Source organism: Nesterenkonia sp. AY15 (genome assembly GCF_022565855.1).
GTDB lineage: Bacteria > Actinomycetota > Actinomycetes > Actinomycetales > Micrococcaceae > Nesterenkonia.
The window spans coordinates 169,474-225,861 of sequence record NZ_JAJOYV010000002.1 but is presented as its reverse complement, the minus strand read 5'-3'; the positions used below and the strand labels follow the sequence as shown (position 1 = coordinate 225,861).

Here is a 56,388-nt window from a genome sequence, read left to right as displayed (position 1 = left end):
GGTCCTGGTCTTCTCCCAGCCTGGCGCGCTGAATGCCGAGCAGCTCACCGAGGTCATCACCGCGGTGAAGGACCTGGACATGACCGAGGTGCACAAGCAGATCGCCGAGGACCAGGCCGAGCAGGACCCGAAGCCGCAGGCCTGATCTCTCCAGGCCTCAGCGATCCCGGTGATCCGCCGGGGTCAGCTTCGGACCATATATCTGATCCCTGAAGCCCGAGAGCTTCAGCAGTCGAATGACGCGCTGTCGGTGCGGCGCATAGGGCGCCAGCAGGCGGAGCATGCCTGCGTCGTCCGTGCGGGCACCGGTCATCGCGGCCCCGACGAAGTTGCTCAGGTGATAGTCCCCGACGGAGGGAAGATCCGCCGCCCCGTGGGAGCGCTGCAGCGCCTCGGCGACCGTCCACTCCCCGATCCCGGGAATCGAGCGCAGCCGCAGACCCAGATCGGCCACTGACTCCGTCTCCACGCCGGTGTTCGCGCTGAGCTGGTGAATCGTCCTGGCGCGTTCAGCGACCAGCTGGATGGTCCTGGACAGGGCCGGCTGGACCCAGAGCTGATGCCACTCCCAGGAGGGGATCCGCCGAAGCTGCGCTCCGGTCAGCGGCAGCCGCATCCAGGGCGGGGTCGGCACCAGGACCGAGGTCGGGGGGTGCTCCCCATGGCGGCGCAGCAGCTGCCTCCACCCGTGGCGCGCCTGATCATGGGTGACCTTCTGCTCGAAGGTCGCCGTCACCAGCTGGTCGAAGAGCCCACCGGTGGCGGGCAGGCGCACGCCCGGATGCCGCCGGCGCACCCGGACCAGGGCGGCGGAGAGCTGATCTCCGAGGGCATCGAGCAGCAGCTCGGTCTCCTGCCAGCTGTCCTGGATCCCGAGGATCTGTGCGCCCCGCCGCGCGGCGAGATCGGTCACCACCGCAGAGTCGATGCCCGGACCGGCTGCGGCGGCCCGTACCTGAACGGTGGAGGCGCTGCGCTGGTCGAAGCGCAGGGTCGCCGCTCCGAGCTGCACCCCGGATCGGTCATAGATCCGCTGACACATCCACGCACCCGCGCCAGGAGTCCCGCGCGGGCCGCCGGTCATCGCTGCTGCGCCGGGATCGAGCCGGATGCTCGGGTCAGAGGCTCCGCGCTGCAGCACCGACAGCGTCCGGGGAAGGTCCACCGGCCCGCCGAGGTCCAGGAGCACCTCGTCCTGGTGCGCCGCCGGGGTCGCTGCCGTGGTCATGGTTCCACTGTGGCACAAGGCTGGGACATCGGCATCGCCGCCCTGCTCCCCGATAAGCCGTCCCGCGATCCTTTCCCGGCGCAGGTCAGCGTGGCGAAGTTTCGCCAGAAGACTGGCACTGACTGATCCGCTCAGGACATCGGTAGAGTTGGGCGCATGAAATATGCCCAGTCCGTCGTCGAGCTGATCGGCCGAACCCCTCTGGTGAAGCTGAATCGGATCACCGAGGGCGTCTCCGCCACCGTCCTTGTGAAACTCGAATACCTCAACCCCGGTGGGTCCATCAAGGATCGCATCGCGCTGAAGATGATCGAGGAGGCCGAGTCCGCGGGTCTGCTGAAGCCCGGGGGAGTGGTGGTCGAGCCGACCTCCGGCAACACCGGCGTCGGCCTGGCTCTGGTGGCCCAGCAGAAGGGCTACCGGGCGGTCTTCGTCACGGTGCCCAAGGTGGCCCAGGAGAAGCGTGACGTGCTGCGCGCCTACGGCGCCGACGTCGTCGTGGGCCCGGCAGGTGTCCCCGCAGAGTCCCCGCTGTCCTACTACGGGATCTCCGACCAGCTGGCAGGCGAGATCGAGGGCGGCTACAAGCCGGACCAGTTCTCCAACCCGGCCGCGCCGAACTCCCACTACGAGACCACCGGGCCAGAGATCTGGGACGACACCGACGGCAAGGTCACCCACCTGGTGGTCGGCGCCGGCACCGGCGGCACCGTCACCGGCTCCGGGCGCTACCTCAAAGAGGTCTCCGCCGATCGCCCCGGCGGCCCCGTGCGCGTGGTGGTCGCTGACCCCGACGGGTCCATCTACTCCGGCGGTGAAGGCCGTCCCTATTTCGTCGAGGGTGTCGGCGAGGACATCTGGGTGAAGAACTACGACGCGTCGATCCCGGATGAGCACCACGCCATCTCCGACGCCGAATCCTTCGCCATGGCACGACGGCTCGCCACCGAAGAGGGCCTCCTGGTCGGCGGTTCCTCCGGCACCGCCGTCGCCGCAGCGCTGAAGCTCGCCCAGGATCTGGGGCCCGACGACGTCGTCGTCGCGGTGCTCCCCGACTCCGGACGGGGCTACCTGGGCAAGATCTTCAACGACCAGTGGATGATCGACCACGGATTCGGCGCGGTGGTCTCGAACTCCACCGGTGTCGAGATCAGCGTGAAGAGCTCCGCGGAGCTCACCGACGCGGTGAAGAGCGGACTGATCGGCGCCGACCCGACAGTCGACGACGCCGACCACGCCGCCAGCACCACGAAGCGGGACGCGTCGAGCATGGACGCCGACACCGTGACCGCCGGGGATGTGCTGCTGGCGAAGAGTTCGCTGTTCTCCGCCGCGATGCCCGAGGTGGTCTCCATCTCCCGGCAGACCACCCTGCGCGAGGCGGTCTCGGTGATGAACCGCTACGGCATCGACATCGTCCCGGTGATCGACCAGCCCGGGCGGGTCGCCCGGATCGGGGAGGTCTACGGGATCGTCGACGTCGCCGACCTCTCCGAGGACCTGATCGTCGGTCACGCCACACCCGATGAGCTGGTCACCGACCATCTGGCCATCGACCTCCCGCTGGTCGGGATCACCGAGACCCTCCCGCAGATTCTGAAGAAGCTCAGGAGCAACCCCACCCTGCTGGTCGCCGAGAACGGCGACATCGTCGGGGTGCTCACCCGCAATGACCTGCTTGCGCACCTCTCAGGTGCCCAGGAGAAGGAGACCCGATGACCGAGAACCGCCACGGATTCGCCACCGACGCCATCCACGCCGGACAAGAGATCGACGAGGTCTTCGGGGCAGTGGTGCCGCCGCTGCACTTCTCCACCACCTACGCCCCCGACGGGATCGGCAACCTGCGTCGCGGCTACGACTACGGCCGCGCGGGCAACCCCACCCGCACCTCGCTGCAGACCCAGCTGGCCGCGCTGGAGGGCGGGCGCCACGCCTTCAGCTTCGGCTCCGGCCTGGCCGCCGAGGATGCGATCATCCGCGCCGTCACCCGGCCAGGGCAGCGGATCGTGATGGGCAACGACGCCTACGGCGGCTCCTACCGGCTGATCAGCCGCATCCACGGCGACTGGGGGATCGCGAACACCCCGCTGGACCTCACCGACCTCGACCGGGTGGCGGCCGAGATGTCCGAGCCGGATGCGACGCTGCTGTGGGTCGAGACCCCCTCGAACCCGCTGATGTCGATCACTGACATCGCCGCCCTGGCGAAGATCGCCCACGAGAACAACGCGCTGCTGCTGGTGGACAACACCTTCGCGAGCCCCTACCTCCAGCAGCCGCTGGCGCTGGGCGCGGACATCGTGGTGCACTCCACCACCAAGTACATCGGCGGGCATTCCGACGTCGTCGGCGGCGCCGTGATCACCTCCGACGACGAGCTGGCCGCCTCCATCGGCTTCCAGCAGTTCGCAGTGGGCGCCGTCTCCGGCCCGCTGGACGCCTACCTGACCACCCGCGGGCTCAAGACGCTGGCGGTGCGCATGGACCGGCACTGCAGCAACGCCCAGGCCATCGCCGAGCACCTGGTGGACCACCCCGCCGTAGAGCGGGTGCTCTACCCAGGGCTCCCCGATCACCCCGGCCACGAACTGGCCAAGGCTCAGATGAGCGGCTTCGGCGGGATGGTCTCGATCCAGCTCGCCGGCGGAGAGGCCGCGGCCCGCAAGGTCGCCGAGGGCACCCGACTCTTCATCCTCGCCGAGTCCCTGGGCGGCATCGAGTCGCTGATGAACTACCCGCACGAGATGACCCACGCCTCGGTGCGCGGCACCGAGCTCGCGGTCCCGGAGAACCTGCTGCGCCTCTCGGTGGGCATCGAGGACGTGGCGGACCTGATCGATGATCTCGACACCGCCCTCGCTGGGCTCGAGCGCCGTGGCTGAGTCCTCTCCGACCTGTCTGGCGGGCGCGGCAGATCGGCTGGGACTCACCGGGACCGTGGACGCGGTCTGCGTGGTGCACCAGCTGATCCGCGACGACGTCGGCCAGGTCGGGGTCAGTGGGATCGACAAGCGTCCGGTCTCCGGCCCGGTTCAGGTGCGCACCCTGGGGCTGCATGGTGACGTCCAGGCCGACCGCCAGCACCACGGCGGGCCTGAGAAGGCCGTCTACGCCTATGCGGAGGAGGACGCCCAGTGGTGGGCCAGGGAACTGGGGCGGGAGATCCCATCAGGCAGCTTCGGGGAGAACCTGCGGCTCTCCGGGATCGATCTCGACGGCGCCCACCCCGGTGAGCGCTGGCAGATCGGGGACCGGGTGGTGCTTGAAGCCACGGTCCCGCGCATCCCCTGCGCCACCTTCGGGCGCTGGCTGGATCAGCCCGGCTGGGTCAGACGCTTCATCGCGGCGGGACGGCCGGGCACCTACTTCAAGGTCATCACACCCGGCACCGTGCAGGCCGGGGACCGCGCCGCGGTGATCGCCGTCGCGGAGCGTGCCGGGGTCGCCATTCGGGAGACCGCGCTGCGACGGGGCCCGGCGCTGGCCCGACCGGACGATTGAAAGTCCAGCTCAGGGACGTGGACGTGACCTTCGTCTCCAAAGGCGACAGTCGGGGTGGACCTGGGCTAGACTGAATGGGCATTCTCCGGATGATCCCGTTTTCTCTTGCTGACTCCGAGCGTGCCCCATCCACATGGGGCCGGACGCTCGTAGAGGGTTGTGTGTATCCACGGGTCGACTCCGGAGCCGACAAAGCGGCCGAGTCCCTGTGACTGATCCAGTCCCGTCCTAGATACCCAAGCAACCTGCCCTGCCCATGCAGGGGTTGTGTGCATTGCCATTTGGCACGCCCAGCCCCTTCGAGCAGCGGTGGTTGATTGTGCAGGTTTCCTGGGACTGGATCTTCAGCGGGTCCTCTCGGTCGCATGACATGTGACGAGGAGTCAACATGACGATCCAGGACCACAACTCCGCAGAGCCCACCCCGGGCGACGCCGAGACCGCAGCTGCGGCGCAGACCGCAGCCACCACGGAGTCAGGCGCGACGCAGACGCCGGAGACTGCCACCCCTTCTGAGACCGAGGCTCCCGCCGAGGCCGCACAGGTTGAGACCGAAGCAGCCCCGACCGCCGAGGCCGAGAACACCACCGAGGCCGTTCCGGCCGTCGAGGCCGCTCCCGCAGCTGCCGCGGCACCGGTCGTCGAGTCCGCCCCGGCCGCTGAGGCGCCCGTCGAGTCCGCCCCCGCCGCTGAGGCGCCGGTCGAGTCCGCCCCCGCCGCTGAGGCACCTGTTGCCGAAGCCTCTGCAGAGGCGGCACCCAAGGCCGTTGAAGAGCCCACGGGCCCGAAGTTCTCCGAGCTGGGCCTGGATCCCCGGGTGCTGCAGTCGGTGACCAAGCTCGGCTACGAGACCCCGTCCCCGATCCAGGCGCAGACCATCCCGCTGCTGAGCGAGGGCCGCGACGTCGTCGGTCTGGCCCAGACCGGCACCGGCAAGACTGCGGCCTTCGCGCTGCCGGCGCTGTCCCATATGGCTCGCGCGAACGACGCCGGAGAGCTGGGCAACTCGCCCTCGACTCTGGTGCTCGCCCCCACTCGTGAACTCGCCATCCAGGTCGCCGAGGCGTTCGCCACCTACGCGCAGGGCGTCCCCGGCATCACCGTGCTGCCGATCTACGGCGGCTCCCCCTACGGCCCGCAGCTCGAGGGCCTGCGCCGCGGCGCCCACGTCGTCGTCGGCACTCCCGGTCGCGTCATCGACCACATGACCCGCGGTTCGCTGAACCTCTCCACGATCAAGCACCTGGTGCTCGATGAGGCTGACGAGATGCTGCGCATGGGCTTCGCCGAAGAGGTGGACCAGATTCTGGCCCGCACCCCGAAGACCAAACAGGTCGCACTGTTCTCCGCCACGATGCCCAAGGCGATCCGCCGGATCTCCGCGGACTACCTCAATGATCCGGTCGAGGTCTCGGTCAAGTCCAAGACCTCCACCGGCACCAACACCCGCCAGCGCTTCGTGCTGATCAAGCACTCGGCCAAGAACGAGGCGCTGACCCGCATCCTCGAGACCGAGCCGCACGATGCCGCGATCGTCTTCGTGCGCACCCGCTCGGCCACCGAAGAGGTCTCGAACAAGCTCGCCGCCCGCGGCTTCCGCACCGCAGCGATCAACGGTGACATCCCGCAGAACCTGCGCGAGAAGACCGTGGAGAACCTCAAGTCCGGCCGCATCGACGTGCTCGTCGCCACCGACGTCGCCGCCCGCGGTCTCGACGTCGAGCGCATCACCCACGTCTTCAACTACGACATCCCGCTGGACACCGAGTCCTACGTGCACCGCATCGGCCGCACCGGCCGCGCGGGTCGCTCCGGCGACGCCGTCCTGTTCGTGACTCCCCGCGAGAAGCGCATGCTGCGGTCCATCGAGAAGGCCACCCGCCAGCCGGTCGAGCAGATGTCCATGCCGACCATCGCGGATGTGAACTCCTCGCGGCTCGATCGCTTCTCGGAGCGGATCACCGAGACCCTGGCCTCGGAAGAGCTCGAGGAGTACCGCGGACTCGTGGCCTCCTACACCCAGGAGCACAACACTCCCGCCGAAGACGTGGCAGCCGCACTGGTCGCCATGGTCCACGACGGACGGCCGCTGCTGCTCGACGAGAAGCGCGACGACGAGCTCGTCCGTGAATCCAAGCGTGAGGTCGGCGAGGACCGTGCAGGCGGCGATCGCCCGGATCGCGGCGAGCGCGGCCAGCGTGAGCGCGGACCGCGCACCGCCGGTCCCGGCAACGCGATGTACAAGATCGCTGTCGGCCGTCGCAACGGCGTGAACCCAGGACACATCGTCGGCGCCATCGCCAACGAGGCTGGGCTCAGCGCCCGCGAGATCGGCGGCATCGACATCCGCCCCACGCACTCCCTCGTGGAGCTGCCTGAGAAGCTCTCCTCCGAGCAGTGGGCCGCCCTGGCGAAGACCCGCATCGGCGGGGAGCTGCTGAAGATGGAGCGCGACACCGGCGCTCCCTCCGGCGGCACCGAGTCCCGCGGCGGCTCCGGCGAGTCTCGCGGCAGCTATGCCGGCAAGCGTGAGGGCGGCTCGAGCGATCGAGGCGGCCGCGCAGGATCCGGCGACAGCCGATTCGGCAACAAGGATCGCAAGCCGCGCTGGAAGTGAATCGTCCCCCTGAAAAGGGGTTCGGACTTCGCCGCCGCAGGTCCCGATCTGCGGCGGCGGAGACACCCGGTCAGGGGAGAGGCAGCTCACCTCTGACCGATTTTTGAACGGTGCTGAACTGGTGGTAGAGTTCAGTGCTGTTGCCCCAATAGCTCAGTGGTAGAGCGCAGTCTTGGTAAGACTGAGGTCGCGGGATCGATTCCCGCTTGGGGCTCTGATTGGGAGCCCGCGCAGCGCAGCACATTGCGCGGCGCGGGTCTTTCTCATTCAAGCCGATTCTCCTCCTCCCTGGCGGGGTGGAGGGTCGGGGTATGGCGGTGTAGCTCAGCTGGTTAGAGCGCACGACTCATAATCGTGAGGTCGGGGGATCGAGCCCCCCCACCGCTACCGAGAACGCCGCACAGGCGACCTGCATGTCGGGCCCCTACGCTTCACTGCGTGGGGGCCCGACGTGCATCCGCTGGCGTCAGCGAGGGGTTGAGCAACGAATATGCGAACTGCCCGTGCGCGCCAGTCCGCTCCGCCGTGGACCCGTGGGAAGACCTCCAGCCGGACCGTCTCAGCGTCCACCCGGGAGTTCAAGACCCTTCAGCGGTACGTGGCGGTCTCGGTCAGGACCTGTCGGAGAAGCGCTGCATAGTCGTCTGGCCGCTCGAAGGAGGCCCGGTGGCTGGATGCGGGCAGCTCCACCCACGTCTTGGCGGGGGCCTCCAGCTGTTCGAACCATTCTCGGGCCGGCTCGACCCGGCCGCGTGCTTCGTGCTCACCCATGACGACGTAGACCGGGACGTCGAGACGTGGTGCCTCGTCGCGCAGGTCCACATCCTGCAGCTGTGGGTACAGCAGGGAGTACGTGTCGAGCAGGCCGCGGATCGCGTTCACCTGGTCCATGAAGGTGTTCTCCGGCACCCAGATGGTCGCGGTCATCTCGGTCGAACCGTCGAACTCCGGGTAGGAGTAGATGGTTCGCTCCGTACCGACGATCGCTGTGTAGTCGAGCATGTCCGAATACGGCGGCGGACCCTGCGCGATCAGCTGCGCCTCGAGCTCCTCATCCTCTGTCGCGCTCGCCAGCTCCAGGCTCTCGTCATAGAAGATCTGGTCGGTCTCGCGGAGATCGACCATCTGCCCGGTGCCCACGAAGGCCCGATATCGCTCCGGGTGCTGCTGTACGGCCAGCACTCCTGGGAGCGTGCCCCACGACTGGCCGGTGAGGATGATCCGATCCTGGGCGAACCGCTCGCGCAGATGCTCGGTCACCTCGAGCGTGTCATCCACCACCCGTTGCAGCGTCATGTCCTCGACCGGGTCGATCGCGGAGTACGACTTGCCGGTCCCCGGCTGGTCCCAGGTGACCACGACGAAGTCCTCTTCCAGCGACGGGTCCAGCCGCATGGCCCCCAGGTCTGTGCCCCCCGGCCCGCCGGCGAGGTGAAGCAGGACAGGGTCCTCCACGTCTGAGCCGCGGATCATCAGGGTCTGGTCTGACCCATTGACCGACACGGTGACGAGCTCGGCGATGCTCCCCTCCACGGGTTCACCGGTGGCGTCGAGGACCGGGGCCGTTGACGCGGGACGGGCGGCCAGGGCCGCCAGCACCAGCACCGTCACACCGGCCAGCAGCACCCCCGACCAGCCCCACCTGGTCATCCGGGTCGGACCACCTGTCCCCCGGCGGGCCGCGACCTCGACGCCGAGACGACAGCCCAGGATCATGGGCACCAGGACCAGCAGCCCGTGCACGCCCCGCCCGGCCAGGAAGCCGAGGACCGCGATGAGGGAGTCGAGGCGGATCTCGTCGACGGTGGCACCGGCCGTGCCGAGGCGGGCCACCTCGAAGACGGTCAGGAAGACCACGGGGGTCAGCAGCATGCTCCACCGGCTGCGCAGCAGGGCTCCCGCGAGCACGCCGACTGTGAGCGCGCCGAGCATCGACCACAGCACCTCGCCGGCGTTCAGCGGGCCGCGGGGGGTTGCCCAGGCGGCAATCAGTCCGGCGCCGCCGGCCACGAGCACCGCCAGGACCACCGACACAGTGATCGACGGCTGGCCGTCCCGGACACCACGAGCCGACGGGCTGGAGCCGCCGACGCCTGAGGTGGCCTGGGGCCTACGCTGCCGTTTCGGCCCCTCAGCGGCGCGCGTGTCACTCATGGCAGTCCTCCATCTGCGCGCCCCGCATCCGGGACGACTCGACTGACACGACCACCGTACGACGGCGCACAGACGACCACCAGGGGCCGATGCCCGACCAGAAGTGACCAAAGGTCCTGTCCTGCGGGCCGGGACGAGGCGCATGCTGAGCTCGGCTGCAGGGGACCCACTGCTGCAGACCCATGGTGCCATCTGGAGGTCCAGGCGACGGCGACCCCCGCGCCGCCGATCGTGGCGGCTGCCGCAACCTGCTGACCACCCAGTACGGCACCTTCTTCACCCGCTTCGCCGACGACCACCGTGCGGAGAACTTCAGGTCGAGGGACCGGATCTTTCCTGCCACCGGTGTCACCGCCGCAGACGACACCTGGGAGTTTGATCGCGCCGAGCAGTCTCTGCCCTCGACCTATCGGTTCGAGGGTGAGGACCACGCCATGGGCGCCAGACGGCCACATCTCCAGCCTGGATGACGAGGTCACCGACTACGTCCCACAGCTGACCGGCAGCGGCTACGACGGCGTCACCATCCGCCACCTGTTCACGATGTCCAGCGGAGTCGAGTTCGACGAGGACTACGACTCGCCGCTTGCGGACGTCAACATGATCTTCCTCCGTGCGTTCGCTCTCGAAGAGCCCATGCTCGACCATTACGCCAACCTCGAGCGGGAACGGCCGCCCGGCACTTCCACAACTACGTCAGCTCCGACACGGGGGTCCTGGCCGAGGTCCTCAGCAACGCCACCGGCACCTCGGTCGAGGGACTACCTGCGCCTGGGGCGCCTCTACCTCAACGAGGGGAGGCGCGACGGGCAGCAGGTGCTGCCCGTCGGATGGGTTGAGGCCTCCACGACGCCAGAGGCCCCTCACCTGCAGGGGCCAATACATCTGCGTCAACCCCGCCCGTGAGGTGGTGATCGTCAAGTCGAGCACTGACCATCACTTCGATGACAACGACCACGAGACCATCGCGGCGTTCCGCGCCATCGCTGAAGCCGCAGCACCTTGAAGCATGGGTAGACACGGCACGCTTCCAGCTTGGGGCTCACCCTTCGAGTGACCGTGCGATCGCGCATGGGTCATCAGCTTCAGCGTGTGCGACCAGCCAGGAGAATTCACCGCCATCGTGCTCACCTTCGCCGAGCATCGCCAACTATTGGTTGACCCACCATCGTCTTCTGACGCGGGCCGCTGCGCGATCAGCGCGACCGCCGTAGCCGGTTGATCAACCCCAGACCGCGTAGGCATCTGGAGCTCGCCGGCGCACGAGCGCCTCGGCTGGCCACGTCAGCAACAGCATCACGAGGCCGGCCACAGGCGCCGCGAACGAGACCGCCAGCGCGAGCAGCGTCACGGCCGTGCTCGATCCCCACCCGGCCACCACCCATCGGAACAACCCCTGGGGCATCGGCCGCCACCACGCGTCGACCGCGCCTGCGCGCAGCAGCAGGCCCAGGTGCAGTATCGCGATCAGACTGAGCAGCAGCAGGTACGGCACGACCGTGCCTCGCAGCGTCGGGTCCCGACCGAGCAGGCTCGTCGGGTAGGGCACCAGCGCCACCGCGCCGAGCAGTGCGAGATTGATCGCGATCAGGCCCGGCTCGACGAACCCCAGGACCGCGAAGAACCGGTGGTGCACCCACCAGAAGTTCGCGACGACCGCGAAGCTCACCACGAAAGCGATCAGCTCCGCTCCCTGGCCGGAGACGGCGCCCATGGTGGTGTCGAGTCGTACCCCGGAGGCCTCCATCGTGGAGAACACCAGCAGCGTCATTGCGATCGCGAAGAGCGCGTCGCTGAGGTTGAGCACCCGGGCGAACTCCTGCGAGTCCCGGCCGTAGCGGCGGCGGCGGAGGGCGTCCTCATGGTCGCGGTGCGGCATGACGTGACTCTACGCGCGTCCCGACCGATCTGTCCGTTGCGGATCCCGTGGTCTACCGACTTTGCATTCCGCCGGGTCCCTTGGTGCTGCCTGTAAGCCTCATTCACGAATTCCTGCGGCCAGGGCTGTACCAGCAGCACACCCGAGCAGCCCCAACTCGTCTTCCGGGCCGGACCGTCCGCCCCGCATCCGGGACGACCTCGACTGAGACGACCACCGTTCAGGATGCCTGCGTGCTGTCCCGCTCTCTCAACGCATCCTCGAGGAGCGTGACGAGCGCCTCGAGCTGGATGTCGGCGGAGTCAGGGATATCCTGGTCGGTCCCGTCAAGAGCCCGGGCGGCCAGCCCCGCCTTGCTGTCGATGAGCTCGGCGATCTTCGTGTCGAGGGTCTGCGCGGCGATGATCCGCCACGCCGTGACCGGCTCCTCCTGGCCGATGCGGTGGATGCGGTCGATGGCCTGGGTCTGCTCGGCGTGGGTCCACGACAGTTCCGCGAGCACCATGTTCGAGGCGACCTGCAGGTTGATGCCGACGCCGGCGGCCGTCAGTGAGCACACGGCGACGGCGACGTCCGGGTCGTTGGTGAATGCGTCGATGTGCTTCTGTCGAGCCGATGCCGTCTGGTCGCCGCGGATGGAGGCGTACCGGATGCCTTGCTTGGCGAAGGTCGCCTCAGCGGTGTCCATGACATCGATGTGCTTGGCGAAGAAGACGACCTTGCCGGCGCTGCGGGCGAGCTGCGCGGCGTAGTCGGCCGCGAGGCCGGCCTTCGCCTGGCCGATCCGCCGCGTCATGGTGAACACGTTCTCGTTCGACTTATTCGTCGTCTTGCTCGCCCGCTCCCGCGCGGCGACCTGGCGGACGAGGACGTGGTCGATGCCTTCGACGACGTCGCCTGGCGCCTGTGCCGCCAGCGCGCGCTCATAGCGCGTGAGGAGACGACGGACGAGGCTCTGTTCGGCGGCCCGGATGGACCGCCCGGCCTCGTCGTCGAGCTCGACCGGGACGTCGGCCACGCGGCGGGCGGGCAGGTCTGCGGCCACGTCCACCTTGCGCCGCCGCACGATGCCGCGGTCGATCACGGCTGCGCGCGCGGCGGCGGAGAAGCCGCGGTCGGCCGGTGTCAGACCTATCTGCTCGAGCGCATTCATCAGCTCACCGAGCGGCTTGGTCTCATCGACCCAGCCGAGAAACTGCCAGATCGCCTTGAAGTCCTCGATGTCGTTGATCAGCGGTGTGCCGGTGAGGGCGATGAGCAGCGGGTCGGCGATCCGCGTGCGGATGCGCTCGGAGAGCTGCAGCACGTTCTGGGACCGCTGCGACTTCCGGTTCTTGATGTAGTGCGCCTCGTCGACGACCATCCCGCGCAGACCCAGTTCGCGGAGCCAGCCCGCGTGCCGATCGAGCACCTCATAGTTGACGATGATGATGTCCGCGAAGCCGTCGATCCGCTCCCCGTCGCCGTGGACCACCGTCGCGGGGCGGCTGGGCGTCCACAGCATGGCCTCGCGCGCCCAGTTCATCTTCACGACGTTCGGCACGACGACGAGCAGCGGGTAGGCGTCCGCCGCCTGAGCGGCGAGCAGCGCCTGGGCCGTCTTGCCCAGGCCGGGCTCGTCGGCGAGCAGGAACGTCCGGTGTCCCGCCGCCGCGGCGGCGACCAGCCTTGCCTGGTGCGGCATGAGTTCCAGCCCTTGGGTCGCCCGGCTGGCGGTCGGCTCTGGCAGGTCCATGCACGAGAGTGCGCCGCCGTCGGCGAAGGACCTCATCAGCGGTTCGATGAGCTCCCAGCCGACGAGGCGACGGGGCGCGGCGGTGCGCTTGGCGACGGCGGAGTAGTCAGGTTCGAGGAAAGGGTTAGCGAGCTGGCGAGATGCCACCGAGGCGGGCACCACCCGGCGCTGCGTGTCCGCCTTGGGCTCGGCCGGTTCGGGCTGTCCGGACTGTCCGGGCTGTTCGGCGGGATCTTCCGGCACCTCGATGCCGGCGGACTGGAGGAGCTCGCGGCGCAGCGAGCGCGCACGATCGGAGATGACCGCGTCGTCGGCGAGCAGCCCAAGAAGGGAGGGGTCGCGGGCGGCCGTCGTCGCGAGGATGGTGGCGATGCCGTCGAGGCGCTTGAGCTCTTCGGCGCCCCGGGCCCCCGGTTTCGTCTCCTCCGCCTTGACGCGGGCGCGTTCCTCGCGCATGAGAAGTGCCACGACCTGGAACTTGGTCCGGGTCGAGGGCAGGTCGAGACCGCGCTGCACCGAGGACTCGACCTCGCGGACTACCTTGGCGAGCAGGTGGATGATGCCGCCGTCGTCGTGTTGGCGGGGTCGCCGTCGGGTGCGCGTGCGCGCGACGTTCTTACGCTGGGCTCCTCGAGCCACGGAGTCCTCCTCGAAAGCGATTGGTTCTTCACATCGGCGGGACGGTGTCCGCACCGCACCCGCGGCGGGGTGAGGGACATCCGAGAAGTCTCGGCAGAGACGTCCCGGAGCACAAGCTGGTCCAGCGGATCCGCAAGAGATCGACGCGTCGAACGGGTCCAGCCGCGAGGGCCCCGCCAGCGTACCGCGTGCTGGGCGCCTCTCAGCCCTCGGGAGAGCGTTCACGACGCAGACGACGCCCGGACACCGCCACGACGTGCGCGTTCCGGCGCTGCCCGTTCGAGCGTATGGATGCCGACGGGCTGGAGATCCTATTGTGTCACCGTTCTCCGGTCGGGACAGGACAACTGAACGCGCTGACCTCATGCATGACGCCCGCGAAGGCCGAAGAGGGCAGTCCGCTGACTCAGAGGTCACCACTCAGAGATCACGACGCAGAGCTCTGGACCTCTGCCCCGGGCGGTTCGATGCAGCTCCGCACGACCCCTGCATCTGCTGGTTCATCGGGAGCAGCAGCGCACCGGGTGGACCCGTCAGCGTGCCGCCTGCGAGGCTGTGGTCAGGTCTGCCAGTCCCGCGGCGAACCGGTCGAGGATGATCTCCACCAGCTCCGCCGGTGCCTGCGACGAGTCCTGGGGCAGCAGCGACCGGGTGACCACGTCGGCGCCTGCGCGTTCGAGCAGCTTCTGGAAGTAGCCCGGTGCCAGCAGATAGCTGATCAGCACGACCCGGCCCCGCGCGGTGCTCCGCGCCTGTGCCACTGTGGTCTTCACCGAGGGCTCTGCGAAGGAGAGGTAGGCGTCCTGGACCGGGCGGCCCAGCCGGGCCTGGAGCCGAGCCGCCATGTCCTGACAATCCCGCACGGCCGAGCTGTCCGAGGAGCCCGCTGCGGCGAAGATCAGGGTGTCCCGCGCGGAGTCGACCCCGGCCTGAACCATCCGGCGCAGCAGCAGATCCACCAGCCGGTCATCGGGGCCCAGCGCACCGCCCACGGTCACCGGACGGTCCAGATCGGCGGTGTCCTCCCTGAGGTCCACATTGACGTGGAAGCCGGCGGAGAGCAGCAGGGGCACGACGACGACGGCCATCTCCTCGGGCAGGGAGGCCAGGCTGGCGGGGACGTCAGGCTGCTGCACATCCACGTGCCCGAGCCTGACCGGATCCGCGCATCCCCGCGCGGCGGCGACCTCCTGGACCCGCTGCGCCAGCTGCGCGACCAGGCGCTGTCCCTCAGGATCGGAGGTGCCGTGGGAGACGGCCAGCAACGCGGCAGACGTTTCGACGGCGTGGGTCATCAGAGAAACCTCAGACTTTCACCTCGATGAATCCGGCTTGGACGCGCACCGGATAGGAGTTCAGCTGCAGCGCCTCATCGCTGAGGCACTGACCGGTGGCCAGGTCATAGGGCTGCTTATGGATCGGTGAGGCCAATGTAGGCCGGCCAGCTCTGGACCCGACGATACCGCGAGACATCACATTCGCGCCGGCGCAGGGATCCAGCTGGGACACCGCATGCACCGTCTCGCCCTGCAGCCGGATCAGCGCGATCTGCGTGCCCTGGACCAGAGCGGCCTCGCCCCACATCGGCTCCAGGTCCTCCAAGCGGCACACCCGATGCCAGAAGGGCTCGGTGCCTGGGGCTCCGGCAATGGACGTGGGCGTGTATGCGGTCGTGGTCGCGGTGCTCATCGCCCCAGCCTAGGCAGGAGCAGTTTCGTCCGGAACGCCAGCGTGTAAAGCCCTGATGACGCTGATCTCACCAGCGCTGAGAACAAGATGAGGACCTTGTCATATTGGTGTTACAAACGCGACACCGCTGAGAAATCGCGTGTTCCTAGGCTGGGGCGAACCCTCGACGGTCCGGCGCACCCCTATCGAACACCGAAGACCTCCGCCAGATCGACGTGAAGGCAGATCGCACTCATCGGCTACCGCGAAGGTGAACTCCCATGGACGCAACCCCACACTCGGCCCCGGCCGGGACCGAGCGGCATATCGCCGTCGTCGGAGGCGGCCCCGCCGCCCACCGGCTGACCGAGGCCCTCATCGCCCGGGACCCCGTCGGTCTCCGGATCAGCGTGTTCACCGAGGAAGCGTCGGCCCCCTATGACCGGGTGGCGCTGTCCCGACGCTTCGCGCAGTTCGACGATGAGCTGCTGCTGGGGGACCCGGCGCTCTGGGCCGATCCCCGGGTCCAGCTGCACACCGCCACCGCGGTGACCCAGGTTGACGCGCAGGCCCAGACGCTGCGCACGGCGGCCGGTGAGGTGTACGGCTTCGACGAGCTGGTGCTCGCCACCGGATCCTCCGCGCCCAGGCCACCGATCGAGGGCAGCGAGCACATCGCGGTCTACCGAACCCTGGACGACGTCGACTGGCTCCGGCAGCGCGCCGCCGAGCTCAGCGCCGAGCTGGGCCGTCCGGCCCGCTGCGCGGTGATCGGCGGCGGCCTGCTCGGCCTGGAGGCGGCTGGCGGGCTCAAGGGCCTCGGTGCCGAGGTCACGGTGGTGCATTCCCGCCCCTGGCTGATGAACGCCCAGGTGGACGAGTTCGGCGGCCGCACCCTGAACCGGCTGCTTCAGCAGGAGGGCTACCGGCTCCAACTCGGCCACCGGCCCACCCGGATGGCCGTGGACCCAGAGGCAGGACCAGAGCAGAGCCGCTATACGCTGGAGTTCGCGCAGGGCCCCGACCTGCCCGCGGACCTGGTCGTCGCCGCCATCGGCATCACCGCCCGCGACGAGCTCGCCGCTGCGGCAGGAATCGACTGCGCCGAGCGCGGAGGCGTGGTCATCGACGAGACCTGTGCCACCTCGGCGTCGAAGATCTGGGCCATCGGAGAGGTCGCGAGCTACCAGGGCATCTCCATGGGCCTGGTCGCTCCGGCCAATGCGATGGCCGAGGTGGTCGCGGACCGGCTCAGCGGGGGAGCAGCCTCGTTCGTCGGGTTCGACACCGCCGCGAAGCTCAAGCTCGCCGGCATGGACGTGGCCTCCTTCGGAGACGCCTTCGCCGAGACCCCCGGCGCGCTCGAGGTCGTCTACGCCGACGCCGTCGGCGGCATCTATCAGAAGATCGTGGTCACCGACGACGCCACCACCCTGCTCGGCGGGGTCTTCGTCGGTGACGCCAGCCCCTATTCCTCGCTGCGCCCGCTGCTGGGCCGTGAGCTGCCGGCCGCCCCCGGCGCGTTCCTCTCCGCCGCCGGTGGCGGAGAGCTGGACCTGGAGCTGCCTGACGACGCCCAGGTCTGCTCCTGCAAGGACATCTGCGCGGGACAGATCCGATCCGCCGTCACCGGCGACGGGACCACCCCCGGCTGCACCGACATGGCCGCGATGAAGAGCTGCACCAGGGTCGGCACCCAGTGCGGCTCCTGCATCCCGATGGCGAAGAAGATCATGGAGAAGCAGATGCTCTCTCTGGGGTTCGACGTCTCCAAGGCGCTCTGCGAGCACTTCGGCCACTCCCGCGCCGAGCTCTTCGAAGCCGTGCGGGCCACCCAGCTGACCAGCTTCACCGAGATCGTCGCCCGGTTCGGAACCCCCGCCGACGCGCAGCTCAACCTCGGCTGCGACATCTGCAAACCGGTCGTGGCCTCGATCCTGGCCGCCCAGCACGGCGCCGAGTACATCCTCGAAGCCGGTCGCGGCACGCTGCAGGACACCAATGACCGGGCCCTGGCGAACATGCAGAAGGACGGCACCTACTCGGTGATGCCGCGGATCCCCGGCGGGGAGATCACCCCGCAGAAGCTCAAGGTGATCGCCGAGGTCGCGGCCGACTTCGACCTCTATACCAAGATCTCCGCGGCCCAGCGGGTTGACATGTTCGGCGCCCGGCTGGAGCAGCTGCCGCAGATCTGGCGCCGCCTGGTCGACGCCGGATTCGAATCCGGTCAGGCCTATGGCAAGGCGCTGCGCAACGTGAAGTCCTGCGTGGGCTCCAGCTGGTGCCGCTACGGGGTCCAGGACTCGGTGGCCATGGGCATCCGGCTGGAGAACCGGTACCGCGGACTGCGCTCGCCGCACAAGATGAAGTTCGGCGTCTCCGGATGCGCCCGCGAGTGCGCGGAGGCCCGCGCGAAGGACGTCGGCGTGATCGCCACCAGCGACGGCTGGAACATGTACGTCGGCGGCAACGGCGGGGCCACCCCGGCCCACGGACAGCTGCTGGCCAAGGACCTCGACGACCCGACGCTGCTGCGTTACATCGACCGCTACGTCATGTACTACGTGCGCACCGCAGACCGGCTCCAGCGCACCGCGCGCTGGATCGAGGAGCTGCCCGGGGGCGTCGACCACGTCCATGACGTGGTGGTCAAAGACTCCCTGGGCATCGGAGAAGACCTCGAAGCGGCCATGGCCAGACACGTAGATGGCTACGAGGACGAATGGGCCGCGACGCTGCGCGACCCGGAACGGCTGCGCCGATTCCGCAGCTTCGTCAACGCCCCGGACGCCCCGGACACCGGACTGGCCTACGTGATCGAGCGCGGACAGCGCCGCCCGGCCACCGAACAGGAGAAGCTCGACGCCGCGGCAGGGGAGGGTCCGGTGCTGCTCACCGGGCCGCGCATCCCGGTGCGCGAGGAGATGGTCCGAGAAGACGCCGCCCGGGCAGGCGCGCATCAGGAGCCGGGGGAGGCCCGCCCGGGCGTCCCCGTCCCCAACAACCTGGCAGCCGCGGAGGGAAGGTCATGATGGTTCTGGGAGAGGTGACACTGATCGGAGGCGGCCCTGGAGCCGCCGACCTGATGACCGTGCGAGCCCGTGACGCGTTGGCGATCGCCGACGTCGTCTTCTACGATCGGCTCGCGCCCACCGAGGGTCTGCGCGAGTGGGCCCCGGCGGCCGAGCTCTACGACGTCGGCAAGCGTCCCGGACATCGCCGGGTCGCCCAGGAGGACATCCAGGCGATGATGACCGACGCCGCGCGCAGCGGTCGACGCGTGGTCCGGCTCAAGGGCGGTGACCCGTTCGTCTTCGGACGCGGCTGCGAGGAGGTCGCCGCATGCCGTGACGCCGGCATCCCGGTGACGGTGGTCCCGGGGATCACCTCGGCGATCGCCGTGCCCGCCGCGGCAGGGATCCCGGTCACCGCCCGCAACGTCTCGAAGTCCTTCACCGTGATCTCCGGACACGACCCGCTCAGCGAGCAGGAGCTCTCCGGCCTGGCCGCTCTGGGCGGCACCGCGGTGATCCTGATGGGTGTGGGCACGCTGGGACACACCATGGCCGGGCTGCAGCGCCACGGGCTCGCCGGAGAGACCCCGGTGGGGATCGTGGAGCGCGGCTTCAGCGCCGATCAGCGGGTGCTCATCGCCCCGCTCGGCGAGATCCTCGGGGTCGCGGCCGAAGCCAGGCTGCGCTCGCCGGCAGTGCTGGTGATCGGGGAGGTGGTCCGGCTGGCGGCGACTGAGCCCTGCTCCGGCGAGGCCCGCAGCGACACCGACTCCTCTCCGGCGGTCGCCGGGGAACAGGTCATCCGCGCCATGGCCGGGGCGGTGCTCTGATGACCGCAATCACCTCCTCCGACGCCCCTCTCCCCGCCGGCGGCAATGGCGGGTCTGCCGTCAGGACTGCGCCCGAGACCGCTTCGGCGGTGCCGCAGACCTTGGCGGGCTTCCGGATCGGGGTCACCTCAGACAGACGCAGCGAGGACCTCATCTGCGCGTTTCAGCGGCGCGGGGCCGAAGTCATGCACGCCCCTGCGCTGCGGATCGTCGCGCTGACCGAATCTGTGACCCTGCAGCAGGACACCCGCCGGGTGATCGACGCGGCACCGGACTTCGCGGTCATCACCACCGCCTACGGGATGCGCCGCTGGTTCGAGGCCGCGGACGCCTATGGTCTGGGCGCGGAGCTCTTCGACGCCCTGGAGCAGGCGACCATCCTGGTGCGCGGTCCCAAGGCGCGCGGTGCGGTGCGGGCTGCGGGCCTCGATGACGACGGCTCCGCCGAGGACGAGCGCACCGCGACCGTGGTGGACATGCTGCTGACCCGTGACGTGAGGGACAAGACCGTGGCGCTGCAGCAGCACGGGGCCAGTGATGATTCGCAGATCCACCGGCTCCAGGCGGCTGGCGCCAGGGTGGTCACCGTGCTGCCCTATACCTGGACCAGGCCCGATGAAGACTCGGACCTGCTGCGCATGATCGACGCGGTGATCGAACGACAGCTCGACCTGATCACCTTCACCGCAGCCCCTGCAGTGGAGGCGTTCCTCTCGGTGGCCCGTCAGTACGGAAGGTCGGAGGCGCTGGTCGCAGCGCTGCGCGGCGACGTGGTCTCGGTGGCCGTGGGCGCTGTGACCGCAGGACCCCTCTACGATGCGGGGCTCAGCCCGATCATCCCCTCGCGCTGGCGCCTGGGCGCGATGATCAAGCTGGTCTGTGACCACCTCGAGGAACATCAGACGCTGCGCATCACCACCCGGCACGGACCTGTCGAGATGCGCGGCTCCGAGGTGCGCCTCCCCCAGCTCACCGACCAGGCGGTGCGTCTGCCGCCGGGGCCGTTGTCGCTGATGCGGGCGCTGGTCAAGGCCGAGGGGGCGGTGCTCTCCCGGGAGCATCTGATGCAGGTGCTGGTCCAGTGCGATTCCGAGCATGCCCTGGAGATGTGGGTCTCCCGGCTGCGCAAATCGCTGCCGGTCAGCGGTCTGGTGAGCACCGTGGTCAAGCGCGGGTACCGGCTCGCGGTCTGACCCTGCTCGCCGTCTCACCGGGCTCACCGCCTGACCGGGCTCACCGCCTGACCGGGCTCACCGCCTGACCAGGCTCACTGCCTGACCAGGCTCACTGCCTGACCAGGCTCACTGTCCGACCTCGCACATTGCTCGACCTGGTTCTCCGCGCGCTCCGCTCAGGCGTGCACCGCCGTCGGGAGCTGCCTGGCCTCGGCGCTGAGCAGCTTCTCGATGCGCACATGACAGGTGCCGCAGCCGGTGCCGGCGCGGCAGGCCGCCCCGACCTCCGCCACGGTGGATGAGCAGGCGGCCGCGTCCTGCACCTGGGCGAGGGTGGTGCCGGCGCACCTGCACAGCACGTCCTGCGCGCCGAGCTGCGCCTCGCGGGTGGCGTGCTCGGCCGCCAGCAGCGCGGTGCGGTCGGTCACCGGGATGGTGCCTCGTCCGGCATGGATGGCCAGTTCAGCGGCCGAGCGCGGCATTCCGACCGCGACGAAGCCGAGCAGCCGGTCCTCATCCGAGACGATGCGCAGGTATTGACCGCCCTTCGGATCTGACCAGGTGGAGACGGTGGGCGAGTCGGGATCCCAGGGGTCCACATCGGTGGTTCCGGCGCAGGCGACGTTGAGCGTGTGGGACTTCAACAGGATCACGTCCAGGCCCTTGTGGGCCGTCAGGTGCACCGGGGCTCCGGCGGCATCGCGCTCGATGATCTGCTCCAGCCCGAGGTCCCCACGCAGGGCCTGTGCGACGGTCGCAGCGTGCTCCCACCCCGGCGCGATCAGTCCCGCGGAGACCTTCCCATCCACGGTGGCGCAGTCACCGATCGCGTAGATCAGTGGGTCGGTCACGCTGCGGCACGCCTGGTCGGTCAGCACTCCCCAGCGGGTGGGCAGTCCGGAGGCGGCGGCCAGCTGGTCCCGCGCGCGGACTCCGGTGCAGGTGACCAGCAACGAGCCGGGCAGCTTCTCGCCCAGAGAGGTGCGCACCCCAGACAGGCGGCCTGATTCAGCGATCACGGTGGTGATGTCCGCCGCCGCCCGCACCTGGACCCCGGCACGGATCAGCTCGCGGCGCAGCAGCATCCCGGCATCGGTGTCGATCTGCCGGTTCATCGGCACATTGCCTCGGTGCACCAGGGTCACCGGGGCCCCGACCTCGGCGATGGCCAGCGCCGCCTCCACGCCGAGCACGCCCCCACCGAGCACGATGACCGGTTCGCCGCGGTGCACGACCTCGGCCAGCCGCAGCGCATCACCCATCTCGCGCACGGCGAGGATCCCCTCCGGCAGTCCGGGGGACTTCAGCTCCGCGTCGATGGCACCGCCGCGGCGAGACTCCACCTCGAAGCTGGGCGTCATCGGTTCCGCGCCGGTGGCCAGCACCAGCCGGTCGTAGGAGAGCGTGCCGCCGTCATCGAGCGTGACCCGCTGAGTCTCTCGGTCGATACCGGTGGCGGTCACCGCGGTGCGCACGTCGACGCCGGCCTCGCGAAGCGCGCGCGGGTCGGTCACGGCGAGGTCGGCGGGCTGGATGCGGCCCACCGAGACGTCCCCGATGCGGATGCGCTGGTAGGCCGGCTCGGTCTCGGCGCCGATCACGGTCAGCCGGAGCGTACCGATCGTGACCTCCTCGAGAAGCTCATCGATCAGCCGGGCGGCGACCGGACCGAAGCCGAGCACCAGCACGTGCGGGATCGGGTGAGTCATGCGGCTGCCTCCGTGGAAGTGGCGGGACGGATTCGGACCGGGGTGTTCTTGAATTCCGGCATCTTCGAATGCGGGTCGGTCAGGCCCCGGGTGAGCAGGTTGGCGGCGCTGCGGCCGGAGAAATGGAAGGGCGAGAAGAGGGTGTCCGCGCGGATCCCGGCGTCGAAGACGACCTTCGCGGTCAGCGCGCCCTGCGCGTTCTCCACAACCGCGAAGCCATCCTCGGCCAACCCGAACTGGCGCGCCGTGGCCGGGTGGATCTGCACCGTCACCTGCGGGTGCGCGGCGTCCAGGGCCGGCACCCGCCGGGTCTGGTTGCCCGACTGATAGTGCTCCATCAGCCGTCCGGTGGTGAAGGTGAGCTCCTCGGCGTGCGGTGCCGCCTGGGCGCGTGGCCGGATCGCGCGCAGCGTCGCCCGGCCATCGGCGTGGGCGAAGCGGGCGGTGAACATCCGCGGAGTCCCGATGATCGGCTCCCCGGTGCTGGTGCGCTCTGGCCCGGCCGCATTGCCAGCACCGGCCGCACTGCCAGCACCGGCGGCATGTGCACGCTCCGCGGCCGGCTCCGCGGCTGCCGGGTGCGGCCAGTAGCCGGCGTGTCCGGCGTCCAACAGCTCCCAGCTCATCGCGGAGTAGTCCGCAGTCGCCCCCGCGGTGGCCCGACGGATCTCCTCGAAGACCTCCGCCGGATCGGTGGAGAAGCCGGTGGGCACGCCGAGACGCCGGGCCAGCTCCGCGAAGATCCACAGCTCCGAGCGGCACCCCGACGGCGGCTCCAGGGCCCGACGACGGCGCAGCAGCCGCCCCTCCAGGCTGGTCATGGTGCCGTCCTCCTCGGCCCACTGCAGCACCGGAAGCACGACGTCGGCCTCGGCGGCCGTCTCGGAGAGGAAGAAGTCGGCCACCACGAGCAGGTCCAGGGCCCGCAGATTCTTAAGCACCCGGGAGGTGTCGGGCGCCGAGACGGCCACATTGGAGCCATGGACCAGCAGCGCACGGATCCCGTCCGGGCCCTGATCAGTCCGGGTGCCCATGGTGTGCAGCAGCTGCGTGGCCGGGACCCCGGGGCCTGGGATCGATTCCGGCGCCACGCCCCAGACCTCGGCGATGTGCGCCCGGTCGGTGGGGGAGCTGATCGAGCGCAGCCCCGGGAGCTGGTCCGACTTCTGCCCCATCTCCCGGCCGCCCTGCCCGTTGCCCTGTCCGGTCAGGGTGCCGTAGCCTCCACGGGCGCCGGGCAGCCCGAGGACCAGCGCCAGGCTGATCGCGGCCCGTGCGGTGTCGGTGCCGTCGCGGTGCTGCTCCACGCCGCGTCCGGTGAGGATGAAGACCGGATCGCCGCCGTCGCGGGCGCTCACGGCCGCGGATCCCAGCCGACGGGCGATGAGGCGGATCTGGTCCGCGCCGACTCCGGTGGCGGCCTGAGCCCGCTCGGGCCACCAGGCGGCCGCGGACCGGCGGAAGTCCTCGGTGCCGCTGACCCGGTCCGCCAGATAGCGCTGATCGGTGTAACCCTCCTCGAAGAGCACGTTGGCCAGGGCCAGCAGCAGCACCAGGTCCCCGCCGGAGGTCGGAGCCACATGGAACCCGGCGCCGTCGGCGGTGAGCTCGGCGGTGGAGCTGCGCCGCGGGTCCACCACGATCAGACCACCCTTGGATCGAGCACCCTCCAGGTGCTGCACGAAGGGTGGCATGGTGTCGGCCACGTTGGAGCCCAGCAGCAGGACGGTGCAGGCGGCATCGAGGTCCGTGAGCGGGAACGGAAGCCCGCGGTCCAGTCCGAAGACCTCTGTGGAGGCCTTCGCCGCCGAGGACATGCAGAACCTGCCGTTGTAGTCGATCTGCGAGGTTCCCAGCGCGACCCTGGCGAACTTCCCCAGCGCGTAGGTCTTCTCATTGGTCAGGCTGCCGGAGCCGAACACCCCGATCGCGTCTGGGCCGTGGGTGGCCTGGATGCTGCGCAGCCGCTCCGCGATATGGTCCAGCGCCTCCTCCCAGGAGGCCGCGCGGAAGCTGCGCTCGCCGTCGTCGTCGGTCTCGGCGATCAGGGGGGAGCGGAGCCGGTCGCTGCGTGGGCCGAGCAGCTCCGCGGCGGTGCTGCCCTTCCGGCACAGCCGCCCCCGGTTGGTCGGGAACCGGGCACCTTCCACCGTGATGCCCGGCGGGGTCTGCTCCGTCTCGGCGCTGCTCGGTCTCTCGGGGATCCGCAGCGTCATGGCGCATTGCAGCGCGCAGTACGGGCAGTGGGTGTTCACCTCGCGGGTGGTCTGGGGTGCCGGCATCAGACGTTGGCGCGGGCGAAGACGGTGCCGGGGCGCATGTAGACCAGCCAGGTGAGCCCGGCCAGGGCGACGTAGCCGGTGGCGAAGACCCAGAAGGCGATGTCGAAGGAGCCGGTGGACTCATTGGACACCCGCAGGATCTGCGGAATCGCAAAGCCGCCGTAGGCGCCGATCGCGCCGATCAGACCCAGCGCGGAGGAGGCCTTGCGCTCGTGTCCGACCCGGTCGGCAGGGTCCACCGAGAGCCTGAAGACCACCGGGATCATCCGGTAGCTGGACCCGTTCGCGACCCCGGTGAGGGTGAACAGGGCCAGGAACAGCAGCAGGTAGATCCAGAAGTTGGCCATCGAGAGCGTCAGCACGACGGCGGCGGTGACCCCGGCCATCGCCAGGAAGCTGGCGATGGTCACCCGGGCGCCGCCGATCCGGTCGGCGAGCCTGCCTCCGCAGGGCCGGGCCAGCGAGCCGACCAGGGGACCGAGGAAGGCCAGCGAGAGCGCCGCGCCGAAGACCTGGATGCTGGAGAACTCGGGGAACTGGATGTTGATCAGGGTCGGGAAGACCGAGCCGAAGCCCATGAAGGAGCCGAAGGTCCCGATGTAGATCAGCGAGATGATCCACAGGTGCTTCTCCTTCAGCGCCGAGAGCGAGCCTTTGAGGTCGTTCTTGGCGTGAGAGAGGTTGTGCATGTACTTCCGAGCGCCCCAGGCGGCGAGCAGGATGAACGGGATCCAGAACAGCCCGGCGGCCGGCAGGTTCGGCTGCAGCGCGCCGAAGGCGAACGCGGTCACCACGATCGGCACGGTGAACTGGGCGACGGCGACGCCGAGGTTGCCGCCGGCGGCGTTGACTCCCAGCGCCGCGCCCTTCTCCTTGGCCGGGTAGAAGTAGGTGATGTTGGCCATCGAGGAGGAGAAGTTGCCGCCGCCGAACCCAGCGGCCGCGGCGATGGCGAACAGCGCCCAGTTCGGCGTCTCCGGGTTGCCCAGGGTCAGCGCCATGGCGACGGTGGGGATCAGCAGCAGCAGCGCGGAGATGATGGTCCAGTTGCGTCCGCCGATCATCGCCACCATGAAGCTGTAGGGGACCCGCAGGGTCGCCCCGACCAGCGGAGGCAGCGACACCAGCCAGAACTGCTCGGAGGTGGTCAGGTCGAAGCCCACCAGGGGCAGGAATACGACCGTGACCGACCAGAGCTGCCATACGGCGAATCCGAGGAACTCGCAGAACACGCTCCAGATCAGGTTGCGCCGCGCGGTGGGGCGTCCCGGGCCATCCCAGAACTCGGAGTTCTCGGGCTGCCAGTTGGTGATCCAGCGGCCCTCCTCGACGACGAGCCGATCCGTCGGCGCGGCGACATCGGTCTCGGCGGCCGGACTTCTGCGTTGCGCCGCTGTGGCGGAGATCTGGGGGTTCATCGCGATGTCCTGCTTCCTGGCGTCTCGCGGGGCTGGGCCGCGCGGTGACCATTCAGGGTCCGGTGGTGAGGGCTCCACTGTGCCAAGGCCGTGTTTCCGCGAGGGGATCGTCGAGTTTCGGTCGCGATAAACCAGCCTCATAGTCCCCACCGGGTGGTGTGAGGTTTTTCGAGAGCGCCTCGCCGAGGCCTGTAAGCTGACCGCCGTGAGCACTCAGTCCTTTGACCCGTGGACCAGCGGGACGCGCGCCTACCGGGTCACCCTCGTCCTGGGCATGGCCTCCACCGCCGTCGGTGTGATCCTGGTGGTGCTGGCGACGCTGCTCGACGCCGCGGAGACGACCGACGCGCTGCGCAGCACGGGTCTGGTCTTCCTGGGCGTCGGCATCCTGAGTCACCTGATCGCCATCGGACTGCGCCGACGCCAGGCCGCTCAGATCCTCTCCCGTCGAGCGAAGGAAGACTGAATGATCAACCCAGACCGCCAGGGCCACCAGTACCCTCCCGCCGCGCCGTACCAGGTCAGCCGTGAGGCGATCCGTGAGTTCGCGCTCGCGGTGCAGGCCGAGCACCCCGCGCACCATGACCTCGACGCCGCCCAGGCGCTGGGTCACCACGACCTGGTCGCGCCGCCGAGCTTCGCGGTGATCATCGCCCAGCGCGCCGAGGCTGCTGTGATCAACGACGACGAGGCCGGCATCGACTTCTCCCGCGTGGTCCACGCCGAGGAGCGCTTCACCCACCACAGCCCGATCCTCGCCGGAGACACGTTGAGCTCCCAGGTCACCCTGGAGCGGATCCGCACCATGGGCGCCGGCGCGATGGTCACCACCGTGGTGCAGATCAGCGCCGAGGACGGCGCCGCCCGGAGCACCGTGACCTCCACCCTGCTGGTCCGCAACGAGGAGGATGCCGCATGAGCACCCCAGTCTTCGAAGACCTCCAGAAGGGTCAGCAGATCGGCACCCGCGAGCTGAGCTTCTCCCGGGCGGACCTGATCCGCTACGCCGCCGCGTCGGGGGACCACAACCCGATCCACTGGAACGACCGCTTCGCCCGCGAGGTCGGCCTGGACGGGGTCATCGCCCACGGCATGCTCACCATGGGCTCCGCCGTGGACCTGGTCAGCGTCTGGGCGGGCGACCCGGGCGCCGTCGTCGACTATCAGTCCCGCTTCACCAAGCCGGTCCCGGTGCCCGACGCCGCGTCGGGCTCCCCGGAGACCGCCACCGCCCGGCTTCAGATCAGCGGGAAGATCGGCGCGGTGGATGCGCAGCAGCGCCGGGTCCGGGTGGACCTGAGCGTGGAGCTGCTCACCGAAGCTGCGACTGAGGCCGGACCGGATCAGCAGTCGCACCAGGAGCCCGTCCGCACCAAGGTGCTCGCGAAGTCCCAGGCCCTGGTGCAGTTCTAGGTCACGTTCAGTTCTGGATCACGTGCAGGTCCCGCTCACATGCATCCCAGGTCACGGCGCGACGGCCCTCGATGAAGACACGCCGTCAAGCTTCCGCCCGGCTGACATAGGGCTGAAACACAGCATCACCGTATAATCGCGGAAACCGTCTGACATCGGTTTCAGCTGATCAACCTAAGGATCCAAATATGCCCAAGCATAAGACCGCGGCCAAGGCCGTAGGCGCCTCCGCGCTGGCAGCGCTTCTGCTGACCGCCTGTGGCGACAGTGAAGAAGGTGGCGAGACCCTCGAGGCCGAGCCGCAGAACGAGATCACCGTGGACCTCGATCTCGGCGACGTCGAGCTGAACAACGAGGGCACCCTGCAGGTCTGCTCCGATGTTCCCTACCCGCCGTTCGAGTACTACGACGGCGAGGGCGATGTCGTCGGCTTCGACATCGACATCGCCGAGGTCATCGCCGACGCGCTGGACGCCGACCTGGAGGTCGTGCAGACCGGATTCGAGGGCATCCAGTCCGGTGTGGCACTGGACGCCGGCACCTGCGACCTGGCGATCTCCGGCATGACCATCACCGAGGCGCGAGCGGGCAACATGCTCTTCTCCGAGCCCTACCTCGACGACAACCTTGGCCTGCTCGCCGCCACCGAGGCTGAAGTCAGCTCGCTGGATGACCTTGAAGGCCTCACCGTGGGTGTGCAGACCGAGACCACCGGCGCTGACTACGCCCAGGAGCAGGGTTATGAGGTGCGCGAGTACAGCGACTCCGGCCTGCTGATCCAGGGCCTCGACTCAGGTCAGGTGGAGGCCGCAATCGGCAACATCTCCATCCTGGGCTACCAGGCCGGCGAATCAGACACGTCGGAGTTCATCGAGGAGATCGACACCGGTGAGCAGCTCGGAATTGCCGTGGCCACCGGCAACGATCAGCTGATCACTGCGGTCAACGAGGTCCTCGCCGAGCTGGACGCCTCCGGCGGTATGGAAGAGCTCGAGGACCGCTGGTTCCGCGAGGGCGACACTCCTGAAGAGGGTGACGCGGACGAGGAGGCTGCCGACGAGGAGCCCGCTGAGGACGCGGCCACCGAGGACGAGGGCGACGAATAACCCTCATGGCAATGACAACCCGTGACCGAGCGCGCCTGAGCCTCGGGATCCAGGCAGGGATATTCCTTGCAGTCGTGATCGTGCTGGCCATCCTCATCGACTGGACAGCGATCCGCAGCAGCTTCTTCGCCGTCGAGAGCATCGGACCGATGTTCCCGGAGATCATCACCGTGGGACTGGTCAACACCGTGCAGTACACGGTGGTGGGCTTCGTCTTCGGTCTGCTCGGCGGAACGCTGCTGGCGCTGATGCGGATGTCCTCGTTCCCGATCTACCGGTGGCTGGCCACCGCGTACATCGAGTTCTTCCGAGGCATCCCTGCGATCCTGGTGTTCATCGCGCTCGGTTTCGGTGCGTCGCTGGCCTTCGGGTGGAACCTCTCCACCCTGCAGATCGCCGGTTCAGCGTTGGCCATCGTGGCCAGCGCCTACATCGCAGAGACCCTCCGGGCAGGCCTTCAGGCCGTGCCCAAGGGCCAGCTGGAGGCCGCCCGCGCGCTGGGCATGCCCGCCTGGCGCGCCATGGTCACCATCCAGATCCCGCAGGCCTTCAGGATCGTGCTGCCCCCGCTGACCAATGAGGCGATCCTGCTCACCAAGGACTCCTCGCTGATCTTCGTGGTCGGCATGGCCGGCGGCGCCGCCGAGCTGACCAAGATGGGTCGCGACGGAATCAACATCTACCAGGCGGGGCTGACCCCGCTGGTGGTCGCCGGATTCTGCTACCTGCTGCTCACCGTGCCGCTGTCGCTGCTGGCTCGCCGCATGGAGCACCGCACCCCCCGGACGGGGAAGAAGTAGAGATGGACGCGAATATGAGCCAGAGCCAGAGCCAGAGCCAGGGCCAGAGTCAGAGTCAGGCCGAGACGTCGGGGTCCACGGCCCCGGACACCGCCTCAGCCAAGGGCGTGCCCGGCGCGCGCAGCACTTCCGCCGCCGGGGTGACCATCACCGGTCTGCACAAGTCCTTCGGGGACAACGAGGTGCTCAAGGGCATAGACATGAGCGTGGCTCCGGGTGAGGTCGTCTGTCTGATCGGAGCATCCGGCTCCGGCAAGTCCACGCTGCTGCGCTGCGTGAACCGGCTGGAGACCCCCAATGCGGGGACGATCACCGTCGGTGAGCACGAGGCGACCCATGCGGACGTCAATCTCGACGCCATGCGCCGGCAGATCGGCATGGTCTTCCAGCAGTTCAACCTCTTCCCCCATCTGAGCGTGCTGGAGAACTGCACCATCACCCCGCGGCGGGTGCTGGGCCAGTCCAAGGCCGAGGCAGAGACCGAGGCGCTGGCACAGCTGGACGCCGTCGGGCTCCAGCACCTCTCCGAGCGCCGCCCCGACCAGCTCTCGGGCGGTCAGCAGCAGCGGGTGGCCATCGCCAGGGCGCTGACCATGAAGCCGCAGCTGATGCTCTTCGACGAGCCCACCTCCGCGCTGGACCCTGAGACCGTCGGCGACGTGCTCGCCAGCATGCGCAAGCTCGCCCAGGCCGGCATGACCATGCTCGTGGTGACCCACGAGATGGGCTTCGCCCGCGAGGTCGCAGACCGGGTCGTCTTCATGGACCAGGGTCTCGTGGTCGAGGAGGGCCCGGCGACCGCAGTCATCGGGGATCCTCAGCAGCCGCGCACCCGGGACTTCCTGCGCCGGGTGCTGAACCCTCTCGGCGAGTAGCCGAGAGGGAGACGCCCGGGCGCCTGCTCCGGGCGACCCGCGGGGGCCTATCTCGGGAAGGTGATCCACGGCGCACAGGGCGCAGATGCCCATTTCAGCGACGCCGGGTAGGCTTCTCGTCTGTGACCAGTGTTGATACCTCCCCCCTCGCGTGGCCCCGTCGTTTCAGGGATCACACCACTGCCCGCGTCGGCGGCCCCGCCGGTCGATGGATCCGGGCAGACACCCAGGAGCAGGCGCTGGAGGTGCTTCGGCAGCACCCGCTGCCAGAGCACGCAGCCCGCGAGCGCGGCGAGGACACCCTCATCGTCCTGGGCGGCGGATCGAACCTGCTGGTGACCGAGGACGGGTTCCCCGGCACCGTGCTGCAGCTGGCGTTCCAGGGGATCAGCACCGAGTTCCACGGCGACCGGGATGTGCTGCTCACCGTCGCCGCAGGACACAACTGGGACGACGTCGTCCGATTCAGCGTGGCACGCGGCCTCACCGGGCTGGAGGCGCTGTCCGGGATCCCCGGCGCCACCGGTGCGGTGCCGGTGCAGAACGTGGGCGCCTACGGCGCTGATGTGGCCCACACCCTCAAAGACATCCAGGCCTGGGACCGGGCACGCGGCGAGCTGGTGCGCTTCACCAACGCCGAGCTGCAGTTCGGCTACCGCGACTCGGTGCTGAAGCAGACCACCGTGCATGGCTCACCCCGCTACGTGGTGCTGCAGGTCCGGTTCATGCTGCAGAACCGCCCCGATGGGCTCTCGGCCCCGGTGCGCTACGGCGAGCTGGCCCGGACCCTCGGCCTTGACGCCGAGAGCGCAGACCACGAGCGCCGCGCCCCGCTGAAAGAGGTCCGCAGCACGGTGCTGCGACTGCGCGAGGGCAAAGGCATGGTGCTGCGCGAGGGCGACCATGACACCTGGTCCACCGGGTCCTTCTTCACCAACCCGATCGTTCCGCGCGAGGTCGCCGCGGCGCTTCCGAACGGGGCGCCGCAGTTCTCCGCCGGAGTCGACGAAGCGGGCGCCCCGCTGGTGAAGCTCTCAGCCGCCTGGCTGATCGACAACGCCGGCTGCGGCAAGGGGTTCGGCCTGCCCGACGGGCCGGCGGCCGGGCGCGGGGCGCAGGGGACCGGCATCGCCGGGGGCCGCGCAGCGCTCTCCACCAAGCACACGCTGGCGGTCACCAATCGAGGCTCCGCGACCACCGATGACCTGCTCGCGGTCGCCCGCGCCGCCCGTGACCAGGTCAGCACGGCCTTCGGCATCACGATGCACGAAGAGCCGGTGCTGATCGGACACGCGCTCTAGCAGCAGACCTCAGGTCTGCCGAGCCGGGCGCTGAAGCTCTGCAGAGGCGGCCTCAGACGCTCCGCGACGGAAGGGCTCAGAGCTTGCCGACCGCGATCAGCAGCATCCGGCGCAGCGGCTCCGCCGCGCCCCAGAGCAGCTGGTCGCCCACCGTGAACGCGGAGATGTACTCCGGGCCCATCTCGAGCTTGCGGATCCGCCCCACCGGGATGTCCAGCGAGCCGGTGGCGGCCACCGGGGTCAGCTGCGCCACGGTGGCTTCCTTCTCGTTCGGGACGAAGCTGGACCATTCGGTGCCCGAGGCCACGATCGCTTCGATCTCGGCCAGCGGAAGGTCCTCGCGCAGCTTCAGCGTCAGCGCCTGGGAGTGTGAGCGCAGCGCGCCCACCCGGACGCAGAGCGAGTCGAATGGCACTGCCGCGCCGCGGGAGGTGACCCCGGGGGCCAGATTGTCGCCGCGGCCCAGGATCTTGTTCGTCTCCACCCCGGCCTTCCACTCCTCCTTGGCCACGCCGTTGCCCAGATCGGCGTCGATCCAGGGGATCAGCGAACCGGCCAGCGGGACGCCGAACTGGGTGGCGTCGAGGTCGTTGCGCTGGGCGTGGAGCACCGCGCGGTCGATGTCCAGGATGGCGGCCGCGGGGTCGCTGAGCTCCTCGGCGACGGCGGAGTGCAGCGTGCCGAACTGGTTCAGCAGCTCGCGCATGTGCTTCGCGCCGCCGCCGGAGGCCGCCTGGTAGGTCATGGCGGTGCCCCATTCGACCAGGTCGTTGGTGAAGAGCCCGCCCAGGCCCATCAGCATGTTCGAGACCGTGCAGTTGCCGCCGATGAACTCCTTCACGCCAGCGGCAAGCCCGGCGTCGATGACGTCGCGGTTGATCGGGTCCAGCGCGATGATCGAGGTCTCGGCCATGCGCAGGGTGGAGGCGGCGTCGATCCAGATCCCGTCCCAGCCGGCCTGGCGCAGCCTGGGGTAGACCTCGGAGGTGTAGTCGCCGCCCTGGGCGGTGACGATGATCGGCAGCTTCACCAGCGTGTCCAGATCGAAGGCGTCCTGCAGGGTGGTCTCCTCGGGCGTGACGCCCGCGAAGCTCGGTGCCTGGCCTCCGGCGTTGGAGGTGGAGAAGAAGACCGGGTTGATGTGGGCGAAGTCCCCCTCCTCGAGCATGCGCGTGATCAGCACCGAGCCGACCATGCCGCGCCAGCCGATCAGACCCACCGAGGGGGTCTCGCCTGGCACGGCGGAGAGGGCAGGGGACACGGAGGAGTTCACTGCAGAAGTCATGCCTCCAGGGTAGCGGAGTCGGCTCAGCGCGTCAGGGTCACTTCTCGACGCCGGGGGCTTCCTCGGACTTCCTGGCTTCTTTGATCTCCTGCAGCAGACGACGGCGCGACAGATGAGCCCACAGCCCGCCGGCCACCCAGAGCTGCGCGACGAACAGGAAGACCAGGCCCGGGATGATCCGGTCATTGAGCACCAGGACGAAGCCCAGGGTCACGGTGAACAGGGCCAGGAACGGCAGGATGAGGTAGCCGCCGAGGCCCAGCATCATCAGATTGGTGGAGCTGGCCTGGGAGGCTTTGTGCGCGTTCGGGGCGGGTGGGGAGGTCTCGGTCATCTCGGGCTTCCGTCGGGTGCGGGTGCGGGTGTGTCGTGGCAGGTGGACGAGGCCCCGGAGGTGGTCGTGTGCCGCTCAGCGGGGCCGCCGCGGCGTCGGTGGGTCTCGATGTGGTATCTCAGCCCGTCGGCGCCCTGGTGCGTTCCTGCGGCAGGCTCGCGCTGGGTCAGCTCCCATTCCGGAGTCAGGGTCGGGGCCGAGGTGTCACCGGAGACCTCGCTCTGGATCACGGTGATGACCGCGAGGTCCGCGATTCGTCGGTCCACGGTCTCGGCGTAGACCCGGCCGCCGCCGATGATCCAGATCTTCTCGGCTCTCGAGGCCGAGGCGATCTCAAGTCCTTCGTCGAGACTGGCCACGGGGTGCCCGCCCAGCGCGCGGATCTGTTCTGCGGCGCGCTGATCGGCGGTGATCACGATGTTCTGCCGGCCCGGGAGCGGGCGGTACTTGGCCGGGAAGGATTCCCAGGTGCGGCGACCCATGACCACCGGGGCGCCGCGGGTGGTGGCCTTGAAGTGCGCCAGGTCCTCGGGCAGGTGCCAGGGCATGGTCCCGGCGTCGCCGATGACCCCGGTGTGGGTCTGCGCCCAGATCATGCCGATATCGGCCGCGATGGAGCGGATGCTCATACAGCGACGGCGGCCTTGATGGCGGGGTGGTGCTGGTAGTCGCGCACCTCGAAGTCCTCGAACTCGTAGTCGAAGATCGAGTCCGGGGTGCGGGTGATCGCCAGGGTGGGTGCGGGGTAGGGGGCGCGGGAGAGCTGTTCACGCACCTGCGCCACGTGGTTGTCATAGATGTGGCAGTCCCCACCGGTCCAGATGAACTCACCGGGGGCAAGCCCTACCTGCTGGGCGACCATCCTCGTGAGCAGCGCGTAGGAGGCGATGTTGAAGGGCACTCCGAGGAACATGTCGGCGCTGCGCTGATACAGCTGGCAGGAGAGCCGACCGTCGGCCACATAGAACTGGAACATGATGTGGCAGGGCGGCAGCGCCATCTCATCGATCTGTGCCGGGTTCCAGGCGCTCACCACGTGGCGTCGGGAATCAGGGTTCGTCTTCAGCGAGGTGATGAGCTGCTCGATCTGATCGATGTCCTCACCCGAGGGGCTGGGCCAGGAGCGCCACTGCACGCCATAGATCGGGCCGAGCTCGCCGTCCTCGCCTGCCCATTCGTTCCAGATCCGCACGCCGCGCTCCTGCAGCCAGCGCGCATTGGAATCTCCGCGCAGGAACCAGAGCAGCTCCAGCGCCACGGACTTGAAGTGCACTCGTTTGGTGGTGATCAGAGGGAAGGACTCCGCGAGATCGAACCGGATCTGGCGCCCGAAGACACTTCTGGTGCCGGTTCCGGTGCGGTCAGACTTGGCGGTGCCGACGTTCAGCACGTCTGCGAGCAGGTCCTCGTACGGGGTGGGGATCGTCGAGTTCACGCACCACAGCATACCTGCGGGGCCTGAGCGTCGGAGCGGGCCGAGCTGTCAGCGGGTTCGGGCCGTTCGGCGGCTGGACCCGCGTGCCGCAGTTCAGGAGAACGTGGCCTGCAGGGTGCGGTATTCGGGGTAGCGGTGCAGGTAGGCATCCACGTAGGTGCACTCGGAGGCGAAGAGCCTGCCCTCGGCCTGGAGCTGGTCCAGCAGCAGGGTGACCAGGCAGCGGGCGTAGCCCTGCCTGCCGTGCTGGGGGTGGACGATGGTGTGCTGCAGGAGGGTGACCTCCTGGCCGCGGAGCGTCTCGGGGGTGAATCCGATGAACCCGATGAAGGTGCGGCGTCCGTTGATCGTGTCCCAGAGCTCGGCCCGGCCTCGGTCCTCGTCGATGTTGAGCTCGGCGGTCGGGTGAACGTTCTTCGGCGCACTCATGCAATGAGACTACCGTCACGGCCCGACATTGTCAGGAGTCCCGCCAGCGGTCAGTCCTCGAACGGCTCGTAGACCTCGATCGAGACGATCTCTCCACCGCGGTCCATGGCCTGCTGCGCCACCAGAACCGCGCCGGGGCGCAGATAGGGGTCCTCATCCGGGATGGCCCGCAGCAGGTCCGGGTCCTGCAGCCAGCTGCCCATGGTGTCCAGGATCAGCGGAAGGACCGGACGGTGGCTGCAGATCAGCGTCGGCAGCAGCAGCTCCAGGCAGCGGCGGACCCGGGTCCGGGTCCTTTCCGGGTGGGCCTCGGCGCGCTTCTCGGTGAGCGATTTCCGGTACGTGGCGCGGTTTCGATGGGCCTTGACGTAGGGCGCGATGGTCTCAGCGCAGCGTTGCCAGGGGCTGGACTCCAGATGTCGCGGGCGCCAACAGACCAGCAGCCGCTCCACCGCCCGGGCCTGACGCTTGCCGGTGGCCGCCAGCGGGCGCTCCGACTCGGCGCGGGACCAGGAGGAGCGCGGCTTGGCCTTGGCATGGCGCAGAACGATGAAGGGCAGGGTATGCAGCCGCTGGTCGTCGTGGAGGCGGGCAAGCTCGTCCAGCGGCAGCACGTCACCGCGGTTGGTCAGCATCTCCCGGGCTCGGTCCACGCTGACCCAGGCGGTCTCGTCCACCTCATCGCCGTCGGGGATCGGAGAGCCCTCAGCGACCTGGGCGGCCCAGTACCAGACGGCCTTGTCCTTGCCGCCATTGCCGTTGCCGTTGCCGTTGCCGTTGCCGTTTCCACTGCCGTTCTTGGCTCCGCGCGACTTGCCCACGGAATAACGGGTGATCGGCAGCGGCATTCCGAGCCTGACCTTGAGCCCGATCTCCTCACGGACCTCGCGGACCGCGCACTCCGGGAGGGTCTCACCCTCATCGAGCTTCCCCTTGGGGAAGGACCAGTCGTCATAGCGGGGCCGGTGGATCACCAGGACCTCGAGCTCGCCGCGGCGGAGCCGCCAGCACAGTGCGCCGGCGGCGAGTATCTCGGCGTCGAGCCCGTCATCGGAGACCGTGACAGTTCTGCGGCGGGGGACCTTGCTCATGGTCTCGGAGGAGCTCACGAGAGACCAAGATATCAGGCTGGTTCGGCGGCGGGCTCCACGGTCGGGGCGTACATGGTGTCGGCGTCCCATTTGGTGAATCCGAGCTTCTTGTACAGCTCCACCGCGGCGGTGTTGTCGGCGTCCACGTAGAGCATGATGGCGGCCAGGCCCGCTCGGTGCAGATGTTCGATCCCGGCCAGGGTGAGGCTGCGGCCGAGCCCACGGCCGCGGGCGCCGGGCACGACGCCGACCACGTAGACCTCGCCGAGCTCGGCGCCCTGGACCTTGGTCCAGTGGAACCCGACGAGCTCCTCGCCCTCCCAGGCCAGCAGGAATCCCTCCGGGTCGAACCAGTCCTCGGCCATCCGGGCATGCAGATCCTCCAGGGTGAGCCGGCCCTGCTCGGGGTGATCTGCGAAGGCGGCCGCATTCGCAGTCAGCCAGGCCTGATCGTCCTCACCGGGGCGGAAGCTGCGCACGGTGATGGTCTCTGGCAGCTCGGGGGAGGGTGCCTCATCGAGGTCGGTGAGTCGCATCCGCCAGAGCTCTCGGACGGGGGTCCAGCCGAAGCGCCGGGCGAGCCGGGCGGCGGCGTCGTGCTCGCCGTGGGCCCAGGCCCGCTGCACCCGACCGGCCGCGGGCGAGAGCACGTCTGCGGTGAGCGCCTCCACCAGCGCTGTGCCGATCCCGCGCTGCCGGCAGTCTGGACGGACCACCATCTCCAGCACGTCGGGGACTCCCTCCGCGCCCTCGACGACGACGCCGGCCCCGGCGAGCAGCCGCGAGTCGGGCTGGGCATCGGTCCAGGCGTAGGCGATGCGCAGCGGACTGCGGTTCGCTTCCTGGGAGGCGGCAGTCTCAGCGGACGCGGCCTCGCGCCGGTCGGCGGCGCGGTGCAGCTCTACGAGCGTCTGTTCCGAGAACGGCGGGTTGGCGTCGGCCTCGGTGGAGACGGCGGCCAGCTCGAGCAGCGCGTGGTGCAGGTCGGCATCGGGTGCGCCGTCGCTGAGCTCGACCACGGCCGGCTCGGTACCTTCTGGGGTGACATCGCCTGGGTTCATGGGCTCACTGTAGCGGAGCCGAACCCTCAGGTCATCGGCTCAGGCGGCGTCCGCGCCGGCGACGCGCCGGTCATCGTCGGCGGGGCCGGCGGTGTCTGAACCGCCGATCACCAGTCGGTAGCCGACATTGCGCACCGTGCCGATCAGTGACTCGTGGTCGGGCCCGAGCTTGGCGCGCAGGCGTCGGATGTGGACGTCGACGGTGCGGGTGCCGCCGAAGTAGTCGTAGCCCCAGACATCGTGGAGCAGCCGGTCGCGGGTGAAGACCTGACCCGGGTGCAGAGCCAGGTGCTTGAGCAGCTCGAACTCTTTATAGGTGAGGTTCAGCAGGCGGCCGTTGATCGTGGCCATATAGGTCGTCTCATCGATGGTGATCCCGCCGGCGCGGATCTCTCCGACCGGGGTCTCCTCCGCGGTCTCCACCGCCGCGAGCCTGATCCGGGCATCGATCTCGCCCGGGCCGGCCTCGTCGAGGATGAAGTCATCGGCCTGCCAGGACTCGTTCAGCGTGGCCAGGCCCGCCTCGGTGACGATCACCAGCACCGGGGAGAGCATCGAGGACTTCACCAGCTGGCACAGGGAGCGGGCGTGGGCAAGCTTGGTGCGCGCATCGATCAGCGTCACATCCACATTGGGAGCCCGCACGATGGAGGAGGCCTCGGCGGGGAACGTGCGGATCCGGTGGGTGAGAAGCCCCAGTGGCGGCAGTGCGTCGTCGGGGGTGTCTGAGAGCAGCAGAACCTGGGCCATGCATGACTCCTTCCCCTCGGGCCATCATCTTCACCGGGTCCCGCAGGGTCGTCAACGGTGATTGCGGTCTTCAACGCCGGTGATTGCACAATGTGGAAACGCGATTCAGCGATCCGGGGTTGAGTATATGCGACGTGCGAAGCGCGGACCTCTAGGATGGCCTGTTGTGAAGTACATCCCAGTGGCAGCCTCCGCCCTGCTCGCAGCCACAGCGCTCGCCCTGGCCTCCTGGGCCGGGACCATCGCTATGACCCTGGTGGTCTGTGGGCTCTCGATCCTCATCGCGCTGGGGTGGCCCCAGCTGATGGGAGTCTCGGCCCGACGCTCGCTCTCCGCCGTCATCGCCTGCGCCGGAGTCGTCGCGGCCCTCGGCGCCGGCATCGTGGGGACCGCCGGTGACCTCTTCTTCTGGTCCTCCGTGGCACTGGCCTTCGGCGTCATGAGCGTCTTCCTGATCCAGGTCCTGCGCGGCACCGGAAGGCCGCACCGGCTGGAGTCCACCATCGGAGCCTGCGCCGGGGTGCTGATCGCCACCACCGGAGCCGGCTGGGTGGCCGGTCTGCGCTACCCGGTGGAGCTGGCAGGAGCAAACGGGGGAGACGACGCCGGAGGGATCCTCGCCGTGCGCGGTCTGCTGCCGGTGGAGGACACCACCCTGCTGGCCGTCACCGGAGCGTCCGGGGAGCTTGCCGTGGTGACGCTGGCCGCGGGTGCGCTGATCATCGCGACCCTGCTCGCCGCGATTCCGCTGCCCAATGCGTGGGCCATGCTCCTGGTGGTCCTGGGAAGCGTCGGGGCCGCCATCGGGATGACCTTGGCCTGGGGTGAGCTGACCCTGCTCTTCGCCGGGACGCTCGGGCTGGTGGCCGGACTGCTGCTCGCCTCCTTCCGCCGCTTCCTCCTCGCACAGGGTCCGCCACAGGGGATTCTCTCCGGAATTGCGGTCGGCGCAGCCCCGATCGCGGCCATGGGCGCGCTGACCTACTTCACGGAGCGTCTTCTGCTGGTGTGAAGTTGTACACTTTCACCCATGAACCTCGCATTGCAGAACGTCTCACTGCTCGCACTGGAGATCTTCTTCATCGGGCTGCTGGTCCTGGTGACGCTGATGATCGCCGGCATCTCCTGGACCGTCATCTCCCGGTTGTACAAGGGTCAGCGCTGATCCGCCTGCACCGCACCGAGACACAGCCCAGTGTCGACCGCGCGCTGAGGAGCTGAGCCGATGGCCCCGATGGAGCTTCCCACCGACCTGACCCCGGAGCTGGCCCCGCTCTACTGGCTGCTCGGCAGCTGGCGCGGTCAAGGCCGCCTGGGCTCGGGAGAGCAGGACGATCCGATCTTCACCCAGGACGTCACATTCCGTGACACCGGCCTGGAGTTCGTCGAGTACCGCGCCGAGACCTGGCTCGCCGATGAGGCGGGTGCACGGCTGCGTCCGCTCTCGGTGGAGACCGGCTTCTGGTCGCTGGACCGGGCCCGCACCGACGCCGATGTCGGCCCCGGCCTGGACCCGGCGGACGTGGTGCCCGCGTACAAGAGCGCGGCCGAGGTCGACCAGCTCGCGGAGCAGGACGGATCCTTTGCGATCACCGCCACCATCACCCATCCGGGCAGCATCTCGGAGCTCTACTACGGCAAGATCAAGGGCCCGCAGCTGCACCTGGCCACCGACGCGGTGATGCGCGGGGAGCACGCTGCGGAATATCCGGGTGCCTCGCGGATGTTCGGACTGGTGAACAGCCAGCTGTTTTGGCGCTGGGATCTTCGCGCCGCCGATGGGGAGATGGTTCCCCACGCCTCCGCGATCCTCGACCGCACGGCTTCCGCCGACGAGGTCAGCGCCAAGCGCACCGCCTGAGCCTCGCTCTCGCCTGCCCCTGGCAGGTGCCCCGCGCCGTGCGCCCTGCGCGCTCGCCGCAACGAACAAGGAGTCCGCCCGTGGATGAGAACTCGAAGTCACCCCTGCTGAACCGCGCCGGCGCCGTCGCTGACGGCGGTGACGACGCCGCGGTGGCCGCACACTACGGCGACCCCACCCGGGAGCAGCGCGCACTGGCCCGTGGCGCCGCCGTCGTCGATCTCTCCCAGCGCAGCGTGGTCACGGTCTCCGGGCCCGACCGGCTGACCTGGCTGACCACGCTGTCCTCCCAGGAGATCGCCGGACTCAAGCCGGGGGAGCCCACCGAGCTGCTGCTGCTGGACATCTCCGGGCGCATCGAACACGATGCGGCGGTGGTCGACGACGGTGAGACCGTCTGGCTGATCACCGAGAACTCACACGGCGGGGTGCTGGCCCAGTGGCTCGACTCGATGAAGTTCATGCTCCGGGTGGAGATCGCCGACCGCACCGCCGACTACGCGGTGCTCGGCTCCACCGCACCGCTGCCCGCCTCAGCCTCCGGTGAGGTCGTCATCGGCTGGGCGGACCCGTGGCCGAAGCTCGGTCCCGGCGCGGCCAGCTACGCCCAGGTCGACGAGGCGGACCACCCTGGCGCGGACTGGTCCTGGCGGCTGCACGTGGTGCCGCGGACCTCGTTGGAAGCCACGATCGACGGGCTCGAACAGGCCGGATGGATCCTCGCCGGCACCATGGCGGCCGAGGCGCTGCGCGTCGCCGCCTGGCGACCCCGCCTGGCCCGCGAGGTCGATGAGAAGACGATCCCGCACGAGCTGGACCTGATCCGCACCGCCGTGCATCTGAGCAAGGGCTGCTACAAGGGTCAGGAGACCGTGGCGCGGGTTCACAACCTCGGCCATCCACCGCGCCGCCTGGTGTTCCTGCACCTCGACGGCAGCGAGCACACGCTTCCGGCGATCGGTTCAGACATCCTGGCCGCCGCCCCAGGGGCCTCCCCGGCCGAGCTGGCCGGGGAGCGCCCGGTGGGGAGGGTCACCTCGGTGGCGCGGCACCACGAGATGGGCCCGATCGCGCTGGCGCTGGTCAAGCGCAAGGTGGACCCGGCGCTGCAGCTGGTGGTGCGCGACGGCGACGCAGATTCTGCGACCTTCTACGCGGCGGCCCAGGAGGTCATCGTCCGTCCCGACGCCGGACAGGCCGTGGGGCGTCCCAAGGGGGACTTCCTGCGCGGACAGCGCCGCTGAGCAGGTCGCCCAGCAGGTCTCGCTGAGCTGGAGGCTCAGTCGAAGACCACGGTGGTCTGTGAGCCGGCGGGGCTGAACCCCAGCGCCGCGGCGATGCGCAGCGAGCCGACGGACTCGGTGCGGGCCCGCCACTGCGGGACGAGTCCCTCGCTGAATGCCTCCTCCGCCGCCACCGCGGCCAGCTGCAGCCCGACCCCGGCACGGCGCTGATCGGGCACCGTGAGGACCCCCAGCTGGCCCAGCATCCCGGCCCAGAGCTCCCGCCCGGCGGCGCCGAGCGCCGTGCCGGTGCCCTCATCCACCAGCGCTGCGCTCCAGGGCGCCGCGGCGATCCCTGAGGCCTGCACGTCATCGGCCGGTGAGGCGGCGAGCACTGCGCGCACATGTTCCGGATCGAAGGAGACCGCCCCGCGCTGCGCGGCGCCCAGGGCGGCCGGCTCCTCGGCGTAGAGCAGGTTCGCCGCACCCAGGCTGCGCGCGCCCGGGGCGTGCCGACGCGAGAGCTCCAGGAGCCGGCGTTCATCGGCGAGCTCGGCGTCGTCGCGCCGGCGGGCATGGCGCAGCACCTCGGCGGGTCCGCTGAGAACGGTGTGATCGAAGAGTCGCAGGAAGGCCACCGCGGAGCCGTCTGCGGCGATGACCTCGTGATGGGATCCCGCGCCGAGCAGCTCCTCATCGCCGAGGCCGATCATCCGTGCCCACGCCAGCGCGATGATGCTGCGCGTATGGTCCGCCAGGCTCACGGGAGGAGGCTCAGCATGGAGGGTGCGTCCTGCGCCGCGGTCCGGGGCAACGGTTCAGCGGCCGAAGAGGATCTGGGCCTCGTTGTAGCGCTCGGGGGGCACGGTCTTGAGCCCGTCCAGCGCCTCGGCGAGATCGACCTGGAGAATCTCGGTGCCGCGCAGCGCCGCCATGTGGCCCCAGGCCTGTTCGTGCACGAGGTCCAGGGCGCGGATGCCGAAGCGGGTGGCGAGCACCCGGTCATAGCCGGTGGGGTTTCCGCCGCGCTGGATGTGGCCCAGGGTGGTGTTGCGCGACTCGATGCCGGTCTTGGACTCGATCTGCCGAGTCACCCAGTCCCCGATGCCGCCCAGCCGCGGGCGACCGTCGGACTCTTCGCCCTTGCCTGCCAGCGCCTCCTCGGCGTCTTCGGGGATGAATCCCTCGGCGACGACCACCAGCGGGGAGCGTCCGCGGGAGTGGACCTGCTCGACCCATTCACAGACCTGGTCCATGGAGACCTTGTGCTCCGGGATCAGGATGGCGTGGGCTCCGGCGGCCATGCCGGAGTGCAGCGCGATCCAGCCGACGTTGCGGCCCATGACCTCGGCGACCATGCAGCGGTGGTGGGACTCCCCGGTGGTGCGCAGCCGATCCATCGCATCGGTGGCGATGGAGACCGCCGTGTCGAAGCCGAAGGTGTAGTCGGTGGCCTTGAGGTCGTTGTCGATGGTCTTCGGCACCCCGACCACCGGGATCCCGTCATCGGCCAGACGCTTGGCCCCGGCCAGGGTGCCCTCGCCGCCGATGGCGATGACGGCGTCGACGTCGTGGCGCTTGAGCTGCTTGGCCATGTTCTCCGGTCCGCCGCCCGGGTGGTTGTACGGGTGGGTCCGCGAGGTGCCGAGGATCGTGCCGCCCTGACGGGAGAGACCGCGCACGGACTGCCGGGGCAGGTCGATGTAGTCGCCCTCGATGAGGCCGCGCCAGCCGCCCTTGAAGCCGACGAACTCGTCGCCGTAGCTCTTGATGCCGTGGAGCACGGCGGAGCGGATGACGGCGTTCAGGCCGGGGCAGTCGCCGCCGGAGGTGAGCAGTCCGATGCGCATGATGATTCAGCTCGTCCCTTCATGGATTCCAGGAAAAATCTCAGGCCTGACTTCCTCGGCAGGTTGCTGCGCCCAGTCTATGGGGTCCCGCCCGACGGGAGGCATCAGCCGGGCGGGGCTGCGCTCATCAGCCGAGCAGGTCCTGGAGCCGACGCAGCCCCTTGGCCAGGTCCTCATCGCCCAGCGCGTAGGACAGGCGCAGGAATCCGCTGGGACCGAAGGCCTCACCCGGGACGACGGCGACCTTGGCCTCCTCCAGGATCAGCTCGGCCAGCTCCGCGGAGGTCTGCGGCGTGCGACCGGCGATCTCACGGCCCAGCGCCTCGCGGACATCGACATAGGCGTAGAAGGCGCCTTCCGGGGTGGGGCAGGAGAACCCGGTGATCTCATTGAGCCCGCTGACGATGGCACGGCGTCGTCGGTCGAAGGCGGTCTTCATCTCGTTGACCGCATCCAGCGGACCTTCGACGGCGGCCAGCGCGGCCATCTGTGAGACGTTGGCGACGTTGCTGGTGGCATGGGACTGCAGGTTCGCCGCGGCCTTGATGACGTCGGTCGGACCCACCATCCAGCCCACGCGCCACCCGGTCATCGCGTAGGTCTTGGCGACTCCGTTGAGGATCACCACCTGATCGGCCAGCTCCTCGACGGCGGCGATGGAGGTGAACTCGGCGTCGTCGTAGGTGAGGTGCTCGTAGATCTCGTCGGTGACCACCCACAGGCCCTTCTCCGCCGCCCAGCGGCCGATCTCGCGGACCTCCTCGGCGGAGTACACCGCGCCGGTGGGGTTGGAGGGGGAGACGAAGACCAGCACCTTGGTGGCCTCGGTCAGGGTCTGCTCCAGCTGCTCCATCGTGACCTTATAGCCCTGCTCCGGCCCGGCGAAGACGTCCACGGGCACGCCGCCGGCCAGCTTGATGGCCTCGGGGTAGGTGGTCCAGAAGGGAGCCGGGAGGATGACCTCATCGCCGGGGTCCAGCAGGGTGGCGAAGGTGTTGTACACGGCCTGCTTGCCGCCGTTGGTGATCAGCACGTTCGCCGGCGCCAGCGCCTCGCCCTCGATCCGGTACCCGGAGTCCCGGGTGGTCTTCTCCGCCACCGCGGCGCGCAGCTCGGGCAGCCCGGCGGCGGGGGAATAGCGGTGGAAGCGGGGGTTCAGGGCCGCTTCGCGCGCCGCTTCCACGATGTAGTCCGGGGTGGGGAAGTCCGGCTCGCCCGCACCGAAACCGATGACATCCTCACCGGCTGCCTTCAGCGCCTTGGCCTTCGCGTCCACGGCAAGGGTGGCGGACTCGGCGATGGAGCCGATACGGTCGGAGATGCGTGAGTTCGGAGCAGTCATGTCTGAGGGATCCTTTCGGGATTCATGGACTGGTTCAAGCCTACCGGTTTGTCCTGCACCGGGCCGAGGGCGTAGAGTGATCTACCGGTGTCTCAGGCGCCTCCGATCCATCGTGCCCCGAAACCGGTGCTCCGGTTCTCGATGCGGTAGCGTGGCGGAGGGTCGGTTACCCCTAGGGCAGTGGCGCAATTGGTAGCGCAACGGTCTCCAAAACCGTAGGTTGCAGGTTCGAGTCCTGTCTGCCCTGCTAGGCACCCGCCTTAACCGTGAACAGATGGAGTCTTCGTGTCCCAGTCGCCTTCGACGCCAGATCAGGGCTCCACGCCTGCCGGCGGCGATCCGAAGGGCCCGTTCGGGAAGCTGTGGCTGTTCCTCCGCCAGGTCATTGACGAGCTCCGCAAGGTGGTCGTTCCGACCCGGCGGGAGCTGACCAACTACACGCTGGTCGTGCTGGTCTTCGTCATCATCGTGATCGGGATCGTCACCGGCTTCGACGCGGTCTTCAGCCGGGGCGCCGAGGCGCTCTTCGGCTCAACGGGAGGCGTCGAGCAGCCCATCGAGCCGCCCGCCGGAGCCGATGGCGGCGCCGAGGACTGAACTGGGCCCGCCAGATGACCATGACGTGATGCCGCAGCCAGGGCATCCACCACGTGAACGAGAGCTCGCCGTGTGGCGGTGAGCACCACGGAAAGCAGGAGAACAGTGTCTGAACAGGATCTTTCGCAGCAGACCGAAGAGGTCGACGCCGCCCAGGATGCCGCTGCCGAGTCAGCAGCGAGCACCGAAGCGGCCGAGGACACCTCAGCCGCTGTCGAGACGGACGCGCAGACCGAAGCCGAGATCGGCGAGGACGCCGAGGGTGCTGACGCCGCGCCCGCCGAGGCTGAGACCGACTCCGACGCCCAGTCCGAGGATGCGGCTGAGGGCGAGGGTGACGAGCCGGTCGCGACCGAGGCCGACGCGGAGGTGCCCGAGGAGGAGAAGTCCTACGAGGAGCGCGCCGCCGCACTGAAGTCCACGCTGCGCCGCCAGCTCGGTGACTGGTACGTGGTGCACACCTACGCGGGCTACGAGAAGCGCGTGAAGTCCAACCTGGAGACCCGTATCCAGACCCAGGACATGGAGGACCACATCTTCGAGATCGAGGTCCCCATGGAAGAGGTCGTGGAGATCAAGGGCACCCAGCGCAAGGTCGTGAGCCGGGTGCGCATCCCGGGCTACGTGATCGTCCGCATGGAGCTCACCGACGCCTCCTGGGGCGTCGTCCGCCACACCCCCGGAGTCACCGGATTCGTGGGCAATGCCCACGACCCGCACCCGCTGAGCTCCGACGAGGTCTTCGACATGCTCTCGGACCACCTCCTCGGCAAGCCCGATGCACCCAAGCACGGCGCCGGTGAAGACGGCTCCGCCGCGGCAGCCTCGGACATCAAGGTGGACTTCGAGATCGGCGAATCGGTCACCGTCACCGATGGCCCCTTCGCCACCCTGCCGGCTTCCATCTCAGAGATCCACGCAGACTCGCGTCAGCTCGTGGTCCTCGTCTCGATCTTCGAGCGTGAGACCCCGGTGACGCTGAACTTCAACCAGGTCGAAAAGATCTACTGAGGTTCACTCACGTGGCTGGGCCGACGACGTCGTCGGCCCAGGTCGGGTGAGAATCAAAGACTTTCGATGTCGCAGGTGGCTTTGACCGGCGACGTCGAACCGGTCATCACGCCATGATGGCCACCCCCCTGCGTCACGCTCCTGTGGCACAGGGACACCAGGTGAGGGTTGAAGCCCTCGCGCCGCCCAAGCGGCGTGAGAGCCTGAATCCACCACGCAAGCAAAGGACGCTGAACATGGCCCCGAAGAAGAGAGTCTCCGGCCTGATCAAGCTGCAGATCAAGGCAGGCGCCGCTAACCCGGCTCCGCCGATCGGTCCTGCACTCGGTCAGCACGGTGTCAACATCATGGAGTTCTGCAAGGCTTACAACGCCGCGACTGAGGCTCAGCGCGGCAATGTGATCCCTGTGGAGATCACGGTCTACGAAGACCGCTCCTTCACCTTCGTCACCAAGACCCCGCCAGCCGCCGAGCTGATCAAGAAGGCCGCAGGCGTGGCCAAGGGCTCAGGCGTGCCGCACACCGACAAGGTCGGCAAGCTGAGCCGGTCGCAGGTCGAAGAGATCGCCCAGACCAAGATGGAGGACCTCAACGCGAACGACCTCGCCGCGGCCTCCAAGATCGTCGCCGGAACTGCCCGCTCCATGGGCATCACGGTCGAAGGCTGAACCGGGCTCACGCCCAACATCAACTGACAAACAGTCCGGCCACGAGTCGGACGGTGGGAAGGGTCGAGCGCGACCCGCGTACCACGACTGCTAAGGAGAACAACGCAGATGGCAAAGCGCAGCAAAGCTTATGAAGCAGCGGCACAGAAGGTCAACGAAGATGCCCTGTACTCCCCGGCCGAGGCAGTAGCCCTGGCCAAGGAGATCAACCCGTCCAAGTCGGACGCCACCGTCGAGGTCGCCATGCGGCTTTCGGTGGACCCGCGCAAGGCGGACCAGATGGTCCGCGGCACGGTCATCCTGCCCAACGGCACCGGCAAGACCTCCCGCGTCGTCGTCTTCACCCAGGGCGACAACATCGCCAAGGCTGAAGAGGCCGGGGCTGACTACGTCGGCGGCGACGAGCTCATCGCCAAGGTCGCCGATGGCTGGACCGACTTCGACGCCGCCGTCGCCTCGCCCGACATGATGGGCAAGGTCGGTCGCCTGGGCAAGGTGCTGGGTCCGCGTAACCTGATGCCGAACCCCAAGACCGGCACCGTGACCCCCGACGTCGCCAAGGCTGTCAACGAGCTCAAGGGTGGCAAGATCACCTTCCGCGTGGACAAGCACTCCAACCTGCACTTCATCGTGGGCAAGACCAGCTTCGATGCCAAGGCGCTGGCGGAGAACTACGCCGCAGCGCTGGAAGAGATCCTTCGTCTGAAGCCCTCGGCTTCGAAGGGTCGCTACATCGCCAAGGCCACCGTGACCACCACCTTCGGCCCCGGCATCCCGGTGGACCCGAACGTGACCAAGGTGCTCACCGACTGACACGAGGCAACTCGTGCAGCACCAGGAAAGGCCCTCGTCCACCCGGACGGGGGCCTTTCCCGTCTCCGCGTCGTCTCCCGTTTTGCGCGGGCGCAGACCACCATGTAGAGTCAGGGCTGACCAAAGACCGCCGGTCGTTGTCGTCGTGCGCAGATCATTGGCTGATCTGCGTGGTCAGCAGACATCATGTCTGTGAGGCGATGCAACGTAAAGACCCGAATCGGGCGACCTGCGCAGGACACGATCAGCTCTTCTGAGAGACTCTGCTCGCGGTGATACGCGAGCAGGTCAATCTTGAAGCCACGCCCCGTGCCTTGCGCAGCGGGGCATTTTTTATGCCCCGCCCGAGGGTGGTGACCGGCTTACATGATCGGAAGGAGTGCCATGGCGAATCCTGAGAAGGCTGCCGCCGTCGACGAGTTGAAGGAACTCTTCAACAACTCGACTGCCGCAGTGCTCACGGAGTACCGCGGCCTCTCCGTGGGCCAGCTGCAGACTCTGCGCCGGTCCGTGCGAGAGAACGCACACTACGCTGTGGTGAAGAACACGCTCACCGAGATTGCGGCCCGGGAACTCGGCATCGACGCCTTTGAAGGCAAGATGTCCGGACCCTCCGCAATCGCCTTCGTCCACGGCGATGCCGTGGACGTGGCCAAGGCGCTGCGTGACTTCGCCAAGAGCAATCCTGCACTGATCGTCAAGGGCGGCTACATGGATGGCGCCACCCTCGACGAGGCAGGAATGAAGCAGCTCGCGGATCTTGAATCCCGTGAGGTTCTGCTCAGCAAGATGGCTGGTGCCTTCATCGGCGTCCAGTCCAAGGCTGCCGCCGTCTTCCAGGCGCCGCTGTCCAAGACCGTTCGCACGGTCGAGGCGCTGCGCGAGAAGCAGGAAGCTGCCTGAGCTCGAGCTCAGCATTGATCCGCAAGCAACACCCCCTAAACATTTAGAAGGAGCGCCCCCATGGCGAAGATGAGCAACGAAGAACTGATCGAACAGTTCAAGGACATGTCCCTGATCGAGCTCTCCGAGTTCGTCAAGGTCTTCGAAGAGACCTTCGATGTCACTGCAGCCGCTCCCGCAGCCGCCGCCGCAGCTCCGGCAGCCGCAGCTGAGGAAGAAGAAGAGCAGACCGAGTTCGACGTGGTCCTCGAGGCCGCAGGCGAGAAGAAGATCGGCGTCATCAAGGAGGTGCGCGGTCTGACCTCCCTGGGTCTCAAGGAGGCAAAGGACGTCGTCGACAGCGCGCCCAAGGCAGTTCTCGAAGGTGTCGACAAGGCAACCGCCGAGAAGGCCAAGGAGACCCTGGAAGCAGCAGGCGCCACCGTCACCCTCAAGTGATCGGGGCGGCGACAGCCGCATCCAGGCAGTCCTGACTGCACACAGAGATCCCCCGGAAGGCTTCCTTCCGGGGGATCTCTGTATGCGCAGCACCTGGACCAGGCTGCAGAGACGGCTCAGATGCGCTGTCCCGGCTTCGGCCGCAGACCTGCCCCCACCAGGGCCAGCCCGGCAAGGCTGCAGACGCCCAGCGCGACGATGAGCGGCTCGATGTGGATCCCGAGCACCACGCTCGCCAACACCCACAGGGCCAGCGCGATGGCCACCGCGGCGTAGACGGCGCCGCCGATGCGCGGCCCCTGCCGGTGTCCCGACCGGGGGGATCGCTCGGCTCCGGACACCATGCCGCCTGGATCCCTGGTCGGCCTCGTGAGCGCATCCCGGGCCTGGTCGGGGTCTGTCGTCGTGCCGGCGGCGAGAGCCGCCTCCTGCTCGGCGCGCTCGAACCAGCGCGGCCCGCGCTCCGGTTCCTTCCAGGCGAAGTCCTGCTCGCTCTGGGCCCGCAGCGATTCCGCGAGCAGCTCATCGACGTCTGCGGGCTCGGGCGGCAGCGGGGTGGTGGGATGCGTGGGGGAGTGTTCGCCTGGGCGCTCTGGTGTGGTGTTCATCGCGCATTCTCTGCTTCCTGGGCGTAGGTGGTGTCGTCATAGATCGTGGTGTTGCCGAAGGCTGAGTTCAGGTCGAGACGGATCTCCCGCTCGAAATCTTCCGGGCCCAGCACGAGGTCCTCCCCGGAGATGCCGGACCGCTCGAGCCGGTCGTCCTGGGTGGCGATCTCGAGGTTGCTCAGCGCCTGCCCATTGCTGACCACGATCCGCGCGTCATCGGGAACGATCACCGTGGTGTTTGAGAACGCGTTGTTGATCTCCGCGTCCTCGGTGGGGATCACCCCATCCGAGGGATCTCCGGCGGCGAGGTCGCGCAGATCAACCGTGGTGTTGGAGAAGCCGCTGTTCACCTCCGACTCCGTGGTCGTGTAGCTGCCGAAGGCGTAGTTCGCGCCGGATCCGAAGCCCCCGGCCCCGCTCTGGCCGGCGAAGAGCACCAGCATGATCACGGTGCTGACCATCAGCAGACCTGGGGCGCCGGGTCGTCCGCGCAGCGCGGCGACGAGGTGTCCTGAGGCCAGCAGCAGCACCAGGCCCGCGGTGGCGACCAGGGCCACGGCGAGTGCGGAGAGCCCTAACCCGCCGCCGAACCAGGCCAGCCCGATGATCACCGGGATGGAGAGCATGGCCAGTCCCCAGCTGAACTGGCGATGACGACGACGCTCGGCGCGTTCGCGCGGGGAGGCTCCCGGGCTCCTGCCGGGTCGCGGTGCCGCGGCCCGCGCGGTCATCGTCTCCTGACGAGCAGCCCGTTGAGCGGCAGAACCGTGTCCCGCAGCTGAAGCCGGGGTCCCGGTCTGAGGCGCGGGGTCCTGTTCCTTCGGGTACCAGGCCGGCTTTCCGTCCGCACGCGGCGGTGCGGGCTCGCCGGCCTCAGCTTTTCCCGCCTGCGCGCCGGCCGTTCCCGGGGTCGTGCGCGTGCCTCCGGCACCGTTGATGGTGGTGTTGCTGCGGTGATTGCGGATCAGCACGTAGACCAGCCAGGCCACCGCGCCGAGGACGACCAGGTTGATCAGCACCGCCAGCGGTCCGGCGATGCTGATCGGGGTGAAGATGTTCAGCGCCCCGACGATCGCGAGCAGCACGCCTCCGATGAAGCCGGAGCTGAAGCTGCCGCGCACGGCCTGCTCCGCGTGTATCTCACCCGCCCGGTTGGGGACCAGGATCCAGGCCAGCCCGTAGAGCAGGGCCGCCGGCGAGAAGAAGATGATGAAGGCGACGACGCCGAGCCCACGCACCAGCGCGACGTCCCAGCCGACCTTGGCGGCCAGTCCGGCGAAGACCCCGCCGAACCAACCTTCGTCGGGGCGCATCAGCCCCGTTGTGCGCATCCAGCTGAAGAAGCGCCGGCCCGTCTCAGGCTTGTGATTTTCCATGTCTCCAGTCTGCGCCAACCACACCGGCGGCCGCTATTGGGGGGCCCCCTGATCGAACCCTGATCTCCGTTCTCCGTCCCCGGATCCTGGGGCAGAACGCATCGAGGTGAGGGAGCGGGCGTGGCACTATGGAAGATATGGACGCCGCCCCCGAGAGACCTCCGGCGCCGCAGCGCAGCCCCGTGCCGCGGCCACCGCTGCTGCGCGCCGCCGACACTCCGCTGGCAGGGGTCTGTCTGGGGCTCTCCCGCCACCTGAAGGTCTCGGTGCCCGTGGTGCGCGCCGTGATGATCGGGCTGAGCATCGCCGGAGGGGTGGGGCTGCTGCTCTACTGCTGGCTCTGGATCTTCGTCCCCGGCGAGGATGAACCTCGTTCACAGGCCGCCACCCGTGGGCTCAGCGGGCCCGCGGTCGACGCTGCCGGGTCTGCCCACCCCGATGCCCGTACCTCCCCGTCGAGTGCCGCGGAGGGGATCGGTCCGAGGACCGACCCGATGTCGTCCTGGGGGACCCGGGTGAAGGGGCTCGTCGATGCGCTCACGTCCTCGCCCCAGGTCCTGCTCGGCGGCGCGCTCCTCGGCGGAGCCGGTCTGATCGGACTGCAGCTTCTCGGTGCGCAGATCAACTGGTGGCTCATCGGCCCTCCCATGATCCTCGGGGCCGGAGTGCTGCTGGCCTGGTCCCAGGTCGACGCGATCAGTCCCATCGCCGGGGACGAAGCGGGGGCAGGTGCGCGCGGCGCGGCCGGGCGACGCTCGCGACAGGCGATCCTCTGGCAGTTCTGCATCGGAGTGGCCCTGGTGATCCTTGCGCTGCTGCTGCTCGCGGGAGGATTCCTCCCGGCCGCGGACCTGATCCTGGGACTGATGGTCGCCGGGATGCTGCTCGCCGGCGTCGCCCTGGTGACCGCCCCCTGGCTCATCAGGCTCTACCGCACCTCCAACACCGAGCGTGCCCGCGCCGCCGCCGAGGCTGAACGGGCCGACATTGCGGCACACCTGCACGACTCGGTGCTCCAGACGCTGGCCATGATCCAGAAGCATCGCCATGACCCCGCCGCGGTGGAGCGGCTGGCGCGGCGGCAGGAGCGGCAGCTGCGCGGGTGGCTCTACAGCCGAGACAGCGCCGACACCGGGACGCTGAAGGAGCAGCTGACCAGCGTCGCGGCAGAGCTCGAGGAGCTGCACAGCGTGCCCGTGGAGGTCATCGCCGTCGGCGAGTCGCGGGGCACCGATCACCGAGTCTTGGTGGCGGCGGCCCGGGAGGGGATCGTCAACGCGCTCAAACATGCCGGCCCCGCCTCGGTGTACCTGGAGTCCACCGCTGCTGAGGACGCGGTGTTCATCCGCGACCGTGGGGTGGGCTTCGACCCCGCCGGCATCGAATCTGACCGGCTCGGGGTGCGTGAATCGATCATCGGGCGGATGAACCGGGCCGGGGGATCCGCGCGGATCCGTTCCGGGGAGAACGGCACCGAAGTCCAGCTCCGGATGCCCGTCGCCGCGGCGACCGGGCCGGAGCCGGCGACCGAGCCGACGCCAGAGCGCGAGGAGACCTATGGGTGAGCACCCTCCCCGGCAGCCTTCAGGCGCCATGGGCGGCCAGAGCAGAGGCCGCGCAGAGCCAGCACCACCGGGCGCGCGACTGCGCCGGGTGGTGATCATCGATGACCACGGCATCTTCCGCGCCGGGCTCAAGTCAGAGTTGGCTGGTCGCGTGGAGGTCGTCGGAGAGGGCCACGACGTCGAGTCGGCGATCTCTGCGGTCCGGGCCGGACAACCGGATGTGGTGCTCCTCGACGTCCATCTGCCCGGAGGCACCGGCGGGGGAGGGGCCGAGGTCGTGCGCGCCTGCCGAGACCTCCCCGAGGTGCGCTTCCTCGCGATCAGCGTCTCCGATCAGGCTGAAGACGTGGTCTCGGTGATCCGCGCCGGGGCCCGCGGCTACGTCACCAAGACCATCAGCACCGCCGAGCTGGTCGAGGCGGTCCAGGACGTCGCCGGCGGTGATGCGGTCTTCTCTCCACGCCTGGCAGGCTTCGTCCTGGACGCCTTCGGCACCGGCGGCGTCGAAGACGTGCGCGATGAGGAGCTCGACCGACTCTCCGCGCGTGAGGTGGAGGTCATGCGGCTGATCGCGCGCGGCTACACCTACCGGGAGCTCGCCAGCGAGCTGTTCATCTCGATCAAGACCGTGGAGACCCATGTCTCCAAGGTGCTGCGCAAGCTCCAGCTCTCCTCCCGACACGAGCTCACCCGCTGGGCGGAGCGGCGCCGGATCGTCTGAGGCCCGACCGGCCGGGCCGCAGGCCCCGCCCAGAGGGCCACCGCGCCCCCGGCCGGAGGCGTCGTGGACCCTCGGCCGGCGGCGTCGTGGACCTTCACCCGGAACCGGCGCTGAGTCGGCGCTGAGCCGGGCGCGCCGGGGATGTGTCCCACCGCACGCCCCGCGCGTGGAGGCTGGTACAGTTACTGCCCAGAAAGCCCGGAGCCCGTCAGCGCTCTCCGCCGGCCTTCCCATTCGGCGTCAGGCGCAGTCCTCACGTCCTTCGCCCCAGTGGCCTCGTCTTGCCTTGGGCTGCCTTCGTGGTCTATTCTGTACTTTTGCGCATCTTCTCTACATCAGTGCCTTCAAATAGCGGTGGGCAGTTGAATTTATGCGTGATTCCTACGGAAGCTACGAAGGTCTGTGGAAGGATCCAACTTGGTCGCCTCGAGCACCTCAACGACTCAAACCGCTGCCTCGGCCCGCACTGCTGAATACGCAGGCCGACTCTCATTCGCAAAGATCCACGAACCCCTCGATGTCCCAGAGCTTCTGGCTCTGCAGATCGACTCCTTCGACCGCCTCATCGGCAACGACAGCTGGGCTGCTCGTGTCGAGGAGGCCCGACAGAAGGGCATCAAGGGCGTTTCCGAAACCTCCGGACTCTCCGACATCTTCGAAGAGATGTCACCGATCGAGGACTTCCAGGGCACCATGTCCCTGAGCTTCTCCGATCCTGAGTTCGCCGACCCCAAGATGCCGGTCGCTGAGTGCAAGGAACGGGACACCACGTATTCCGCTCCGCTGTACGTCAAGGCCGAGTTCATGAACCACAACACCGGCGAGATCAAGCAGCAGACCGTGTTCATGGGCGATTTCCCGCTCATGACCGATCGCGGCACATTCATCATCAACGGCACCGAGCGTGTCGTGGTGTCCCAGCTGGTCCGTTCCCCGGGTGCCTACTTCGAGCGCACCCCGGACAAGACCAGCGACAAGGACATCTACACCGCCAAGGTCATCCCCTCCCGCGGTGCCTGGTTCGAGCTCGAGATCGACAAGCGCGATCAGGTCGGCGTGCGCCTCGACCGCCGTCGCAAGCAGCCGGTCACCGCGCTGCTGAAGGCCCTGGGCTGGAGCGAGTCCCAGATCCTGGAAGAGTTCGGCGAGTATGACTCGATCCGCGCCACCATGGAGAAGGACGCCTTCGAGACCCAGGCCGACGCGCTGATCGACATCTACCGCAAGCTGCGTCCAGGCGAGCCGCCGACCGTGGAGGCCGCCGAGTCGCTGCTGCGCGGGCTCTACTTCACGCCGAAGCGCTACGACCTGGCCAAGGTGGGCCGTTACAAGCTCAACCGCAAGCTCGGCGTGGACAAGGCGTTCACCGACGCCGACGCCTCGGTGCTCAACGAGCAGGACATCGTCGCGATGATCCACTACCTCGCCGCGCTGCACGCCGGCAAGGAGAACATCAAGGGCATCCGCGACGGCTCCGAGATCGACGTCCACATCTCCGTGGATGACATCGACCACTTCGGCAACCGGCGCATCCGTGCGGTCGGCGAGCTCATCGAGAACCAGGTCCGCACCGGCCTGTCTCGTATGGAGCGTGTGGTGCGTGAGCGGATGACGACTCAGGACGTCGAGGCCATCACGCCGCAGACGCTGATCAACATCCGCCCCGTCGTCGCCTCCATCAAGGAGTTCTTCGGCACCTCCCAGCTCTCGCAGTTCATGGATCAGAACAACCCGCTGGCCGGACTGACGCACAAGCGTCGCCTCTCCGCGCTGGGCCCGGGCGGTCTCTCCCGTGATCGCGCCGGCATGGAGGTCCGTGACGTCCACCCGTCGCACTACGGCCGCATGTGCCCCATCGAGACCCCGGAAGGCCCGAACATCGGCCTGATCGGCTCGCTGGCCACCTACGGGCGGATCAACGCCTTCGGCTTCATCGAGACCCCGTACCGCAAGGTCGTCAAGGGTGTCGTCACCGAACAGATCGACTACCTCACCGCCGACGACGAGCTGGTCTCCCAGATCGCCCAGGCCAACGCGCCGCTGAACGAGGACGGGACCTTCGCAGAAGCCACCGTCCTCTGCCGCGGCCGTGCAGACGGAACCGGTGAGCAGGGCGAGCCCGTGCTGACCATCCCGGACGAGATCGACTACATGGACGTCTCGCCGCGCCAGATGGTGTCAGTCGCCACCGCGCTGATCCCGTTCCTGGAGCACGACGACGCCAACCGCGCGCTGATGGGTGCGAACATGCAGCGCCAGGCTGTGCCGCTGCTGGAGTCCGAGTCACCGCTGGTCGGCACCGGCATGGAGAAGTTCGCCGCCATCGACGCCGGAGATTCGGTCACCGCTGAGAAGCCCGGCGTGGTCACCCGCGTCGCGGCCGACATGGTCACCGTGCTCAACGACGACGGCACGCAGATCCACTACCCGATCATGAAGTTCCAGCGCTCGAACCAGGGCAACGCCTACAACCAGCGTGTGCGGGTCTCCGAGGGGGATCGTCTGGAGCGCCAGTCGATCATCGCCGACGGACCTTCCACCGAGGCCGGCGAGCTGGCCCTGGGCAAGAACCTGCTGGTCGCGTTCATGTCCTGGGAGGGTCACAACTTCGAGGATGCGATCATCCTCTCCCAGCGGATGATCCAGGACGATGTGCTCACCTCGATCCACATCGAGGAGCACGAGGTCGACGCCCGCGACACCAAGCTCGGTGCCGAAGAGGTCACTCGTGACATCCCCAACGTCTCCGAGGAGATGCTCGCCCAGCTCGACGAGCGCGGCATCATCCACATCGGTGCCGAGGTCTCCGCCGGAGACATCCTGGTCGGTCGCGTCACGCCCAAGGGCGAGACCGAGCTGACCCCGGAGGAGCGCCTGCTGCGCGCCATCTTCGGTGAGAAGTCCCGCGAAGTGCGCGACACCTCGCTGAAGGTTCCCCACGGCGAGTCCGGCACCGTCATCGGCGTCCGGATCTTCGATGCGGAGGAGGGCGATGATCTGCCCCCCGGTGTGAACCAGCTGGTCCGCGTCTACGTGGCCAACAAGCGCAAGATCACCGACGGCGACAAGCTCGCCGGCCGCCACGGCAACAAGGGCGTCATCTCCAGGATCCTTCCTGTGGAGGACATGCCCTTCCTGCCCGACGGCACCGCGGTGGACATCGTGCTCAACCCGCTGGGCGTGCCCGGTCGTATGAACATCGGCCAGGTCATGGAGGTCCACCTCGGGTGGGCCGCCAAGCAGGGCTGGAAGATCGAGGGCGAGCCTGACTGGATCAAGAAGCTCCCGAACCTGCCCCGCGAGACCGGACCCACCAAGGTCTCCACCCCGGTGTTCGACGGCGCCGAGCCGGCCGAGCTGACCGGCATCCTGGAGTCTGTGAACCCGTCACGCGACGGCGAGCAGCTCGTGGGTGCCAACGGCAAGGCGCAGCTCTTCGACGGTCGCTCCGGTGAGCCGTTCCCCGAGGGCGTCGCGGTCGGTTACATGTACATCCTGAAGCTGCACCACCTTGTCGACGACAAGATCCACGCACGCTCCACCGGACCGTACTCGATGATCACCCAGCAGCCCCTGGGCGGCAAGGCACAGTTCGGCGGACAGCGCTTCGGTGAGATGGAGGTCTGGGCCCTGGAGGCCTATGGCTCCGCCTACACCCTGCAGGAGCTGCTGACGAT

At 68.7% G+C, this 56,388-nt stretch carries 52 protein-coding genes and 3 tRNA genes (2 of these 55 cut by a window edge); 33 read left to right on the top strand and 22 right to left on the bottom strand.

The window, feature by feature from the left end; translation table 11 throughout:
- Positions 1-145, top strand: partial view of a thioredoxin gene (trxA, locus tag LSI54_RS04900; protein WP_241465437.1) — the 3' portion only. It extends 242 nt beyond the left edge of the window; 145 of the gene's 387 nt are visible here — the last part of the coding sequence; the start codon falls outside the window, past its left edge; its stop codon occupies positions 143-145.
- Between the two features lie 12 nt (positions 146-157).
- On the opposite strand, the gene LSI54_RS04895 is transcribed toward trxA, so the two are convergent.
- On the bottom strand, positions 158-1,228 hold the full coding sequence (locus LSI54_RS04895; protein ID WP_241477862.1) for a DNA-3-methyladenine glycosylase family protein: 1,071 nt from the start codon (positions 1,226-1,228) through the stop codon (positions 158-160).
- A gap of 156 nt (positions 1,229-1,384) precedes the next feature.
- Here LSI54_RS04895 and LSI54_RS04890 point away from each other — a divergent pair, with 156 nt between their 5' ends.
- From LSI54_RS04890 to LSI54_RS04865, 6 genes are all read left to right on the top strand, one after another.
- Complete coding sequence (locus LSI54_RS04890; protein WP_241476071.1) at positions 1,385-2,947, top strand: pyridoxal-phosphate dependent enzyme; 1,563 nt, start codon at positions 1,385-1,387, stop codon at positions 2,945-2,947.
- Entirely contained in the window at positions 2,944-4,113 is a 1,170-nt protein-coding gene (locus tag LSI54_RS04885) for a cystathionine gamma-synthase (RefSeq protein ID WP_241465434.1), read from the top strand. The genes LSI54_RS04890 and LSI54_RS04885 overlap by 4 nt, the downstream gene beginning before the upstream one ends.
- Complete coding sequence (locus tag LSI54_RS04880) at positions 4,106-4,732, top strand: MOSC domain-containing protein (RefSeq protein WP_241465433.1); 627 nt, start codon at positions 4,106-4,108, stop codon at positions 4,730-4,732. The genes LSI54_RS04885 and LSI54_RS04880 overlap by 8 nt, the downstream gene beginning before the upstream one ends.
- Before the next feature lie 388 nt (positions 4,733-5,120).
- On the top strand, positions 5,121-7,349 hold the full coding sequence (locus tag LSI54_RS04875) for a DEAD/DEAH box helicase (protein WP_241470595.1): 2,229 nt from the start codon (positions 5,121-5,123) through the stop codon (positions 7,347-7,349).
- 142 nt (positions 7,350-7,491) lie between these two features.
- Positions 7,492-7,563, top strand: a tRNA-Thr gene (locus tag LSI54_RS04870).
- A 99-nt stretch (positions 7,564-7,662) separates the two neighbouring features.
- Positions 7,663-7,736: transfer RNA gene (locus LSI54_RS04865), tRNA-Met, on the top strand.
- A 201-nt stretch (positions 7,737-7,937) separates the two neighbouring features.
- Here LSI54_RS04865 and LSI54_RS04860 read toward each other — a convergent pair.
- Positions 7,938-9,503 (bottom strand): alpha/beta fold hydrolase, encoded by a 1,566-nt coding sequence (locus tag LSI54_RS04860; RefSeq protein WP_241477861.1) that lies wholly within the window; start codon positions 9,501-9,503, stop codon positions 7,938-7,940.
- Between the two features lie 182 nt (positions 9,504-9,685).
- Here LSI54_RS04860 and LSI54_RS04855 point away from each other — a divergent pair, with 182 nt between their 5' ends.
- Both LSI54_RS04855 and LSI54_RS04850 read left to right on the top strand, forming a co-directional pair.
- Positions 9,686-9,973: a hypothetical protein gene (locus LSI54_RS04855; protein ID WP_241477860.1), complete on the top strand. Its 288-nt coding sequence runs from the start codon at positions 9,686-9,688 to the stop codon at positions 9,971-9,973.
- On the top strand, positions 9,924-10,409 hold the full coding sequence (locus tag LSI54_RS04850; protein ID WP_241477859.1) for a serine hydrolase: 486 nt from the start codon (positions 9,924-9,926) through the stop codon (positions 10,407-10,409). The genes LSI54_RS04855 and LSI54_RS04850 overlap by 50 nt, the downstream gene beginning before the upstream one ends.
- A gap of 316 nt (positions 10,410-10,725) precedes the next feature.
- Here LSI54_RS04850 and LSI54_RS04845 read toward each other — a convergent pair whose 3' ends face one another.
- The 4 genes from LSI54_RS04845 to nirD all read right to left on the bottom strand — a co-directional run bounded on the left by LSI54_RS04845 (position 10,726) and on the right by nirD (position 15,445).
- The gene (locus tag LSI54_RS04845) at positions 10,726-11,382 is read right to left on the bottom strand and encodes a TMEM175 family protein (protein ID WP_241465428.1); all 657 of its coding nucleotides are present in this window, start codon (positions 11,380-11,382) and stop codon (positions 10,726-10,728) included.
- A gap of 220 nt (positions 11,383-11,602) precedes the next feature.
- Complete coding sequence (locus LSI54_RS04840) at positions 11,603-13,756, bottom strand: DEAD/DEAH box helicase (protein WP_241465427.1); 2,154 nt, start codon at positions 13,754-13,756, stop codon at positions 11,603-11,605.
- A 533-nt stretch (positions 13,757-14,289) separates the two neighbouring features.
- A complete protein-coding gene (locus tag LSI54_RS04835; protein WP_241465426.1) occupies positions 14,290-15,051 on the bottom strand; it encodes a sirohydrochlorin chelatase in 762 nt (253 codons plus the stop codon).
- Between the two features lie 10 nt (positions 15,052-15,061).
- Positions 15,062-15,445: a nitrite reductase small subunit NirD gene (gene nirD / locus LSI54_RS04830; protein ID WP_241465425.1), complete on the bottom strand. Its 384-nt coding sequence runs from the start codon at positions 15,443-15,445 to the stop codon at positions 15,062-15,064.
- Between the two features lie 260 nt (positions 15,446-15,705).
- On the opposite strand from nirD, the gene nirB reads away from it, so the two are divergent.
- Genes nirB through LSI54_RS04815 form a run of 3 tightly spaced genes read left to right on the top strand, consistent with a single transcriptional unit; the run spans position 15,706 to position 20,464 of the window.
- Entirely contained in the window at positions 15,706-18,459 is a 2,754-nt protein-coding gene (gene nirB / locus LSI54_RS04825; protein WP_241470591.1) for a nitrite reductase large subunit NirB, read from the top strand.
- Positions 18,456-19,271 (top strand): uroporphyrinogen-III C-methyltransferase, encoded by an 816-nt coding sequence (gene cobA, locus LSI54_RS04820; protein WP_241477858.1) that lies wholly within the window; start codon positions 18,456-18,458, stop codon positions 19,269-19,271. Before nirB ends, cobA begins: the two co-directional genes overlap by 4 nt.
- Positions 19,271-20,464, top strand: coding sequence for a uroporphyrinogen-III synthase (locus LSI54_RS04815; protein WP_241465422.1), 1,194 nt, complete (start codon positions 19,271-19,273; stop codon positions 20,462-20,464). Before cobA ends, LSI54_RS04815 begins: the two co-directional genes overlap by 1 nt.
- A 158-nt stretch (positions 20,465-20,622) precedes the next feature.
- On the opposite strand, the gene LSI54_RS04810 is transcribed toward LSI54_RS04815, so the two are convergent.
- The 3 genes from LSI54_RS04810 to LSI54_RS04800 are packed head-to-tail and all read right to left on the bottom strand — an operon-like array spanning position 20,623 to position 25,855.
- The gene (locus tag LSI54_RS04810; protein WP_241477857.1) at positions 20,623-22,155 is read right to left on the bottom strand and encodes an FAD-dependent oxidoreductase; all 1,533 of its coding nucleotides are present in this window, start codon (positions 22,153-22,155) and stop codon (positions 20,623-20,625) included.
- On the bottom strand, positions 22,152-24,437 hold the full coding sequence (locus LSI54_RS04805) for a molybdopterin oxidoreductase family protein (protein WP_241470589.1): 2,286 nt from the start codon (positions 24,435-24,437) through the stop codon (positions 22,152-22,154). The genes LSI54_RS04810 and LSI54_RS04805 overlap by 4 nt, the downstream gene beginning before the upstream one ends.
- A complete protein-coding gene (locus tag LSI54_RS04800) occupies positions 24,437-25,855 on the bottom strand; it encodes an MFS transporter (protein WP_241470588.1) in 1,419 nt (472 codons plus the stop codon). Before LSI54_RS04800 ends, LSI54_RS04805 begins: the two co-directional genes overlap by 1 nt.
- 205 nt (positions 25,856-26,060) lie before the next feature.
- Between LSI54_RS04800 and LSI54_RS04795 the strand changes: the two genes are divergently transcribed.
- The 7 genes from LSI54_RS04795 (at position 26,061) to LSI54_RS04765 (ending at position 31,350) form a co-directional block, all read left to right on the top strand.
- On the top strand, positions 26,061-26,321 hold the full coding sequence (locus LSI54_RS04795) for a hypothetical protein (RefSeq protein WP_241465418.1): 261 nt from the start codon (positions 26,061-26,063) through the stop codon (positions 26,319-26,321).
- Positions 26,322-26,774, top strand: a complete 453-nt coding sequence (locus tag LSI54_RS04790; RefSeq protein ID WP_241476062.1) for an FAS1-like dehydratase domain-containing protein — start codon at positions 26,322-26,324, stop codon at positions 26,772-26,774. It abuts the gene before it with no gap.
- On the top strand, positions 26,771-27,268 hold the full coding sequence (locus LSI54_RS04785) for a MaoC/PaaZ C-terminal domain-containing protein (RefSeq protein WP_241465416.1): 498 nt from the start codon (positions 26,771-26,773) through the stop codon (positions 27,266-27,268). The genes LSI54_RS04790 and LSI54_RS04785 overlap by 4 nt, the downstream gene beginning before the upstream one ends.
- Positions 27,269-27,456: 188 nt before the next feature.
- Positions 27,457-28,374: an ABC transporter substrate-binding protein gene (locus LSI54_RS04780; RefSeq protein WP_241470586.1), complete on the top strand. Its 918-nt coding sequence runs from the start codon at positions 27,457-27,459 to the stop codon at positions 28,372-28,374.
- Between the two features lie 5 nt (positions 28,375-28,379).
- Complete coding sequence (locus LSI54_RS04775) at positions 28,380-29,174, top strand: amino acid ABC transporter permease (RefSeq protein WP_241465414.1); 795 nt, start codon at positions 28,380-28,382, stop codon at positions 29,172-29,174.
- A 14-nt stretch (positions 29,175-29,188) separates the two neighbouring features.
- Complete coding sequence (locus tag LSI54_RS04770; protein WP_241477856.1) at positions 29,189-30,049, top strand: amino acid ABC transporter ATP-binding protein; 861 nt, start codon at positions 29,189-29,191, stop codon at positions 30,047-30,049.
- Between the two features lie 122 nt (positions 30,050-30,171).
- Entirely contained in the window at positions 30,172-31,350 is a 1,179-nt protein-coding gene (locus LSI54_RS04765) for a UDP-N-acetylmuramate dehydrogenase (RefSeq protein WP_241470584.1), read from the top strand.
- Positions 31,351-31,426: 76 nt separating this feature from the next.
- Here the strand turns inward: LSI54_RS04765 and asd are convergent, their stop codons facing one another.
- From asd to LSI54_RS04725, 8 genes are all read right to left on the bottom strand, one after another.
- Complete coding sequence (gene asd / locus LSI54_RS04760) at positions 31,427-32,635, bottom strand: aspartate-semialdehyde dehydrogenase (protein ID WP_255727374.1); 1,209 nt, start codon at positions 32,633-32,635, stop codon at positions 31,427-31,429.
- Positions 32,636-32,672: 37 nt separating this feature from the next.
- Complete coding sequence (locus LSI54_RS04755) at positions 32,673-32,969, bottom strand: NF038396 family protein (RefSeq protein ID WP_241465411.1); 297 nt, start codon at positions 32,967-32,969, stop codon at positions 32,673-32,675.
- On the bottom strand, positions 32,966-33,598 hold the full coding sequence (locus tag LSI54_RS04750; RefSeq protein WP_241465410.1) for a dihydrofolate reductase: 633 nt from the start codon (positions 33,596-33,598) through the stop codon (positions 32,966-32,968). Before LSI54_RS04750 ends, LSI54_RS04755 begins: the two co-directional genes overlap by 4 nt.
- Positions 33,595-34,416, bottom strand: a complete 822-nt coding sequence (locus tag LSI54_RS04745) for a thymidylate synthase (RefSeq protein ID WP_241470582.1) — start codon at positions 34,414-34,416, stop codon at positions 33,595-33,597. The genes LSI54_RS04750 and LSI54_RS04745 overlap by 4 nt, the downstream gene beginning before the upstream one ends.
- Before the next feature lie 81 nt (positions 34,417-34,497).
- The gene (locus tag LSI54_RS04740; RefSeq protein ID WP_241470581.1) at positions 34,498-34,833 is read right to left on the bottom strand and encodes a GNAT family N-acetyltransferase; all 336 of its coding nucleotides are present in this window, start codon (positions 34,831-34,833) and stop codon (positions 34,498-34,500) included.
- 50 nt (positions 34,834-34,883) lie between these two features.
- Positions 34,884-35,942, bottom strand: a complete 1,059-nt coding sequence (locus LSI54_RS04735) for an NUDIX hydrolase (protein WP_342357797.1) — start codon at positions 35,940-35,942, stop codon at positions 34,884-34,886.
- A gap of 14 nt (positions 35,943-35,956) precedes the next feature.
- A complete protein-coding gene (gene mshD, locus LSI54_RS04730; protein ID WP_241470580.1) occupies positions 35,957-36,985 on the bottom strand; it encodes a mycothiol synthase in 1,029 nt (342 codons plus the stop codon).
- Positions 36,986-37,024: 39 nt separating this feature from the next.
- Positions 37,025-37,735 carry a response regulator transcription factor gene (locus tag LSI54_RS04725; protein WP_241470579.1) on the bottom strand — a complete coding sequence of 237 codons (711 nt, stop codon included), beginning with the start codon at positions 37,733-37,735 and terminating at the stop codon, positions 37,025-37,027.
- A 166-nt stretch (positions 37,736-37,901) separates the two neighbouring features.
- Here LSI54_RS04725 and LSI54_RS04720 point away from each other — a divergent pair, with 166 nt between their 5' ends.
- The 4 genes from LSI54_RS04720 (at position 37,902) to ygfZ (ending at position 40,840) form a co-directional block, all read left to right on the top strand.
- On the top strand, positions 37,902-38,747 hold the full coding sequence (locus LSI54_RS04720; RefSeq protein ID WP_241465405.1) for a hypothetical protein: 846 nt from the start codon (positions 37,902-37,904) through the stop codon (positions 38,745-38,747).
- A gap of 18 nt (positions 38,748-38,765) precedes the next feature.
- Positions 38,766-38,900: a hypothetical protein gene (locus LSI54_RS12970; protein ID WP_255727372.1), complete on the top strand. Its 135-nt coding sequence runs from the start codon at positions 38,766-38,768 to the stop codon at positions 38,898-38,900.
- A 60-nt stretch (positions 38,901-38,960) separates the two neighbouring features.
- Positions 38,961-39,596: an FABP family protein gene (locus tag LSI54_RS04715; RefSeq protein WP_241465404.1), complete on the top strand. Its 636-nt coding sequence runs from the start codon at positions 38,961-38,963 to the stop codon at positions 39,594-39,596.
- A gap of 80 nt (positions 39,597-39,676) precedes the next feature.
- Positions 39,677-40,840, top strand: a complete 1,164-nt coding sequence (gene ygfZ, locus LSI54_RS04710) for a CAF17-like 4Fe-4S cluster assembly/insertion protein YgfZ (protein ID WP_241477855.1) — start codon at positions 39,677-39,679, stop codon at positions 40,838-40,840.
- 35 nt (positions 40,841-40,875) lie between these two features.
- Here the strand turns inward: ygfZ and LSI54_RS04705 are convergent, their stop codons facing one another.
- From LSI54_RS04705 to LSI54_RS04695, 3 genes are all read right to left on the bottom strand, one after another.
- The gene (locus LSI54_RS04705) at positions 40,876-41,583 is read right to left on the bottom strand and encodes a GNAT family N-acetyltransferase (protein WP_241477854.1); all 708 of its coding nucleotides are present in this window, start codon (positions 41,581-41,583) and stop codon (positions 40,876-40,878) included.
- 54 nt (positions 41,584-41,637) lie between these two features.
- On the bottom strand, positions 41,638-42,669 hold the full coding sequence (locus tag LSI54_RS04700) for a 6-phosphofructokinase (RefSeq protein ID WP_241465401.1): 1,032 nt from the start codon (positions 42,667-42,669) through the stop codon (positions 41,638-41,640).
- A 127-nt stretch (positions 42,670-42,796) separates the two neighbouring features.
- Entirely contained in the window at positions 42,797-44,011 is a 1,215-nt protein-coding gene (locus LSI54_RS04695) for a pyridoxal phosphate-dependent aminotransferase (protein WP_241465400.1), read from the bottom strand.
- A gap of 174 nt (positions 44,012-44,185) precedes the next feature.
- Between LSI54_RS04695 and LSI54_RS04690 the strand changes: the two genes are divergently transcribed.
- From LSI54_RS04690 to rplL, 7 genes are all read left to right on the top strand, one after another.
- Positions 44,186-44,258: transfer RNA gene (locus LSI54_RS04690), tRNA-Trp, on the top strand.
- A 38-nt stretch (positions 44,259-44,296) separates the two neighbouring features.
- The gene (gene secE, locus LSI54_RS04685; protein ID WP_241465399.1) at positions 44,297-44,608 is read left to right on the top strand and encodes a preprotein translocase subunit SecE; all 312 of its coding nucleotides are present in this window, start codon (positions 44,297-44,299) and stop codon (positions 44,606-44,608) included.
- Positions 44,609-44,713: 105 nt separating this feature from the next.
- On the top strand, positions 44,714-45,619 hold the full coding sequence (gene nusG, locus LSI54_RS04680) for a transcription termination/antitermination protein NusG (RefSeq protein ID WP_241477853.1): 906 nt from the start codon (positions 44,714-44,716) through the stop codon (positions 45,617-45,619).
- Between the two features lie 236 nt (positions 45,620-45,855).
- Complete coding sequence (gene rplK / locus LSI54_RS04675) at positions 45,856-46,287, top strand: 50S ribosomal protein L11 (protein WP_241465397.1); 432 nt, start codon at positions 45,856-45,858, stop codon at positions 46,285-46,287.
- Positions 46,288-46,395: 108 nt separating this feature from the next.
- On the top strand, positions 46,396-47,100 hold the full coding sequence (gene rplA / locus LSI54_RS04670) for a 50S ribosomal protein L1 (protein WP_241465396.1): 705 nt from the start codon (positions 46,396-46,398) through the stop codon (positions 47,098-47,100).
- Between the two features lie 384 nt (positions 47,101-47,484).
- Positions 47,485-48,003: a 50S ribosomal protein L10 gene (gene rplJ, locus LSI54_RS04665; protein WP_241465395.1), complete on the top strand. Its 519-nt coding sequence runs from the start codon at positions 47,485-47,487 to the stop codon at positions 48,001-48,003.
- Positions 48,004-48,063: 60 nt separating this feature from the next.
- Positions 48,064-48,441, top strand: coding sequence for a 50S ribosomal protein L7/L12 (gene rplL / locus LSI54_RS04660; protein ID WP_241465394.1), 378 nt, complete (start codon positions 48,064-48,066; stop codon positions 48,439-48,441).
- A 116-nt stretch (positions 48,442-48,557) separates the two neighbouring features.
- On the opposite strand, the gene LSI54_RS04655 is transcribed toward rplL, so the two are convergent.
- Together LSI54_RS04655 and LSI54_RS04650 are read right to left on the bottom strand one after the other, a co-directional pair.
- Complete coding sequence (locus LSI54_RS04655) at positions 48,558-49,049, bottom strand: phage holin family protein (RefSeq protein WP_241477852.1); 492 nt, start codon at positions 49,047-49,049, stop codon at positions 48,558-48,560.
- Positions 49,046-50,425 carry a PspC domain-containing protein gene (locus tag LSI54_RS04650; RefSeq protein ID WP_241477851.1) on the bottom strand — a complete coding sequence of 460 codons (1,380 nt, stop codon included), beginning with the start codon at positions 50,423-50,425 and terminating at the stop codon, positions 49,046-49,048. Before LSI54_RS04650 ends, LSI54_RS04655 begins: the two co-directional genes overlap by 4 nt.
- A gap of 128 nt (positions 50,426-50,553) precedes the next feature.
- On the opposite strand from LSI54_RS04650, the gene LSI54_RS04645 reads away from it, so the two are divergent.
- From LSI54_RS04645 to rpoB, 3 genes are all read left to right on the top strand, one after another.
- A complete protein-coding gene (locus LSI54_RS04645) occupies positions 50,554-51,990 on the top strand; it encodes an ATP-binding protein (protein WP_241477850.1) in 1,437 nt (478 codons plus the stop codon).
- 28 nt (positions 51,991-52,018) lie between these two features.
- Complete coding sequence (locus LSI54_RS04640) at positions 52,019-52,711, top strand: response regulator (RefSeq protein WP_274615993.1); 693 nt, start codon at positions 52,019-52,021, stop codon at positions 52,709-52,711.
- A gap of 417 nt (positions 52,712-53,128) precedes the next feature.
- On the top strand, positions 53,129-56,388 hold the 5' portion of the coding sequence (gene rpoB / locus LSI54_RS04635; RefSeq protein WP_241465390.1) for a DNA-directed RNA polymerase subunit beta. It continues 259 nt past the right edge of the window; the window shows 3,260 of its 3,519 coding nt (coding positions 1-3,260); it begins with the start codon at positions 53,129-53,131; its stop codon lies beyond the right edge, outside the window.

Bases quoted from the DNA above. Each gene is read 5' to 3' on its own strand.
- LSI54_RS04885 (WP_241465434.1), top strand. From the start codon at position 2,944: ATGACCGAGAACCGCCACGGATTCGCCACCGACGCCATCCACGCCGGA.
- LSI54_RS12970 (WP_255727372.1), top strand. From the start codon at position 38,766: ATGAACCTCGCATTGCAGAACGTCTCACTGCTCGCACTGGAGATCTTC.
- LSI54_RS04740 (WP_241470581.1), bottom strand. From the start codon at position 34,833: ATGAGTGCGCCGAAGAACGTTCACCCGACCGCCGAGCTCAACATCGAC.
- LSI54_RS04750 (WP_241465410.1), bottom strand. From the start codon at position 33,598: ATGAGCATCCGCTCCATCGCGGCCGATATCGGCATGATCTGGGCGCAG.
- LSI54_RS04745 (WP_241470582.1), bottom strand. From the start codon at position 34,416: ATGCTGTGGTGCGTGAACTCGACGATCCCCACCCCGTACGAGGACCTG.
- LSI54_RS04775 (WP_241465414.1), top strand. From the start codon at position 28,380: ATGGCAATGACAACCCGTGACCGAGCGCGCCTGAGCCTCGGGATCCAG.
- LSI54_RS04800 (WP_241470588.1), bottom strand. From the start codon at position 25,855: ATGAACCCCCAGATCTCCGCCACAGCGGCGCAACGCAGAAGTCCGGCC.
- LSI54_RS04715 (WP_241465404.1), top strand. From the start codon at position 38,961: ATGGCCCCGATGGAGCTTCCCACCGACCTGACCCCGGAGCTGGCCCCG.
- LSI54_RS04835 (WP_241465426.1), bottom strand. From the start codon at position 15,051: ATGACCCACGCCGTCGAAACGTCTGCCGCGTTGCTGGCCGTCTCCCAC.
- LSI54_RS04645 (WP_241477850.1), top strand. From the start codon at position 50,554: ATGGAAGATATGGACGCCGCCCCCGAGAGACCTCCGGCGCCGCAGCGC.
- LSI54_RS04640 (WP_274615993.1), top strand. From the start codon at position 52,019: ATGGGCGGCCAGAGCAGAGGCCGCGCAGAGCCAGCACCACCGGGCGCG.
- LSI54_RS04895 (WP_241477862.1), bottom strand. From the start codon at position 1,228: ATGACCACGGCAGCGACCCCGGCGGCGCACCAGGACGAGGTGCTCCTG.
- nirD (WP_241465425.1), bottom strand. From the start codon at position 15,445: ATGAGCACCGCGACCACGACCGCATACACGCCCACGTCCATTGCCGGA.
- LSI54_RS04815 (WP_241465422.1), top strand. From the start codon at position 19,271: ATGACCGCAATCACCTCCTCCGACGCCCCTCTCCCCGCCGGCGGCAAT.
- LSI54_RS04650 (WP_241477851.1), bottom strand. From the start codon at position 50,425: ATGGAAAATCACAAGCCTGAGACGGGCCGGCGCTTCTTCAGCTGGATG.
- rplJ (WP_241465395.1), top strand. From the start codon at position 47,485: ATGGCGAATCCTGAGAAGGCTGCCGCCGTCGACGAGTTGAAGGAACTC.
- LSI54_RS04890 (WP_241476071.1), top strand. From the start codon at position 1,385: ATGAAATATGCCCAGTCCGTCGTCGAGCTGATCGGCCGAACCCCTCTG.
- LSI54_RS04655 (WP_241477852.1), bottom strand. From the start codon at position 49,049: ATGAACACCACACCAGAGCGCCCAGGCGAACACTCCCCCACGCATCCC.
- LSI54_RS04785 (WP_241465416.1), top strand. From the start codon at position 26,771: ATGAGCACCCCAGTCTTCGAAGACCTCCAGAAGGGTCAGCAGATCGGC.
- asd (WP_255727374.1), bottom strand. From the start codon at position 32,635: ATGACTTCTGCAGTGAACTCCTCCGTGTCCCCTGCCCTCTCCGCCGTG.
- LSI54_RS04875 (WP_241470595.1), top strand. From the start codon at position 5,121: ATGACGATCCAGGACCACAACTCCGCAGAGCCCACCCCGGGCGACGCC.
- LSI54_RS04845 (WP_241465428.1), bottom strand. From the start codon at position 11,382: ATGCCGCACCGCGACCATGAGGACGCCCTCCGCCGCCGCCGCTACGGC.
- LSI54_RS04725 (WP_241470579.1), bottom strand. From the start codon at position 37,735: ATGGCCCAGGTTCTGCTGCTCTCAGACACCCCCGACGACGCACTGCCG.
- mshD (WP_241470580.1), bottom strand. From the start codon at position 36,985: ATGAACCCAGGCGATGTCACCCCAGAAGGTACCGAGCCGGCCGTGGTC.
- nirB (WP_241470591.1), top strand. From the start codon at position 15,706: ATGGACGCAACCCCACACTCGGCCCCGGCCGGGACCGAGCGGCATATC.
- LSI54_RS04860 (WP_241477861.1), bottom strand. From the start codon at position 9,503: ATGAGTGACACGCGCGCCGCTGAGGGGCCGAAACGGCAGCGTAGGCCC.
- LSI54_RS04700 (WP_241465401.1), bottom strand. From the start codon at position 42,669: ATGCGCATCGGACTGCTCACCTCCGGCGGCGACTGCCCCGGCCTGAAC.
- LSI54_RS04855 (WP_241477860.1), top strand. From the start codon at position 9,686: ATGGTGCCATCTGGAGGTCCAGGCGACGGCGACCCCCGCGCCGCCGAT.
- rplL (WP_241465394.1), top strand. From the start codon at position 48,064: ATGGCGAAGATGAGCAACGAAGAACTGATCGAACAGTTCAAGGACATG.
- LSI54_RS04770 (WP_241477856.1), top strand. From the start codon at position 29,189: ATGAGCCAGAGCCAGAGCCAGAGCCAGGGCCAGAGTCAGAGTCAGGCC.
- LSI54_RS04755 (WP_241465411.1), bottom strand. From the start codon at position 32,969: ATGACCGAGACCTCCCCACCCGCCCCGAACGCGCACAAAGCCTCCCAG.
- rplA (WP_241465396.1), top strand. From the start codon at position 46,396: ATGGCAAAGCGCAGCAAAGCTTATGAAGCAGCGGCACAGAAGGTCAAC.
- LSI54_RS04695 (WP_241465400.1), bottom strand. From the start codon at position 44,011: ATGACTGCTCCGAACTCACGCATCTCCGACCGTATCGGCTCCATCGCC.
- LSI54_RS04780 (WP_241470586.1), top strand. From the start codon at position 27,457: ATGCCCAAGCATAAGACCGCGGCCAAGGCCGTAGGCGCCTCCGCGCTG.
- LSI54_RS04790 (WP_241476062.1), top strand. From the start codon at position 26,322: ATGATCAACCCAGACCGCCAGGGCCACCAGTACCCTCCCGCCGCGCCG.
- cobA (WP_241477858.1), top strand. From the start codon at position 18,456: ATGATGGTTCTGGGAGAGGTGACACTGATCGGAGGCGGCCCTGGAGCC.
- rplK (WP_241465397.1), top strand. From the start codon at position 45,856: ATGGCCCCGAAGAAGAGAGTCTCCGGCCTGATCAAGCTGCAGATCAAG.
- LSI54_RS04805 (WP_241470589.1), bottom strand. From the start codon at position 24,437: ATGCCGGCACCCCAGACCACCCGCGAGGTGAACACCCACTGCCCGTAC.
- LSI54_RS04810 (WP_241477857.1), bottom strand. From the start codon at position 22,155: ATGACTCACCCGATCCCGCACGTGCTGGTGCTCGGCTTCGGTCCGGTC.